The sequence below is a fragment of the Bacillus sp. AFS040349 genome (genome assembly GCF_002577655.1).
Taxonomy (GTDB): Bacteria; Bacillota; Bacilli; order Bacillales; family Bacillaceae; genus Metabacillus.
This window is the reverse complement of the sequence record NZ_NUMC01000008.1, coordinates 1-56,342: the sequence shown is the minus strand read 5'-3', so window position 1 is coordinate 56,342 and position 56,342 is coordinate 1. Positions and strand designations below refer to the sequence as shown.

56 protein-coding genes, 2 tRNA genes and 1 pseudogene are annotated in these 56,342 nt (G+C 35.7%); 57 read left to right on the top strand and 2 right to left on the bottom strand.

The window, feature by feature from the left end; genetic code table 11:
- Nucleotides 1-616: 616 nt before the first annotated feature.
- Entirely contained in the window at nt 617-820 is a 204-nt protein-coding gene (locus tag COD11_RS02200) for a sigma factor G inhibitor Gin (RefSeq protein ID WP_098795122.1), read from the bottom strand.
- Nucleotides 821-1,037: 217 nt separating this feature from the next.
- Between COD11_RS02200 and COD11_RS02195 the strand changes: the two genes are divergently transcribed.
- From COD11_RS02195 to rsmI, 10 genes are all read left to right on the top strand, one after another.
- Nucleotides 1,038-2,480 (top strand): aminotransferase class I/II-fold pyridoxal phosphate-dependent enzyme, encoded by a 1,443-nt coding sequence (locus COD11_RS02195; protein WP_255301518.1) that lies wholly within the window; start codon nt 1,038-1,040, stop codon nt 2,478-2,480.
- Nucleotides 2,481-2,485: 5 nt separating this feature from the next.
- The gene (gene tmk, locus COD11_RS02190; RefSeq protein WP_098795121.1) at nt 2,486-3,115 is read left to right on the top strand and encodes a dTMP kinase; all 630 of its coding nucleotides are present in this window, start codon (nt 2,486-2,488) and stop codon (nt 3,113-3,115) included.
- Nucleotides 3,116-3,197: 82 nt separating this feature from the next.
- A complete protein-coding gene (locus COD11_RS02185) occupies nt 3,198-3,527 on the top strand; it encodes a cyclic-di-AMP receptor (RefSeq protein WP_098795120.1) in 330 nt (109 codons plus the stop codon).
- A gap of 50 nt (nt 3,528-3,577) precedes the next feature.
- Entirely contained in the window at nt 3,578-4,018 is a 441-nt protein-coding gene (locus COD11_RS02180) for a YaaR family protein (RefSeq protein WP_098795119.1), read from the top strand.
- Between the two features lie 15 nt (nt 4,019-4,033).
- Nucleotides 4,034-5,026 (top strand): DNA polymerase III subunit delta', encoded by a 993-nt coding sequence (gene holB / locus COD11_RS02175; RefSeq protein ID WP_098795118.1) that lies wholly within the window; start codon nt 4,034-4,036, stop codon nt 5,024-5,026.
- A 2-nt stretch (nt 5,027-5,028) separates the two neighbouring features.
- On the top strand, nt 5,029-5,856 hold the full coding sequence (gene ricT / locus COD11_RS02170) for a competence/sporulation regulator complex protein RicT (protein ID WP_098795117.1): 828 nt from the start codon (nt 5,029-5,031) through the stop codon (nt 5,854-5,856).
- A 13-nt stretch (nt 5,857-5,869) separates the two neighbouring features.
- Nucleotides 5,870-6,244 carry a DNA replication initiation control protein YabA gene (yabA, locus tag COD11_RS02165; RefSeq protein WP_098795116.1) on the top strand — a complete coding sequence of 125 codons (375 nt, stop codon included), beginning with the start codon at nt 5,870-5,872 and terminating at the stop codon, nt 6,242-6,244.
- A gap of 147 nt (nt 6,245-6,391) precedes the next feature.
- Nucleotides 6,392-7,141, top strand: a complete 750-nt coding sequence (locus tag COD11_RS02160) for a tRNA1(Val) (adenine(37)-N6)-methyltransferase (RefSeq protein ID WP_098795115.1) — start codon at nt 6,392-6,394, stop codon at nt 7,139-7,141.
- Between the two features lie 18 nt (nt 7,142-7,159).
- On the top strand, nt 7,160-7,408 hold the full coding sequence (locus tag COD11_RS02155; protein WP_098795114.1) for a GIY-YIG nuclease family protein: 249 nt from the start codon (nt 7,160-7,162) through the stop codon (nt 7,406-7,408).
- A 5-nt stretch (nt 7,409-7,413) separates the two neighbouring features.
- Entirely contained in the window at nt 7,414-8,292 is an 879-nt protein-coding gene (gene rsmI, locus COD11_RS02150) for a 16S rRNA (cytidine(1402)-2'-O)-methyltransferase (RefSeq protein WP_098795113.1), read from the top strand.
- Between the two features lie 106 nt (nt 8,293-8,398).
- Here rsmI and COD11_RS02145 read toward each other — a convergent pair whose 3' ends face one another.
- Nucleotides 8,399-8,686, bottom strand: coding sequence for a transition state genes transcriptional regulator AbrB (locus COD11_RS02145; RefSeq protein ID WP_098795112.1), 288 nt, complete (start codon nt 8,684-8,686; stop codon nt 8,399-8,401).
- 584 nt (nt 8,687-9,270) lie between these two features.
- Between COD11_RS02145 and metG the strand changes: the two genes are divergently transcribed.
- The 47 genes and pseudogenes from metG (at nt 9,271) to lysS (ending at nt 56,100) form a co-directional block, all read left to right on the top strand.
- Nucleotides 9,271-11,256 (top strand): methionine--tRNA ligase, encoded by a 1,986-nt coding sequence (gene metG / locus COD11_RS02140; RefSeq protein WP_098795111.1) that lies wholly within the window; start codon nt 9,271-9,273, stop codon nt 11,254-11,256.
- Between the two features lie 226 nt (nt 11,257-11,482).
- Nucleotides 11,483-12,253, top strand: a complete 771-nt coding sequence (locus COD11_RS02135; RefSeq protein ID WP_098795110.1) for a TatD family hydrolase — start codon at nt 11,483-11,485, stop codon at nt 12,251-12,253.
- Nucleotides 12,254-12,420: 167 nt separating this feature from the next.
- Nucleotides 12,421-13,682 (top strand): annotated as a pseudogene (locus COD11_RS02130) (ubiquitin-like domain-containing protein); the annotation flags it as partial.
- A 194-nt stretch (nt 13,683-13,876) separates the two neighbouring features.
- Complete coding sequence (gene rnmV / locus COD11_RS02125) at nt 13,877-14,434, top strand: ribonuclease M5 (protein WP_098795108.1); 558 nt, start codon at nt 13,877-13,879, stop codon at nt 14,432-14,434.
- On the top strand, nt 14,434-15,312 hold the full coding sequence (gene rsmA, locus COD11_RS02120) for a 16S rRNA (adenine(1518)-N(6)/adenine(1519)-N(6))-dimethyltransferase RsmA (RefSeq protein ID WP_098795107.1): 879 nt from the start codon (nt 14,434-14,436) through the stop codon (nt 15,310-15,312). Before rnmV ends, rsmA begins: the two co-directional genes overlap by 1 nt.
- Before the next feature lie 222 nt (nt 15,313-15,534).
- Nucleotides 15,535-16,416, top strand: a complete 882-nt coding sequence (gene yabG / locus COD11_RS02115) for a sporulation peptidase YabG (RefSeq protein ID WP_098795106.1) — start codon at nt 15,535-15,537, stop codon at nt 16,414-16,416.
- A gap of 428 nt (nt 16,417-16,844) precedes the next feature.
- Nucleotides 16,845-17,114, top strand: coding sequence for a biofilm formation stimulator Veg (veg, locus tag COD11_RS02110; protein WP_026562427.1), 270 nt, complete (start codon nt 16,845-16,847; stop codon nt 17,112-17,114).
- A gap of 154 nt (nt 17,115-17,268) precedes the next feature.
- On the top strand, nt 17,269-17,460 hold the full coding sequence (locus tag COD11_RS02105; RefSeq protein ID WP_098795105.1) for a small, acid-soluble spore protein, alpha/beta type: 192 nt from the start codon (nt 17,269-17,271) through the stop codon (nt 17,458-17,460).
- Nucleotides 17,461-17,708: 248 nt separating this feature from the next.
- The gene (gene ispE, locus COD11_RS02100) at nt 17,709-18,578 is read left to right on the top strand and encodes a 4-(cytidine 5'-diphospho)-2-C-methyl-D-erythritol kinase (protein WP_098795104.1); all 870 of its coding nucleotides are present in this window, start codon (nt 17,709-17,711) and stop codon (nt 18,576-18,578) included.
- 59 nt (nt 18,579-18,637) lie between these two features.
- A complete protein-coding gene (purR, locus tag COD11_RS02095; RefSeq protein ID WP_098795103.1) occupies nt 18,638-19,498 on the top strand; it encodes a pur operon repressor in 861 nt (286 codons plus the stop codon).
- Nucleotides 19,485-19,859 carry a RidA family protein gene (locus COD11_RS02090; RefSeq protein WP_098795102.1) on the top strand — a complete coding sequence of 125 codons (375 nt, stop codon included), beginning with the start codon at nt 19,485-19,487 and terminating at the stop codon, nt 19,857-19,859. Before purR ends, COD11_RS02090 begins: the two co-directional genes overlap by 14 nt.
- A gap of 300 nt (nt 19,860-20,159) precedes the next feature.
- Nucleotides 20,160-20,450: a septation regulator SpoVG gene (spoVG, locus tag COD11_RS02085; protein ID WP_026562422.1), complete on the top strand. Its 291-nt coding sequence runs from the start codon at nt 20,160-20,162 to the stop codon at nt 20,448-20,450.
- A 298-nt stretch (nt 20,451-20,748) separates the two neighbouring features.
- The gene (glmU, locus tag COD11_RS02080) at nt 20,749-22,125 is read left to right on the top strand and encodes a bifunctional UDP-N-acetylglucosamine diphosphorylase/glucosamine-1-phosphate N-acetyltransferase GlmU (protein ID WP_098795101.1); all 1,377 of its coding nucleotides are present in this window, start codon (nt 20,749-20,751) and stop codon (nt 22,123-22,125) included.
- 19 nt (nt 22,126-22,144) lie between these two features.
- Complete coding sequence (locus tag COD11_RS02075; RefSeq protein WP_098795100.1) at nt 22,145-23,098, top strand: ribose-phosphate diphosphokinase; 954 nt, start codon at nt 22,145-22,147, stop codon at nt 23,096-23,098.
- 299 nt (nt 23,099-23,397) lie between these two features.
- The gene (locus COD11_RS02070; protein WP_098795099.1) at nt 23,398-24,024 is read left to right on the top strand and encodes a 50S ribosomal protein L25/general stress protein Ctc; all 627 of its coding nucleotides are present in this window, start codon (nt 23,398-23,400) and stop codon (nt 24,022-24,024) included.
- 204 nt (nt 24,025-24,228) lie between these two features.
- A complete protein-coding gene (gene pth, locus COD11_RS02065; RefSeq protein WP_098795098.1) occupies nt 24,229-24,786 on the top strand; it encodes an aminoacyl-tRNA hydrolase in 558 nt (185 codons plus the stop codon).
- A gap of 101 nt (nt 24,787-24,887) precedes the next feature.
- Nucleotides 24,888-25,118, top strand: coding sequence for an anti-sigma-F factor Fin (gene fin / locus COD11_RS02060; RefSeq protein ID WP_098795097.1), 231 nt, complete (start codon nt 24,888-24,890; stop codon nt 25,116-25,118).
- Between the two features lie 150 nt (nt 25,119-25,268).
- On the top strand, nt 25,269-28,796 hold the full coding sequence (mfd, locus tag COD11_RS02055; RefSeq protein ID WP_098795096.1) for a transcription-repair coupling factor: 3,528 nt from the start codon (nt 25,269-25,271) through the stop codon (nt 28,794-28,796).
- A gap of 244 nt (nt 28,797-29,040) precedes the next feature.
- Entirely contained in the window at nt 29,041-29,577 is a 537-nt protein-coding gene (gene spoVT / locus COD11_RS02050) for a stage V sporulation protein T (RefSeq protein WP_098795095.1), read from the top strand.
- Nucleotides 29,578-29,674: 97 nt separating this feature from the next.
- Nucleotides 29,675-31,246: a putative polysaccharide biosynthesis protein gene (locus COD11_RS02045; protein WP_098795094.1), complete on the top strand. Its 1,572-nt coding sequence runs from the start codon at nt 29,675-29,677 to the stop codon at nt 31,244-31,246.
- Between the two features lie 12 nt (nt 31,247-31,258).
- A complete protein-coding gene (yabN, locus tag COD11_RS02040; RefSeq protein WP_098795093.1) occupies nt 31,259-32,737 on the top strand; it encodes a bifunctional methyltransferase/pyrophosphohydrolase YabN in 1,479 nt (492 codons plus the stop codon).
- Nucleotides 32,734-33,009: an RNA-binding S4 domain-containing protein gene (locus COD11_RS02035; protein ID WP_098795092.1), complete on the top strand. Its 276-nt coding sequence runs from the start codon at nt 32,734-32,736 to the stop codon at nt 33,007-33,009. Before yabN ends, COD11_RS02035 begins: the two co-directional genes overlap by 4 nt.
- 165 nt (nt 33,010-33,174) lie before the next feature.
- Nucleotides 33,175-33,486: a sporulation protein YabP gene (gene yabP, locus COD11_RS02030; protein WP_098795091.1), complete on the top strand. Its 312-nt coding sequence runs from the start codon at nt 33,175-33,177 to the stop codon at nt 33,484-33,486.
- The gene (gene yabQ, locus COD11_RS02025) at nt 33,483-34,118 is read left to right on the top strand and encodes a spore cortex biosynthesis protein YabQ (protein ID WP_098795090.1); all 636 of its coding nucleotides are present in this window, start codon (nt 33,483-33,485) and stop codon (nt 34,116-34,118) included. The genes yabP and yabQ overlap by 4 nt, the downstream gene beginning before the upstream one ends.
- Before the next feature lie 11 nt (nt 34,119-34,129).
- Nucleotides 34,130-34,498 carry an FtsB family cell division protein gene (locus tag COD11_RS02020; protein ID WP_098795089.1) on the top strand — a complete coding sequence of 123 codons (369 nt, stop codon included), beginning with the start codon at nt 34,130-34,132 and terminating at the stop codon, nt 34,496-34,498.
- A gap of 87 nt (nt 34,499-34,585) precedes the next feature.
- Entirely contained in the window at nt 34,586-35,044 is a 459-nt protein-coding gene (locus COD11_RS02015) for a S1 domain-containing RNA-binding protein (RefSeq protein ID WP_098795088.1), read from the top strand.
- A 419-nt stretch (nt 35,045-35,463) separates the two neighbouring features.
- A tRNA-Met gene (locus COD11_RS02010) sits at nt 35,464-35,540 on the top strand.
- Nucleotides 35,541-35,560: 20 nt separating this feature from the next.
- A tRNA-Glu gene (locus COD11_RS02005) sits at nt 35,561-35,632 on the top strand.
- A 577-nt stretch (nt 35,633-36,209) separates the two neighbouring features.
- On the top strand, nt 36,210-38,684 hold the full coding sequence (spoIIE, locus tag COD11_RS02000; RefSeq protein WP_098795087.1) for a stage II sporulation protein E: 2,475 nt from the start codon (nt 36,210-36,212) through the stop codon (nt 38,682-38,684).
- 75 nt (nt 38,685-38,759) lie between these two features.
- A complete protein-coding gene (locus tag COD11_RS01995; protein WP_255301517.1) occupies nt 38,760-39,533 on the top strand; it encodes a vWA domain-containing protein in 774 nt (257 codons plus the stop codon).
- On the top strand, nt 39,517-40,557 hold the full coding sequence (locus COD11_RS01990) for a protein kinase domain-containing protein (protein WP_098795085.1): 1,041 nt from the start codon (nt 39,517-39,519) through the stop codon (nt 40,555-40,557). The genes COD11_RS01995 and COD11_RS01990 overlap by 17 nt, the downstream gene beginning before the upstream one ends.
- A gap of 127 nt (nt 40,558-40,684) precedes the next feature.
- Nucleotides 40,685-42,073 carry a tRNA lysidine(34) synthetase TilS gene (tilS, locus tag COD11_RS01985; protein ID WP_098795084.1) on the top strand — a complete coding sequence of 463 codons (1,389 nt, stop codon included), beginning with the start codon at nt 40,685-40,687 and terminating at the stop codon, nt 42,071-42,073.
- A gap of 21 nt (nt 42,074-42,094) precedes the next feature.
- On the top strand, nt 42,095-42,634 hold the full coding sequence (gene hpt / locus COD11_RS01980) for a hypoxanthine phosphoribosyltransferase (protein ID WP_098795083.1): 540 nt from the start codon (nt 42,095-42,097) through the stop codon (nt 42,632-42,634).
- 84 nt (nt 42,635-42,718) lie between these two features.
- A complete protein-coding gene (gene ftsH, locus COD11_RS01975; protein ID WP_098795082.1) occupies nt 42,719-44,650 on the top strand; it encodes an ATP-dependent zinc metalloprotease FtsH in 1,932 nt (643 codons plus the stop codon).
- A gap of 204 nt (nt 44,651-44,854) precedes the next feature.
- On the top strand, nt 44,855-45,625 hold the full coding sequence (locus tag COD11_RS01970) for a type III pantothenate kinase (protein WP_098795081.1): 771 nt from the start codon (nt 44,855-44,857) through the stop codon (nt 45,623-45,625).
- 50 nt (nt 45,626-45,675) lie between these two features.
- Nucleotides 45,676-46,557: an Hsp33 family molecular chaperone HslO gene (hslO, locus tag COD11_RS01965; protein WP_098795080.1), complete on the top strand. Its 882-nt coding sequence runs from the start codon at nt 45,676-45,678 to the stop codon at nt 46,555-46,557.
- 28 nt (nt 46,558-46,585) lie between these two features.
- On the top strand, nt 46,586-47,491 hold the full coding sequence (locus COD11_RS01960; protein WP_098795079.1) for a peptidyl-prolyl cis-trans isomerase: 906 nt from the start codon (nt 46,586-46,588) through the stop codon (nt 47,489-47,491).
- Between the two features lie 95 nt (nt 47,492-47,586).
- Nucleotides 47,587-48,513, top strand: coding sequence for a cysteine synthase A (gene cysK, locus COD11_RS01955; protein ID WP_098795078.1), 927 nt, complete (start codon nt 47,587-47,589; stop codon nt 48,511-48,513).
- A 187-nt stretch (nt 48,514-48,700) separates the two neighbouring features.
- Nucleotides 48,701-50,116: an aminodeoxychorismate synthase component I gene (gene pabB / locus COD11_RS01950; RefSeq protein WP_098795077.1), complete on the top strand. Its 1,416-nt coding sequence runs from the start codon at nt 48,701-48,703 to the stop codon at nt 50,114-50,116.
- Between the two features lie 10 nt (nt 50,117-50,126).
- Nucleotides 50,127-50,711, top strand: a complete 585-nt coding sequence (gene pabA / locus COD11_RS01945; RefSeq protein ID WP_098795076.1) for an aminodeoxychorismate/anthranilate synthase component II — start codon at nt 50,127-50,129, stop codon at nt 50,709-50,711.
- 5 nt (nt 50,712-50,716) lie between these two features.
- Nucleotides 50,717-51,577, top strand: a complete 861-nt coding sequence (gene pabC, locus COD11_RS01940) for an aminodeoxychorismate lyase (protein WP_098795075.1) — start codon at nt 50,717-50,719, stop codon at nt 51,575-51,577.
- 13 nt (nt 51,578-51,590) lie between these two features.
- Nucleotides 51,591-52,442, top strand: a complete 852-nt coding sequence (folP, locus tag COD11_RS01935; RefSeq protein ID WP_098795074.1) for a dihydropteroate synthase — start codon at nt 51,591-51,593, stop codon at nt 52,440-52,442.
- Nucleotides 52,435-52,797 (top strand): dihydroneopterin aldolase, encoded by a 363-nt coding sequence (gene folB / locus COD11_RS01930; RefSeq protein WP_098795073.1) that lies wholly within the window; start codon nt 52,435-52,437, stop codon nt 52,795-52,797. Before folP ends, folB begins: the two co-directional genes overlap by 8 nt.
- Nucleotides 52,794-53,321, top strand: a complete 528-nt coding sequence (folK, locus tag COD11_RS01925; RefSeq protein WP_098795072.1) for a 2-amino-4-hydroxy-6-hydroxymethyldihydropteridine diphosphokinase — start codon at nt 52,794-52,796, stop codon at nt 53,319-53,321. Before folB ends, folK begins: the two co-directional genes overlap by 4 nt.
- Nucleotides 53,273-53,476: a helix-turn-helix domain-containing protein gene (locus tag COD11_RS01920; RefSeq protein WP_098795071.1), complete on the top strand. Its 204-nt coding sequence runs from the start codon at nt 53,273-53,275 to the stop codon at nt 53,474-53,476. Before folK ends, COD11_RS01920 begins: the two co-directional genes overlap by 49 nt.
- 26 nt (nt 53,477-53,502) lie before the next feature.
- Entirely contained in the window at nt 53,503-54,504 is a 1,002-nt protein-coding gene (dusB, locus tag COD11_RS01915; RefSeq protein ID WP_098795070.1) for a tRNA dihydrouridine synthase DusB, read from the top strand.
- Nucleotides 54,505-54,600: 96 nt separating this feature from the next.
- A complete protein-coding gene (gene lysS, locus COD11_RS01910; RefSeq protein ID WP_176550945.1) occupies nt 54,601-56,100 on the top strand; it encodes a lysine--tRNA ligase in 1,500 nt (499 codons plus the stop codon).
- The last annotated feature ends 242 nt before the right edge of the window (nt 56,101-56,342 follow it).

Here is a 56,342-nt window from a genome sequence, read left to right as displayed (position 1 = left end):
CGTTAGCTTGACATTTACAGTAAGCCGATAGTCCGAACACGGAAGTTAAGCTCTTGCGCCGATGGTAGTTGGGGGTTTCCCCCTGTGAGAGTAGGACGTTGCCAAGTAAGAAGAGGGAAAGATTAGTAGAAATACTGGACTTTTTTAAAACTAAAAAATTGGGCAGATAAGTAGAAATGCAGATTTTGTTAATAAAAGAAGAGATAAAGGATGTTAAGTTGATGATGAGATTTACTACTCATCACAATTGAAGAAGATTGTAGAATTTTGTAGAATCGCGGATAAAACTCTGATAATCGCGGATAAAACGGAAAAATCGCAGATAAAATATTCAGAATCGCAGATAAACCCCTCGAAATCGCGGATAAAATATAACCCAACCGATAATATGTACGTGGAAGAGGCCCAATATTTCCATTAAATGGCGGAATTAGTAAGAAAAGATCGGAAATCAAATGGAAAGGCTGTGAAAAACAAATGAAGGGCATAATTCAATAATTACGCCCTTCACCGTCACTAATCATCTTACTTATCTACTTTATTCTAACCGACATTAATCTACAAAATCTGGGAAGTATAAGGCACCTCGGCACGCACATACCACTCCCCCAAAAACTTATGAATAAAGCGGCGGATTTTTCACTCTTCTTAGTTTTTCTAAGTAGTATTGGTATTTAGGATCGGATGTTTGTGTGTTTGTTATGTTTTTTTCACATTCTACACATATGAAACTTGTATAGAGATGAATTCCTGTTGCTTTTTCTTTATCACATATAATGCAAGTTTCCCCGTTTAAATGTTGTAAACTAGTAGAATTCATATTCTCCACCTCCATACCTCTTATTTTCACCAAATATCTATTATTGTATACACAATTATGAATTTAATTATTATTGTTATCTGCATACTATGTATTGGGCGTTTATCTGTGATTGCTTAGAGTTATAATTTTTAAAATGTAAATCTTTTCTTCGGTTGATATGAGTGTTGTAGGATAGTAAGTATTGTTATAATTAGTTTAAAGAGCATAAAGGACGATGATTGAAATGAAAATGCCTCTTTATTCAGCTTTGCAGAAGCATGCTGAGAGGAATTCTGTATCATTACATGTGCCGGGACATAAAAACGGGACAGTCATGTTAAAACAAATGGAGCACGTTTATAAAGATATTTTACGTTATGATGTAACAGAGTTAACGGGTTTAGATGATTTACATGATGCTAAAGGAGTCATAGCTGAGGCACAACAGTTAACTGCAGAGTTATATGGAGTTGAAAGATCTTATTTTTTAGTTAATGGATCAACCGTTGGGAATCTGGCTATGATCATGGGATCTTGTCTAGAAGGTGAAGAAGTTCTAGTCCAACGCAATTCACATAAATCAATTATACATGGCATTCAGCTTGCTGGAGCTACCCCTATTTTTTTATCACCAAAAGTGGATGAAGATTATCAGGTTCCTAGTTATGTTGAATGCGACAGAGTAAAAAAAGCAATTTCCCTCTATCCGAATGCGAAGGCCTTAATCATAACGAATCCTAACTATTATGGATTAACAGTTCATTTAAAAGAAGTTATTGAATTTGCACATAAACATCATATCCCTGTACTAGTGGATGAGGCACATGGCGCCCACTTTATAGCTGGAAATGGATTTCCAGCGTCAGCGATAGAGGCTGGTGCTGATGTTGTTATTCATTCTGCTCATAAAACTTTACCCGCAATGACAATGGGATCGTATTTACACTTTAATAGCAAGCTTATAGATAGGGAAAAGGTAGAATTTTATTTATCGGTGCTACAAAGTAGTAGTCCGTCCTATCCTATTATGGCATCACTAGACATGGCACGAGCTTATCTTGAGAGTATCATAAAAGCGGAAACGCAAGCTGATATTATAAAATCAACAGAAGTGATAAAACAGCAGATAAAGGCACTGAATTATTTGGACGTGATTGAAACGAATGATAAACTTATACATTCGGATCCTTTGAAAGTCACAATTCGCTCTACAAATGGATTATCAGGTTACGAGCTACAGGATTTTCTAGAACTTCATGGTCTATATGCAGAGTTAGCTAATCCTAATCATGTCCTATTTATTTTGCCATTTGCAAGTGAATGTTCGTTAGGTGAAAAGTTAGGATCAATCAAACCTCCACCTAACCCTAACACTTCAAAGTCGAACATGAATGAAAAAACTTGGAGAGAGCTTGATGAAATTGGCATACATAGATTAGAAAGATCTTATTCATATTTTAAAAAATGTGAAAAGCAAACAGTTTCGTTAGAGGAAGCAGTTGGACATTTTTCTGCCGAATCAATCATTCCATATCCGCCAGGTATTCCTTTTATTATGATAGGACAAACCATTACAGCTGATTTGGTGGATCGCTTAAAAGAACTACTCCAATCAGGTGTAAACATTCAAGGTGACAATAATATTAAACAAGGCAAAATAAGTATCTATAAGAGGTGACTTTTTTGAAAGGTAAATTTATTACATTTGAAGGCCCAGAGGGAGCAGGAAAAACTTCTGTTCTTGAGAAATTGATGAAAGACATAAAGGGTATGGATATAGAATCTGTTTTTACAAGGGAGCCTGGGGGCATTCATATCGCTGAGAAAATAAGAGAAGTTATTTTACATAAAGATCATACTGAAATGGATCCTCGAACAGAAGCACTGCTTTATGCAGCAGCAAGAAGGCAGCATTTAGTTGAAAAGGTCATTCCTGCTCTAGATTCCGGTAAAGTTGTTTTTTGTGATAGATTTATCGACAGTTCATTGGCATATCAAGGGCATGCAAGGGGACTCGGAATTGATGAAGTTTTTTCAATAAATGAATTTGCGATCAATGGAGTAATGCCTGATCTTACTTTTTACTTTAAAATTGACCCTGAGGTAGGGCTTCAAAGAATAGATAAAAGTTCAGAAAGAGAAAAGAACCGTTTGGATTTAGAAAGTTTATCGTTTCATCAAAAAGTTCAAGAAGGATACCAAAAAGTTTTAGAGAGGTTTCCAGATCGAATGATCGTTATTGATGCAGAAAAATCTATCGAAGAAGTAGTAAATGATGTAAAAACAGCATTAAAAAGGGTGATTTCTTTTTAAGCATAAGCTATCATGAAATTACCATTAAACAAGCAATGATTCACATAGATGGACATGTTACAATAAAGGGAGGCTTCTATATATGAAGTTAATTATTGTTGTTGTACAGGACCAAGATAGTAATAAACTCTTAAATGCACTTACTGAGCATAATTTCCGTGTTACAAAACTATCAAGTTCAGGTGGGTTTCTTAAATCCGGTAATACAACATTTATGATTGGTACTGAGGATATTAGAGTTGATAAAGCATTGCAAATTGTTAAGGATAATTGTAAGTCGAGAGAACAGCTTGTGGCACCAGTTTCACCAATGGGAGGAAATGCAGATTCATTTATTCCATACCCGGTTGAAGTAGAGGTTGGGGGAGCAACTGTTTTTGTTCTACCTGTTGAACAATTTCATCAATTTTAACATTGATTTAGATAATGTCTATATGGCCTTATAAGCCATGGAGGTATATGATGAAGATAAGTCAAGATATAAGATCTACCTTGGATAAAAGAGGAGTGGAGCAAAAAGTTGCTCAAACATCTTCAAAAGGATTCCAAGACTTGATTGTCAAGCAAGGTAATAAGCTGCAAAATGATCAGTTAACGAAATTGCTGGCAAATATAGATGATGCAGGTCGAAGGTTAGGAAAGTCAAGAAACTTCAGTGATTTATCAAAATATAAGCTTTTAGTTAAAAAGTTTATTCATGAAGCTGTTGAATATGGAATGAACATGAAGCAGTCAAGAAGCTGGGATTATAATGGAAACAGCCGTTCTTTAAAAATTATTGAACAGGTAGATGAGCTATTAATTAATCTTACAGATGAAATGATGAATAAAGAAAGTTCATCAATTGATATTCTTGCAAAAATAGGCGAGGTTAAAGGCTTACTTGTTAACCTCTATACGTAGAGAGTGATGAGTAGTATGAACAAAAACTGGCAAGAACTAGTCACATATCAACCACGTGTGATGAAGTTATTAGCAAATAGTATTCAAAAACAACGGTTAGCACATGCCTATTTGTTTGAAGGAAAGAAAGGGACAGGAAAGAAAGATGCGGGAATTCTTTTAGCAAAAAGTTTCTTTTGTGAAAATCTTCAAACCTATGAACCATGTGATAACTGTAAAAACTGTAGAAGAATAGATTCAGGAAATCACCCTGATGTTCATATTGTAGAACCAGATGGATTATCCATAAAAAAGGGGCAAATTCAATCTTTGCAAGAAGAGTTTTCAAAGTCTGGAGTAGAGTCCAATAAAAAGCTTTATATGATTATTCATGCTGATAAAATGACTGTTAATGCAGCTAACAGCTTATTAAAGTTTTTAGAAGAGCCTAACGCAAACACAATTGCCATTCTAATAACTGAACAGTATCATAAAATATTAAATACAATTCTTTCAAGGTGTCAGCTGTTATCCTTTCATCCATTGCAGCCAATTGCAATCCAAGAAACCCTTGAGAAGTCAGGTGTAGCTAAGCATATTGCTGCATTAGTGTCGCAACTAACAAATGATCTTAATGCTGCATTGGACTTAACAAAAGATGATTGGTTTGCGCAGGCTCGATTGAAAGTGATAAAATTGTATGAGGTCCTTATCACTCGAAAAGGACAGGCACCAATATATATACACACGGAGTGGATGAACCACTTTCATGATAAAGATAAGCAAGATACAGGGTTAGACTTGCTATTATATTTATATAAAGATGTCTTATCTATACAAATAGGTAATGAAGAAAACATTATTTATCATGACATCGTTCAGCAAATAAAACAGCATGCCCTTCAAATGACCCAAAGAAGTGTAACAGAGAAGATTACTTCTATATTAGAAGCTAAAAAAAGGCTTCATGCCAATGTGAATCCACAATTACTTATGGAGCAATTGGTTTTAACATTGCAGGAGGGATAAGTTTGTATAATGTTGTAGGTGTTCGCTTTAAAAAGGCGGGCAAAATATATTATTTTGACCCTAATGGTCTTCATATAGATGACGATGATTTTGTCATTGTTGAGACAATTCGAGGAATTGAATATGGTAAAGTTGTTCTAAATAATAAAAAGGTAGAAGAAAATGATGTTGTTTTGCCATTAAAAAAGGTGATTCGCCTTGCTGATGAGAAGGATCGTTTAATGGTTCAGGAAAATCAAGAAGCAGCATCAGAAGCTTATCATGTGTGTCAGAAAAAAGTTTCAGAACATGGACTAGATATGAAGCTAGTTGATGTTGAATATACATTTGACCGCAATAAGGTCATCTTTTACTTTACTGCAGATGGTCGTGTTGACTTTAGAGAATTAGTAAAAGATTTAGCAGCTATTTTCAAAACTAGAATTGAGCTTCGACAAATTGGTGTACGTGACGAAGCAAAAATGCTTGGTGGCATAGGACCTTGCGGACGTATGCTGTGTTGTTCTACTTTTCTAGGGGACTTTGAACCAGTCTCTATTAAAATGGCAAAGGATCAAAATTTATCTTTAAATCCGACGAAAATATCTGGTCTATGTGGTCGTCTTATGTGCTGTTTAAAGTATGAAAACGATGAATATGAATCGGCAAAAGAACAGCTTCCGGATTTAGGAGAAATGATTGAAACACCTAATGGACAAGGCAAGGTCGTTGGTTTGAATATATTAGAGAAAATATTACAGGTAAACCTAGTGGAACAAGAACGCGTGGTTGAATACACTTGGGATGAATTGCAGAAAGAAGGCGTAGTTCCAATGCAATCCACAGATTAATGAGGTGGAACAAGTGGATAAGAAGGAGATATTTGAATCTGTCAGCAGTATGGAAGAGCAAATCGGGTCTCTATATACTCAATTAGGTGAATTAAAGCAGCATCTGGCTGAACTTATTGAGGAAAATCATCATTTACAAATAGAAAATGAGAACTTGCGCCGACGCTTAGATTCAACAATAACAAATACAAAAAGTACGGTAAAAACAAAAAAGACAAAATCAAAAGAAAAACAACAAAAGAAGCAGAATTCAGTTGATATAGGTGAAGGGTATGATAATTTAGCAAGACTGTATCAAGAGGGCTTTCATATTTGTAATTTACATTATGGAAGCATTCGCAAAGATGGTGATTGTTTATTTTGCTTATCATTCTTAAATAAGAAATAATAAACTGACTCATATTGATTATGTGTCAGTCTTTTTTTTACTATTAGAAAGTATAGTAAAGTGAACTTTATCATCATAAGGGCTTGGAGTTAAGCCAACTTTATATAAAGCACAGAATAGAGAGCTTAAAAAGGAGCATTGAGAAAGATGGTTAAGTTAATAGGTGACGAAAGATTGGATTATTTATTAGCTGAAAATTTAAGAATTATCCAAAGTCCAACAGTTTTTTCCTTTTCATTAGATGCTGTATTACTTTCTAGGTTTGCATATATGCCTATTCAAAAAGGAAAGATCATTGATTTATGTACGGGGAATGGGATTGTCCCTCTTATTCTTAGTACAAGAACAAAAGGTAATATTGTAGGTGTTGAGATTCAAGAAAGACTGTATGAAATGGCTATAAGAAGTGTTGAATATAATAAGTTAGAAAACAAAATTAAGTTAATCCATGGTGATTTAAAAGACATGCCAAATGAACTTGGATATGGAAAGTTTGATGTTGTGACATGTAATCCTCCCTATTTTAAAACTCCTGCTAAAGATAAACAAAATCTTAATGAACATCTCGCAATTGCAAGACATGAAATTTTATGCACATTAGAAGATGTGATAAGAGTTTGTAGTCAACTTGTGAAACAAGGCGGAAAAGTTGCAATCGTTCATAGGCCAGGGAGAATGGTTGATATAACAGAATTAATGAGAAAATATGGGATAGAGCCGAAAAGAATACAATTTGTTTATCCAAAACAAGGGAAAGAAGCAAATACACTCTTAATCGAAGGAATAAAAGGTGGACAAGCAGATTTGAAGTTGATGTCCCCGATCTTTGTGTATGATGAGAATCATGAGTATACGCCGGTTATAAAGAAAATATTATATGGATCCGAGAACGGTTAACACTAAGGAGAAGGGTAAATGGCCAACCATTATTTTTATGTGTTAGAGTGCAGTGATGGAAGCTATTATGCTGGATATACAGTTGATTTAGCAAAACGAATTCAAAAACATAATGATGGAAAAGGTGCTAAGTATACGAGAGGAAGAACTCCTGTGAAACTTTTATATTCTGAGGAGTATGACTCTAAAGGTGATGCACTAAGGATGGAGATTCGTTTTAAAAAGTTAACAAAGGAAAAAAAGAAACGATACATAGAGAGCAGGTAATAAATATGATAAAAACTCAAAAAAGCTTTCAACATGAAGAAAGTGAAATCGGAAACTTGTATTTAGTACCGACTCCGATTGGAAATCTTGAGGATATGACACTTCGCGCAATTAAGGTGTTAAAAGAAGTTGATTTAATTGCAGCTGAAGATACGAGACAATCAAAAAAGTTATGTAATCATTTTGAGATCTCTACACCTATCTTTAGCTATCATGAACATAATAAACAAACTAGTGGACTTCGTGTTATTGAGTATTTACAGCAAAGTAAAGATATAGCATTAATTAGTGATGCGGGAATGCCAACTATTTCAGATCCTGGAAGTGAATTAGTGAAACAGGTCCTGGATATAGGAGGAAAGGTGATCCCATTACCGGGTGCGAATGCAGCATTAACAGCTCTTATTGGATCAGGTATTACACCCCAACCATTTTTCTTTTTTGGATTTTTAGATCGACAAAAAAAGGAAAAGCGGAATCAACTAGAGTCACTGCGTATTCGGAAAGAAACAATTATTTTATACGAGTCTCCGCATCGCCTTAAAGAAACATTACAACTTATGCATGAAAGTCTAGGAAATCGTACAATTTGTTTATCAAGAGAATTAACTAAGAAATTTGAAGAATTTATTCGTGGAAGCATAGAGGATGTATTGAAGTGGACAGAGGAAACAGAAATTCGCGGAGAATTTTGTATCATTATTGAAGGCTCTAATGAAGATATACTAGTTGACGAAGACATTTGGTGGGATTCACTGTCAATGAAAGAACATGTTGAACATTATATAAATGAGGGTTTATCATCAAAAGATGCGATTAAAAAGGTTGCAACTGAAAGAAAGATTCAAAAGAGAGACGTTTATCAAGCATTTCATGTAGAATAAAAAAAGGGATCATCATCGATCCCTTTTTTTACTATCAGGATTAAAAACTAAGTGTAATAACCAAGTTACTTATCTGATTATATATATCGTAATTTAAAAATTAGAATTATTTATTAATTAATTGGTTTTTAATTTCCGATAAAATTTGTTCAGCACCTTCACGGCTTAAAACTAATTTTCCATTTGCTAACGCTAAGTTATCATCAGAAACTTCACCAGTAATTTGGCAAGTCATATTAGGTTTGTATTTTTTTAAGATGATTTTATCATCATCAACATAAATTTCTAATGCATCTTTTTCTGCAATTCCTAGTGTGCGGCGAAGCTCGATTGGAATAACTACACGCCCTAACTCGTCAACTTTACGTACAATTCCTGTAGATTTCATTTTAATGATCTCCTCTCAATCTATATATGCTCTATATTTTTGATAAACTTCGTCAATATTCGACAAAAAATGATTTGAATTAAGCATATCAGTGTTTCCAATAAACGTCAATCATTTTTACTATATTTCCATGTAAAAATATAGGGGAATTCTTTTGGGAAACTGATATAACAAGGTTTACTTAGTTACTTACCCGAATGATATGTAAGTAAAACCTAGAAATGGAAGATAATTGATATACATTTTATGACAAAATTTACATTTCCATTAGGTAAGTTTCGACAAAAGCCTAGGTGCTTTCGACAAAATTCAATACGATCATGTCGAATGGCTGAAATAGAAAAACTTTAGGTATATAATCTTGATATTAAGGGCTAAGATGGTATCATAAAGAGTATGAAAAAGTTTGAGGTGGATAGGTTAGTAATGTCAACCTACCTAAGTACATAAAAAGCCTAATGAAATCACAGGACTTGATCAAATGAATATGATGTTGAATAAACCATACTAAATCGCTCTCGTCCTTAGGGGCGAGGGCGTTTTTGCTAGAACACCACATAATAGTTAGTTAGTTTTGAGGAGGTTACATAATGGAAAATAATCAAAAAACATTTTATATTACCACTCCTATTTATTATCCGAGTGGAAAACTTCACATTGGACATGCTTATACAACAGTAGCAGGAGATGCAATGGCCCGTTATAAGCGTATGCGAGGCTTTGATGTTATGTATTTAACAGGAACGGACGAGCATGGTCAAAAGATTCAACGTAAAGCAGAAGAAAGTAATATTACACCTCAAGAATATGTAGATGAGATTGTATCAGGAATTAAAGAACTTTGGAAGAAAATGGACATTTCTTACGACGATTTTATTCGTACTACTGAAGAACGTCATAAAGTGGTTGTTGAAAAAGTATTTTCTAAACTCGTTGAACAAGGTGATATCTATTTGGATGAGTATGAGGGCTGGTACTCTGTTCCGGATGAAACGTTTTATACAGAACTGCAGTTAGTGGACCCAATTAAGGAAAATGGAAAAATTGTTGGTGGTAAAAGTCCGGATAGTGGCCATCCAGTCGAATTAGTTAAAGAGGAATCTTACTTCTTTAGAATGAGCAAGTATGCCGACCGCTTGTTAGCTTACTATGAAGAAAACCCTGAATTCATTCAACCAGAATCAAGGAAGAATGAAATGATTAATAACTTCATTAAACCTGGTCTAGAAGATTTAGCTGTTTCTCGTACAACATTTGATTGGGGGGTAAAGGTGCCTGGCGACCCAAAGCATGTTATATACGTTTGGATAGATGCACTTTCTAATTACATTACAGCTCTTGGTTATGGTACAGAGAATGATGAGAAATATAAAAAATATTGGCCAGCTAACGTTCATATAGTAGGAAAAGAAATTGTACGTTTCCATACAATTTATTGGCCAATTATGTTAATGGCGTTAGATTTACCTCTTCCTAAAAAAGTATTTGCTCATGGTTGGTTGCTAATGAAAGACGGTAAAATGTCAAAATCAAAAGGTAATGTTGTTGATCCTGTTACCTTAATTGATAAGTATGGCTTGGATGCACTTCGTTATTATCTTCTAAGAGAAGTACCTTTTGGATCTGATGGTGTCTTTACTCCGGAAGGATTTATAGATCGTGTTAATTATGATTTAGCGAATGATTTAGGAAACTTACTAAATCGAACAGTAGCAATGATTGATAAATACTTTGAAGGTAAAGTTCCAACATATAATGGTTATCAAACAGAATATGATGAACCTCTAGTAAAAGCATCACAAGATATGCTTAAAAAGTATGAAGATTCAATGGAAAGAATGGAGTTCTCTATTGCCCTTTCTTCTTTATGGCAATTTGTTAGCCGAACAAATAAATATATTGATGAAACGCAACCATGGGTATTGGCCAAAAATGAAGAAGATCGTGAAAAATTAGCTTCTGTCATGGTTCACCTTGCAGAATCATTACGAGTCATTGCTGTGCTATTAAAGCCATTCTTAACTGAAACACCAGTGAAGATTTTTAGTCAGCTTGGTATAGAGGATCAGGATCTTCAAAATTGGGATAGCCTTACTTCATTTGGACAAATAAATGGAACAACAGTGAATAAACAAGCACCGATTTTCCCTCGACTTGAAGTAGAGGAAGAAGTTTCCTATATTAAGGAACAAATGAAAGGTTCTGCACCAGTGGAAGAGAAGAAAGAAGAAATAGTAGCTCCTGAAACGATGGAAGAAATTACAATTGATGACTTTATGAAGGTTGATCTTCGTGTAGCAGAGGTCCTTCATGCTGAACCTGTGAAAAAAGCCGATCGTTTATTAAAAATTCAATTAGATTTGGGCTATGAAAAAAGACAAGTAGTATCTGGAATTGCAAAACACTATAAGCCAGAAGATTTAATTGGTAAAAAGGTGATTTGTGTTGTGAATCTAAAGCCAGTAAAACTGCGTGGTGAGCTTTCTCAAGGTATGATTCTGGCAGGTTCACAAGGTGATATGCTCTCAGTAGCTACAGTTGATGCTGACCTTCCTAATGGTTCAAGGGTAAAATAAAAAGTCAACATTAAAAAGACTTAATAATAAGTAATAGCTGAAATATCCTGTGGATAGCACAAAGGGAGGTATACAGCCCAAATCCTGTTTCCTCCCTAAGGATGTTTCATTCTCGAAAAAAAATGATATTTGTCTAAAAAGCAAAAAAAATGGGTGTTCCACGTGTAACAATTTGTTGAACACCTTTTTGTTTTGTCGAATAGAATGAGGAAGGGAGTTAGTCATAGTGCTTTTTGATACACATGCACATTTAAATGCTGTGCAATTTGAGGAAGATTTAGAAGAGGTTATCGAACGTGCAACAAGTGAGGGTGTTTCACATATCGTTGTTGTAGGTTTTGATCATGAAACGATTAAAAGAGCAATGGAGTTAATAGAACAGTATGATATGATTTATGCTGCAATAGGCTGGCATCCTGTAGATGCAATAGATATGACGGAAGAAGACCTAAATTGGATTAGGGAATTGTCACAACATCCAAAAGTAGTTGCTATTGGAGAAATGGGATTAGACTATTATTGGGATAAATCACCAAAAGAGATACAAAAAGTTGTGTTCCGGAAGCAAATTCAGTTAGCAAAAGAAGTGAATCTGCCAATTATTATTCATAACCGTGATGCAACTGAGGATGTTGTGAAGATATTGCATGAGGAGAACGCTAGTGAAGTTGGAGGGATTATGCACTGTTTCACAGGTAGTTTAGAGGTTGCAAAACAGTGTATGGAGATGAATTTCTATATTTCATTTGGTGGACCAGTAACATTTAAGAATGCAAAGAAACCGAAGGAAGTAGTGAAAGAAATTCCAATGGACCGGTTATTAATCGAAACAGATTGCCCTTATTTAACTCCCCATCCATATAGAGGAAAACGCAATGAACCGAGTTATGTGAGATATGTGGCTGAACAGATTTCTGAGTTAAGAGGAGTAAGTTTTGAAGAAATTGCAGAAAAAACGTCCGACAATGCAATGAAAGTATTCGGCATAACTCGATAACGAACGTTGTCGAGTTATGGAAGAGCTTGTCCACTTAAAGGATAAATCAATAAGTTCTACATGTCTATTTTTCCTCATAGTATATCTTTGTCGATAACTCTTGCTTCACTTTTTCCATAATTTTAAGCATAATTATGAATACGTTGAAAAAATGAGACAACGTCTGAAGGGTTGACAAGAAGAAAGATACTCTATATAATCCACGAGGGAGAAGGAGGCGGTTTTCATTTTAAGCAAAAATGTAAAAAAGCTGTTTTCCGAGAAAGTGTTAAAAAACAAATTTGTCCTATCCGCTACTAGTTTACTAGTATTGGGAACCGGTACTGCATTTGGTACATACGAGATGACGAAAGAAACAGTCTTACTTACCGTAAACGGTAAAGAGGAGAGAGTTCGTACTCATGCAGAAACTGTAAATGATTTGCTAGAAGAAAGAGATATAGATACAAGGAAAGAAGATGACATATTACCTTCAGTCGATCAAAAGATTAAAGATAATATGGAAATCACCTATAAAGCAGCAAAGCCAATTAAAGTTGCAATGGGTGATGAACGAAGGACAATTTGGACAACAGCGGATACAGTAAAAGAACTGATACAGCAAGAAAACCTGGATGTCACAGAGCATGATCAAATTAAACCAGCTTTAGATACAGTAATAGAAAGCGATTTGTCATTAACAATTGATAAAGCATTTCAGATTACACTAAATGTTGGCGGAGAAAAACAACAAGTATGGACGACTTCGACTACTGTCGCTGACTTTTTAAAAAATCAAAACGTTACATTAAATGAATTAGATAAAGTTGAACCGGCTCTGACAGATGAAGTAACTGAAAAGAGAGATATTACGGTTACACGGGTAGAAAAAGTCACCGATGTAGTGGAAGAACCAATAGCCTTTGATGTTGTAACTAAAAAAGATAACAACATAGAAAAAGGAAGTCAGAAAGTGCTTGAGTCCGGTAAAGAAGGAAAGCAAGAGAAACACTTTGAAGTTACTTTGGAAAATGGAAAAGAAATATCCAGGAAACTACTTAAAACAGAGAAAATCCAAGAAAGCGAAGATCGTGTGGTTGCTTTAGGTACAAAGGTAGTGCAACAAACAAGCACTGTATCTCGTGGAAATGATTCTGTTGCAAGGGAATTTTATGTAACTTCAACAGCATATACAGCAAGCTGTAATGGTTGTTCAGGTACAACAGCTACAGGTATTAATTTACGTGCCAATCCTAACGCTAAGGTTATTGCAGTTGATCCTAATGTGATTCCATTGGGAACTAAGGTTTACGTCGAAGGCTATGGATATGCAGTTGCTGGAGATACAGGTTCCGCTATTAAAGGGAATAAAATTGATGTATTCTTCCCTTCAAAATCAGCTGCCTATCGATGGGGTTCGAAGAGAGTAAAAATTAAAATTTTAGAATAGATCATAACAGAGGATGTTTAGTCCTCTGTTTTTTATTTATTTTCCATTACTAAACGGTAAACCTTTTGTTCAAACTCTGAGCATTGTATACTGTTTATATTCTCTTTAGGTAAGAATAGATAATAAGAATGAAGTTCTTCACTACATAAGACGTAATAAAAGTGAAAAAAGTTTCAAGTTTTTTGGAGGAAATAATGAAAATAAAAGAAATTATTGTTGTTGAAGGAAAAGATGATACAACAGCTATTAAGCGGGCAGTTGATGCCGATACAATAGAAACGAATGGCTCATCTATTGGAGATGCTGTCATTGAGCAAATAAAGCTCGCACAACAAACAAGAGGCGTTATTTTATTTACAGATCCAGATTTTCCGGGGGAAAAAATTAGAAAAACGATAGCGGAGCTTGTACCAGGGTGTAAACATGCGTTTTTACCTAAGAGTCAAGCGAGACCAAAGCGAGGAAAGGGCATTGGAGTAGAACACGCTTCCATCGATGCCATTCAACAGGCACTTGAATCTGTGAAGGAAGAGATGACAGAGTTTGTGAGTGAGATTGAGTTTGAGGATTTATTAGATGCAGGCTTAATAGGCGGGAATCAAGCAAAAGATCGAAGAGAAAGACTAGGGATACTATTAAAAATTGGATATACAAATGGAAAGCAACTTCATAAAAGGCTGCAGATGTTTCAAATCAGTAGAGTGGAATTCATTCATGCAGTAAAGAAGATTCTACAGGAGGAAACTAAATAATGATAAAAGATATCGCAACTCCAGTAAGAACAAAAGCCATCTTAGAAAAGTATGGATTTTCTTTTAAAAAAAGCTTAGGTCAAAATTTCTTAATTGAACCAAATGTACTTTCAAGAATTGTAGATCATGCTAATGTTACAGACAAAACAGGGGTTATAGAGATAGGTCCGGGAATTGGTGCATTAACTGAGCAGCTTGCAAGAAGAGCTAAGAAGGTTGTAGCCTTTGAGATAGACAGGCGCCTTCTTCCAATCCTAAATGAAACATTAAGCCCTTATGAAAATATAACAGTTATTCATCAGGATGTATTGGAAGCTGATTTGAAAAAAGCAATTGAAGAAAATTTCAGCGATTGTGAAGAGATTATGGTTGTGGCAAATCTCCCTTACTATGTAACAACTCCAATCATTATGAAATTGCTAGAAGATAAGCTACCTCTTAAGGGAATTGTCGTTATGCTTCAAAAGGAAGTAGCAGACAGAATATCAGCTGCTCCATCAACAAAAGAATATGGATCGCTTTCGATTGCTGTTCAATACTATACAGAGGCTAAAACAGTTATGACAGTGCCTAAGACAGTGTTTGTTCCGCAACCTAATGTAGATTCAGCTATTATCCGGTTATTAGTAAGGGACAAGCCTACTGTAGAAGTGGAAGATGAAGATTTCTTTTTCAAAATTGTAAGAGCGAGTTTTGCACAACGAAGAAAAACTCTTTTAAATAACCTTGTTCATTTTATTCCAAATGGCAAGGAATTAAAAGCAAAGATCGAAGAAACTTTGGAGCACGTTGAGGTTGATGGAAAAAGAAGAGGAGAGTCTCTTTCTATTGAAGAATTCGCCAAATTAAGTGATGCATTAGCAAAGGTTGTAAAATAAATGAAAAGCAGAAGATCCAGGCAACATAAGTCTTGATCTTCTGCTTTTTTCTTTGCTTATATCCCCATGATATAAATCACCAAAAGCAAAAAACTACATAGGCTAGAAAAGGATACATTTTATACATGGTAAAAGATTACTTAAGGTGTATAAGAGATCTTGATGCCTGATTAACGAGTAAGTAAAAGTGTTCAGGTGAATCATTCATTGGAGTGATATAACATGCAAGTAAAAATTGGAGATGTTGTAGTAAGAAAATCTTATAACTTTGATTTGTTATTTAGAGTGATTGATGTCATTTCATCTGCTTCAGGAGAGCAGATTGCAATTTTACATGGTGATGAAGTGAGATTAATAGCTGATGCTGACTGTAGTGATTTAGTTCTTGTAGATGAGACAGAGAGAAATTCCCGAAAGCAGAGAGAAAAAGAACGAATTGATCAATCTTATCATTTATTTAGGCAGGATTATCAGCTTCTGAGGGAAAAGCAGGAATACTATGCAACATCCAGCTATAGCCATAATGAAGAGTTTTTCCATATGCCGGGAAGAGTCCTCCATGTTGATGGAGATCCACTTTACTTACAAAAGTGCTTGGCTTTATACGAGAAGATTGGTGTACCGGTTAATGGTGTTCACCTTAATGAAAAAGAGATGCCGGAAAAAATCACAGATCTCCTATTAAAATACCGACCTGATATATTGGTTGTAACCGGACATGATGCATACTCAAAACATAAGGGAAACATTGACGATATTAATGCCTATAGACATTCTAAGCATTTTGTTCAAACTGTTCGTAATGCAAGAAATAAGGTACCACACCTTGATCAGCTTGTAATCTTTGCCGGGGCATGTCAGTCTCACTTTGAATCTTTGATACGTGCAGGAGCTAATTTTGCAAGCTCTCCTTCAAGAGTAAACATTCATGCACTAGATCCTGTTTATATTGTAGCAAAAATAAGCTTTACGCCTTTTGTTGAAAGAATAAATGTATGGGAAGTTCTTCGTAACACATTAACAAGGGAAAAAGGTCTTGGTGGTGTGGAAACAAGAGGAGTTTTAAGAACAGGAATGCCGTATAGAAAGCCAACAACACAATAAACTTGCGCCGCTTACGTATCATATGTAAGTGGCTTTTTCTATTTCTGTAAAAAATCCTGTTATTTGGCTTCAATGCGGTTTTTAGGGAGATTGAAAGGATGAATACTTAAGAAGTTTTTTGATAAAATTCTATAAGATTTTTAATGGAGGTCATTATTTGATATTCAGTATTTTTCAAGATTTTTATATAAAAATAACCCGTACACAGAGAGAAATGAGATAAAATATGAACGTTTGAAAAGTAATTTATAAAAAACATTCATTTTCATACATAAAAGAGGGAATGTTTGTTCAAACTAACAATAACAAAGTGAGAATTTTGTTGAAAACATTTTATTGACAGTAGTGAAAAATTACTGTTATAATTTTAATTTTATTTGACTTACATAGGCGGAAGGTTGTATAATCATATTAGTGAGGTGGATGCAATGGGAAAAACTCTAACGGATATTAAAAAGTCCTTGGATGGTAATCTTGGCAGACGACTAACTCTTAAAGCTAATGGTGGTCGTAGAAAAACGATAGAACGCTGTGGTGTGCTAGCAGAAACCTATCCATCTGTCTTTGTTATTGAGCTTGATCAAGATGAAAATTCATTTGAACGAGTATCTTACAGCTATGCCGATGTATTAACCGAAACAGTGCAATTAACATTTTTTGAAGATACAACAGGTTCGTTTGCAGTTAGTGGACAGTAGACATCAATGTTTACTGTTTTTTCTTTTGTCTAAAAGTGATCTTATTAACGTCTTCATTACATATATCTTTTGTTTTATGAAAATAATAAATAATGCCGCAGTACTATCTCTTTCTTTTACATTCCAAGCTTATCCTTTGAAAGGTGTGGTCGACATGGGCAGACGTCGTCGTGGAATGATGTCGGAAGACTTTAAATATGAGTTAGCAAAAGACTTAGGTTTTTACGATACAGTAAAAGAAGAAGGCTGGGGAGCTATTCGTTCACGTGATGCTGGTAATATGGTAAAACGTGCTATTGAATTAGCACAACAACAGCTTGCCCAACAAAATAATGTAAATCAGTAATGATAGCGGCGGGGCTGGCTAAAATTACTCACTTATTCAGTTTGATAAGTGAGGTTTTGGTCAGCCCTTTCTTTCTATATGTAAAATTCACTATAAATTCAAGCATTTTTGAATTAGTGACATAATCGTGGTCAATGATAGTGAAAACTGTTTCAATTCAACTGGAATTGTCGAAAAAGGCAATACAATACCTGCTTTTGTGGTACAATGTTGATACAATTTTTAGATCGTTTAAGTAGGTGATGACAATGCGTGTATTAGAAAAAGCACCAGCGAAAATAAATTTGTCACTTGATGTACTAAAGAAACGTGACGATGGCTTCCATGAAGTTAAAATGATTATGACAACAATAGATTTAGCTGATCGGGTTGAACTGATTGACCTACCATACAATGAAATTCGAATTGTATCACATAATCGTTTTGTGCCAGACGATCAAAGGAACTTAGCCTATCAAGCTGCACGACTTTTGAAGGAGCGTTATCAAGTTAATAGAGGAGTTTCTATATCTATAACAAAAACAATTCCTGTTGCAGCAGGGTTAGCTGGTGGAAGCAGTGATGCTGCAGCAACTTTACGTGGCTTAAATAAGCTTTGGAATCTTGGGCTGACTCTTGATGAATTGGCTACACTTGGTGCGGAAATTGGTTCTGATGTATCATTCTGTGTATACGGAGGAACTGCGTTAGCAACAGGTAGAGGAGAGATTATTCATCATATAGATCCACCTCCACATTGCTGGGTGGTGTTAGCGAAACCAACGATAGGGGTTTCAACAGCTGATGTTTATAAGAATTTAAATCTTCAACAACTAAAGCATCCTAATGTTGAGGGAATGATTGAGGCGTTACATAAGAATGACTATAATCAAATTTGTACACTTATGGGAAATGTATTAGAAACTGTTACTTTACGAATGCATCCAGAGGTGGCCAACATAAAAGATCAAATGAAAAGGTTTGGCGCAGATGCAGTATTAATGAGTGGAAGCGGACCAACAGTCTTTGGCTTGGTTCAATATGAATCACGTTTGCCACGAGTTTACAATGGATTAAGGGGTTTTTGTGATCAGGTTTTTGCTGTAAGAATGCTTGGTGAACGAAACATCCTTGATTAAATACGGATATTAAGTTATATTTACAATAATAATATTCGGATTTTGGAGGTTGCCAGTTCATGAAATTTCGTCGTAGTGGTCGACTTGTTGATATGACAAACTACTTGCTTCATCATCCACATTCTTTAGTGCCGTTAACCCATTTTTCTGAAAAGTATCAATCTGCTAAATCCTCTATAAGTGAAGACTTAACCATTATTAAAGAAACTTTTGAGCAGCAAGGAATAGGAACGTTGTTAACAGTTCCTGGTGCAGCAGGTGGAGTCAAATTCATACCAAAGGTTGCGATAAGTGAAGCAAAGCAATTTATTGAAGAACTTTGTGAATTTATTGCAAAACCTGAGAGGCTACTTCCGGGTGGATACTTATACTTAACTGATTTATTAGGCACTCCTTCAATTGTTAATAAAATAGGCCGGCTTTTTGCAACTGTTTTTAGTAACAGGAAGATCGATGTTGTTATGACTGTTGCAACAAAAGGGATTCCGTTGGCTTATGCAGTAGCAGCACAACTGGATGTACCGGTGGTTATTGTAAGAAAAGACAGTAAGGTAACAGAAGGATCAACTGTAAGTATTAATTATGTTTCAGGCTCATCTAAGCGTATTCAAACTATGCTGCTAGCAAAACGAAGCTTAAAAGAGGGATCTAATGTATTAATTATAGATGACTTCATGAAAGCTGGAGGCACCATAAATGGGATGGTAAGCCTTCTTGAGGAATTTAAGGCAAAGGTAGCAGGGATCGGTGTTTTAGTCGAGACTGAGGGCGTTGAAGAGCGGTTGGTGGATCAATATGTTTCACTGGTAAAATTAGCTGATGTCGACGTTCGTGAACGAAATATCCAAGTAACAGATGGGAGTTACTTCCAAATTGTTAAGGAAGAAAAGATTGGAGAGGATTTCAATGAGAACAGTTAGTACAAGCAAAGCACCAGCAGCAATTGGACCATATTCACAAGGAATTATTGTTAATAACGTATTCTACAGCTCAGGTCAAATACCGTTAACAGCTGAAGGAGAAATGGTGACAGGTGATGTTGTTGAACAAACACATCAAGTGTTTCAAAATCTAAAGGCTGTACTTGAAGAAGCAGGAGCTTCTTTAGAAACTGTTATTAAAGCAACAGTCTTTCTTCAGGATATGAATTCATTTGTCCCGTTTAATGAAGTTTACGGTCAATACTTCTCAGAACATAAACCAGCCCGTTCATGTGTCGAAGTAGCAAGACTACCTAAAGATTCTTTAGTTGAAATAGAAGTTATTGCGTTAATTAAATAATGTCTTTTGCCAATCACATACTGTGGTTGGTTTTTTTGTTTTAACAATAGTGAATAGGTTCTATCAACAAAGATGATTGGAGAGGAAATAACAGGGTCAACTACTAAGATGTCGATTAAAATTTCTTTATAAAATTGGTATTTTAATTTCTGTTAAGGAGTAAATTGTTGATTTTCACTATTTTTTGTCAATAAATTTGACCAAAAATAAAAAAAATTTCAAAATAAGGAAGGAATAATAAAAAAAACGTTGAATTAAGTAACTAAAGTTTTTCATATGGGGGAAAAGGTGGTGAACAGAATGGAAGTTACAGACGTAAGATTACGCCGCGTAAATACCGAAGGACGTATGAGAGCAATTGCCTCTATTACGTTAGATCATGAGTTTGTTGTACATGATATTCGCGTAATTGATGGCAATAACGGGCTCTTTGTTGCGATGCCAAGTAAGCGCACTCCTGACGGTGAATTCAGAGATATTGCACACCCTATTAATTCTAGTACACGCGGAAAAATTCAAGATGCTGTATTAGCAGAATATCATCGTTTAGGTGAGTTAGAAGTAGAATTTGAAGAAGCAGGTGCTTCATAAAATAAAGATAAGAACTTTGCCTAATTGGGCAAAGTTCTTTTTATTTTGCCATTATAATAAGTAAAGAACAACCAACCTCTCCATTATTCCACTCCCATCTACTTTTCTGACTTTTTAAAAATAATGAACTTTCCTGTCACAAACGTGCGAAAAGGAAAACTTATGCTAAAATTAGAAATATCGTGTACTTTTTTTTGTTGTCTTGAAATAGGACTTATTTTAAGATATATTTTTTATGGATAAAAAGGTGTACTATTATAAACATTCTATAGATTACTTCTAATTGGGGGCCTAAATAATGGATAATCGGTATGCAGTAATTCTAGCTGCAGGTCAAGGCACAAGAATGAAATCTTCTTTATATAAAGTATTACATCCTGTTTGTGGAAAGCCTATGGTTCAGCATGTTTTAGATCAAGTGTCACAACTAACTTTATCTAAAACTGTAACGGTTGTTGGTCACGGAGCAGAAAAGGTACAATCTCAGTTAGGTGACAAAACGGAATATGCTTTACAAGGTGAACAGTTAGGAACGGCTCACGCTGTTATGCAGGCTGCTCCATTTTTAGAAAATGAAGAAGGAACAACCATCGTTATTTGTGGTGATACACCCTTAATAACATCAGAAACAATGTCTGCTCTTTTGTCACACCATCATGAGTCAGAGGCAAAGGCAACAATTTTGACAGCTAAAGCGGAAGACCCAACTGGATATGGGCGTATAGTTCGCAACGATAAGGGAACTGTAGAAAAGATAGTTGAACATAAAGATGCGAGTGATGTAGAAAGAGAAATAACAGAAATAAATACCGGTACATATTGCTTTGATAATAAGGAATTATTTAAAGCTTTAAGTCATGTATCAAACGATAATGTTCAAGGAGAATATTATCTTCCAGATGTGATTGAGATTCTACAAAAAGAAGGAAAAATTGTTTCTGCTTATCAAACTTCTTCTTTTGATGAAACATTAGGTGTAAATGACCGAATTGCATTATCACAAGCAGAAAAAATTATGAAGCAACGGATTAATAAAGACCATATGAAAAACGGAGTAACAATTATAGATCCTGATTCAACATATATCTCTGCTGAGGCATCTATTGGTAAAGATACAATGATTTATCCCGGAACGATGATTATTGGAGAAACGGTTATTGGTGAAGATTGTATCATCGGACCAAATACAGAAATAAAAGACTGCCACATTAACAATGCAACAACAATTAAGCATTCGGTTGCTCACGATAGTGAAATAGGTGCTTCCGTTTCAATTGGTCCTTTCGCTCATATACGTCCACTTTCAACAATATCTGATGAAGTGAAAATTGGTAATTTCGTTGAAGTGAAAAAATCTAAAATGGGCAAAGGCAGCAAAGCATCACATTTAAGCTATATAGGTGATGCAGAGGTAGGTGCAGACGTAAATCTTGGATGTGGTTCAATAACTGTTAACTACGATGGTAAAAATAAATATCTAACGAAAATAGAAGACGGTGCATTCATTGGCTGTAACTCAAACCTAATTGCCCCTGTTACGATTGGAAAAGGTGCATATGTTGCGGCAGGTTCCACAGTAACAAATGATGTACCGGAAAAAGCATTGTCAGTTGCACGGTCAAGACAAGTAAATAAAGAGAATTATGTAGACCGATTAAATAATAAAAATTCCTAATGGAGGTTTTCACTTTACCATGTCAAATCGCTATGGAGATTCTAATTTAAAAATATTTGCACTCAATTCCAACCCGGCCCTCGCAAAAGAAATAGCGGATATTGTTGGTGTTGATTTAGGTAAAAGCTCTGTTACCCGTTTTAGTGATGGAGAAATTCAAATAAATATTGAAGAAAGTATCCGTGGTTGTGATGTATATGTTATTCAATCAACAAGTGATCCTGTAAATGAGCACTTAATGGAATTGTTAATTATGATTGATGCCTTAAAGCGTGCATCAGCAAAAACAATTAACATTGTTATCCCTTACTATGGTTATGCGAGACAAGATCGTAAGGCAAGAGCAAGGGAGCCAATTACAGCTAAGCTTGTAGCGAATCTTTTAGAGACTGCCGGTTCTACTCGTGTTATCACACTGGATCTTCATGCACCACAGATTCAAGGATTCTTTGATATTCCGATTGATCATCTAATGGGGGTACCAATTTTAGGTGAGTATTTCTTAGGAAAGAATCTAGAGGATATTGTCATTGTTTCTCCTGATCATGGTGGCGTGACAAGAACTCGTAAATTAGCTGATAAACTAAAAGCTCCAATTGCGATTATTGACAAAAGACGTCCAAGACCAAATGTGGCAGAAGTGATGAACATTGTAGGTAATATTGAAGGTAAAACGGCAATTTTGATTGACGATATTATCGATACAGCTGGTACTATTACATTAGCTGCCAATGCACTAGAAGAAAACGGTGCAAAAGAAGTTTATGCTTGCTGTACCCACCCTGTCCTATCAGGGCCTGCTATTGAGCGTATTGCTAACTCAAAAATAAAAGAATTAGTTGTAACAAACTCAATTCTACTGCCTGAAGAAAAAAGAATTGATAAACTTGTTGAACTTTCAGTAGCACCTTTAATTGGAGAAGCGATTATTCGTGTTCATGAAAAGCAATCAGTAAGTTTACTTTTTGATTAATTGAACTAAAACCTATTCAAGTCATTATGATTTGGGTAGGTTTTTTTTATTGCTGTAAATTATAGAATGCATCAACTATAGATACCGCTTTGACATCCAGCTCCAGGCGCCATCGGTTCGAGGTCATAATTCAACTAGGAATTGAAGGTACATATTCCTAGTTGAATTATGCATTTCGCAGATAGGCAGGCGCCTTGGGCTTTTGTATTTATCGACAAGTTTTTGCAAAAAATGTTTATACCTTTCACATTATGGGCAAACAATATATAAGAACGAATTTCGTTAGGAAGGTGTAAACTATGACAACACTACAAGCAGTTAAAAGAACTGAATTCACTAACTCAGCAAAAAGAAAGGTACGTGAATCAGGGCAAATTCCAGCAATCATTTATGGTAAAAAAGTTGAAAGCAAGCCAGTAGCTTTAGATAGCATTGAACTTATTAAAACATTACGAGAAGAAGGAAAAAATACAGTTATTCATTTAGATGTAGATGGCTCATCACATGCTGTTATGTTGTATGATATGCAAACAGATCCTTTAAAGAATGAAATTGTACATGCTGATTTTCATATAGTGGACATGCAGGCAGACGTAGAGGTAGAAGTACCTCTTCATTTAACCGGTGAAGCTCAAGGAGTAAAGGATGGCGGCGTTCTTCAACAATCCTTACATGAAGTAACAATAAGTGCAAAACCAGGACAAATTCCACAAACAATTGATGTTGATATTGCTAATTTAGCTGTAAATGACGCCCTTTATATAAAGGACTTAACATCAAGCGGTCAATATCAATTTGTTCAGGATGAGGAACAGGTTGTTGCATCAATTTTACCTCCTCAGCAGGAAGAGGAAATTGATAGTGGTGAAGAACAAGAACCTGGAACTCCTACAAATGAAGAAGGCCGAGAGCACAACGAGGAATAAAAACGAGTTAGCTTAGGTGCAAATAAAGTCTAAAAGTGTCAGTTTTTCATCCTTTATATCGACTTAAAGGAAAATGGAAAGCTGGCACTTTACTTTTGTTCAGAGAATGAATATGCTAAATAAGATGAATAGATAAAATGTTAGTGAAAATTAAGAACACTAGAAATTGAAATAGATGATTTGATGTGGGTTAGGAGGGTATATATGAAACTCATCGTCGGACTAGGTAATCCGGGTAGGCAGTATGAAAATACAAGACATAATGTAGGATTTAAAGTAATTGACCAACTTTCTGAAGATTTATCGATCCCTCTTGATCGCCAAAAGTATAATGGCATTTATGGAATAGGACATATTTCAGGAGAGAAAGTCATATTATTAAAACCACTCACCTACATGAATTTATCTGGAGAATGTATACGGCCCTTAATGGATTTTTACGATATGGATGTTGAAGATTTAGTTGTGATATATGACGATCTAGATTTACCTGTTGGTAAAATTCGACTGCGAGCCAAAGGAAGTGCTGGTGGTCATAATGGAATAAAATCGATGATTCAACACTTGGGAACCCAAGAATTCAACAGAGTTCGAGTTGGTATTGACCGACCAACAACTGGAATGAAGATTTCAGATTATGTGCTTGGTCAATTTACGGAGGCTGATTTGCAAGGCATTAATGAGGCAATCAGTTACTCTGCAAAAGCATGTGAAAGCTGGATTCAACAATCATTTGTTCAAGTGATGAATGAGTATAATTAGTTGAACGATAACGTGATGGGTGTTTTTAGCCTTTATCATGTATAACCTCCTGAACGAAGGTCCATACTATCAATAAAAACATACCTTTCAGGAGGCTAAACATGGCTTTGCATTATTATTGTAGACACTGTGGTGTGAAGGTTGGAAGCCTTGATAATCAATCACTTTCTAGTCAGCAGCTAGGATTTGATTCTTTAACAAATGACGAACGTCAAGAAATGATTACCTACGAACAAAATGGAGATATGCATGTTAAAACAATTTGCGAGGACTGCCAGGATGCACTACATAGAAACCCTGATCTTCACCAGGTGGATAATTTGATTCAGTAAGGGCTTTGGGTGATACCCAAGGCATTTTTCTGTTTTGATGTGGTGAGTCCTCATTTCAACATGTCTATTGTAAAGTACTTTACCATTTATGATTAAAATCAAACATACTACAGTTAAACTTAATTGATCAATTGAGAGGGGGGCTCTAGCTTGAATAGTTTGCAGCAATATTTTTATCATAATGATGATTTTAAAACCGTTGTATCTGGTATTGAAGAGGGATTAAAAGAACAGCTTGTTGCGGGCCTATCCGGTTCGGCAAGGACTGTTTTTACAGCATCACTGTATCATGAACTAAATAAGTCAATCTTGATTGTGACACATAACCTTTTCCAAGCTCAAAAAGTCTATGAGGATTTGTTAAACCTAATTAAAGAGGATGTGTACCTATATCCAGTTAATGATTTAATAGCATCAGAGGTAGCTATTGCTAGCCCTGAATTAAAATCACAAAGAATAGAAGTTCTTAACCGACTGTCAGAGGGTAAACAATCTATTGTAGTTGTACCAGTAGCTGGTGTTAGGCGATTGATTCCTCCAAAACAGCTATGGAAGCAAAAGCAATTCAAATTATCATTAGGACAAGATATTGACCTTGACCACTATATTCAAGATTTTATTTCATTAGGATATGAGAGAGTAGACATGGTCAGCTCTCCTGGAGAATTTAGTGTTCGTGGTGGAATTATTGATATTTATCCTTTAACAGAAGAAAATGCAGTTCGAATCGAACTATTTGATACTGAAATTGACTCTATTCGGTCTTTCAATATAGATGATCAAAGATCAGTAGAAATGTTAAAAACCATAACGATTGGGCCTGCTGTTGAAATACTAATAGATGCAGAAGCAAGAAATCGAAGCATAGAAGGTATTGAAGCCGGCTTAGCAAAGAATTTAAAAAAGCTAAAAAATGAGCAACAGAAGGAAATGCTTCTTGAGCATATTCAATATGATTTGGAGCGATTACGAAATAACCAATTTAGTCATGATCTATTTAAGTATTCTTCTCTCCTATATGAGCAGCCTACTAGTTTACTAGATTATTTTCCTACTGATTCAATCGTAATTTTGGATGAGATCAGTAGAATTCACGAAACATATGATCAATTAGAACGGGAAGAGGCAGAGTGGTTTACCGGTTTACTTGAGGAAGGAAAAATTATACAGGAAATAAAGGTTTCACATTCGTATATGGATGTTATGGCAAAAAGTAAACATCCCTCTATCTATCTTTCTCTTTTCTTAAGACATGTACCACATACAAGTCCACAAAATATATTAAATATATCTTGTAAACAAATGCAAAATTTCCATGGTCAGATGCATGTTTTAAAGAATGAACTTGAACGCTTTCAAAAATCTCAATATTCTGTTGTGTTTTTAGGCGTAAATGAGGAAAGAACAAAGAAGCTTGAGGATGTATTAGAGGACTATGAAATTCAGGCAAAGATATTGGGGCAAAACGATCCCTTAATTGCTGGTCAAATTTCAGTTGTTCAAGGAGATTTACAAACAGGATTTGAACTACCAATGCAAAAGCTTGCTGTCATTACGGAGGAAGAGCTTTTTAAGAAACGTGTAAAAAAACAGGTTAGAAGGCAAAAGCTTTCGAATGCAGAGCGAATAAAAAGCTATTCAGAACTAGAAGTTGGCGATTATGTTGTCCATGTTAATCATGGGATTGGTAAATATCTTGGTATTGAAACACTTGAAATAAACGGGATTCACAAAGATTATTTAAATATAAGATATCAGGGCAGTGACCAGCTCTATGTACCAGTTGAACAGATTGATCAAGTGCAAAAATATGTTGGTTCTGAAGGCAAGGAGCCTAAGATTTACAAGCTTGGAGGAAATGACTGGCGCAGGGTTAAGAAGAAGGTTGAGTCTTCGGTCCAAGATATTGCAGATGATTTAATTAAATTATATGCTGAACGTGAAGCGAGTGAAGGATATGCATTCTCACCAGATGGTGAAATGCAGAAAGAGTTTGAATTAGCCTTTCCATATCAAGAAACAGAAGATCAGATGCGTTCCATTCAAGAAATTAAGAAGGATATGGAACGTCTTCGTCCAATGGATCGCCTTTTATGTGGAGATGTTGGATATGGAAAAACAGAGGTTGCGATACGTGCAGCATTTAAAGCTATTACAGATGGTAAACAAGTTGCATTGCTAGTTCCAACGACGATTTTAGCTCAACAACACTATGAAACCGTTAGAGAGCGTTTTCAGGACTATCCTATTAATGTTGGTCTCTTAAGTCGCTTTAGATCTAGAAAAGAGATTACAGAAACAACAAAGGGATTAGGTAATGGAACTGTTGATATGGTCATTGGGACACATCGCCTTCTGTCAAAAGATATAAAATATAAGGACCTGGGATTGTTAATTATTGATGAAGAGCAACGTTTCGGTGTTACACATAAGGAAAAGATAAAACAATTAAAGGCGAATGTGGATGTGCTTACGTTAACAGCAACTCCAATTCCAAGAACCTTACACATGTCCATGCTAGGAGTAAGGGATTTATCTGTTATTGAAACGCCACCAGAAAATCGTTTTCCGGTTCAAACATATGTTGTTGAATATAATGGTGCACTTGTTCGAGAATCAATTGAAAGAGAAATGTCTCGTGGAGGTCAAGTTTTCTTTCTATATAACCGGGTAGAGGATATTGAAAGAAAAGCAGAGGAAATTTCTATGCTAGTACCTGATGCCAGAGTCACATATGCACACGGGAAAATGACTGAAAATGAATTAGAATCTGTTATGTTAAGCTTCCTTGAGGGAGAATATGATGTGTTAGTAAGCACAACTATTATTGAAACAGGTGTTGATATTCCTAACGTTAACACGCTCATTGTTAATGATGCAGATAAGATGGGACTATCACAGCTTTATCAGCTGAGAGGACGAGTAGGTCGATCCAACCGGGTAGCTTATGCGTATTTTACGTATCGAAAAGATAAGGTGCTTACAGAAGTTGCTGAAAAAAGGTTACAAGCTATTAAAGAATTTACCGAGTTAGGTTCAGGCTTTAAGATTGCAATGAGGGACCTTTCTATCAGGGGAGCAGGGAATCTTTTAGGGGCTCAACAGCATGGCTTCATTGATTCTGTTGGTTTTGATTTGTATTCACAAATGCTGAAAGAAGCTATTGAAGAAAGACAAACAGATAAACCAAAACAAAAAGCAATAGATGTTGAAATTGATCTTCAAGTTGATGCATATTTACCTGAATCATATATTACAGATGGTCGTCAAAAAATCGATATGTATAAACGCTTTAGATCAATTACTGAATTACAAGAGCTTGAAGAGTTGCAAGAAGAAATGATTGATCGATTTGGAGAATATCCAGTTGAGGTTGATTATCTTTTCCAAATTGCAAAATTGAAGGTCTTTGCTATTCAGGAACGAGTTGAGTTAATTAAGCAAGATAAAGAAGTCATCACAATTCTCATAGAAGAAGAAGCCAGCAATTTAATTGATGGTCAAAAACTATTTGATTTAAGTAATAAATATCAACGAATTGTTGGTTTAGGAATGGAAGGCAGTAAATTAAAGCTAACAGTTAATACAAAAGGATTAGCTGTTGAGAAATGGCTTGGTATTACGACCGAACTTTTAAATGGATTATCTCAAGTGAAAAAAGAAGAAATTCTCCAATAAAACAGGTTTAATAAATGTTCATAAAGGATATTATTAATAGTTGCTTATCACTTTTATCTTAAAAAATCCGGTAAAGGATGTATATTACTCGAATGGTGAAGGATACTATTTTTAACAAACGATGATTGTTACATAGAAAAAAGCTCCTGTTTAATAAGAGGTTTTAATTATTATTTATTTTGTATGCAGGCAGGATCAACAATCGTCAATTTCCTATCATCCGATGAAAGTGAGGCAACGTAAGATGAAAGCAACTGGTATTGTTCGTCGCATTGATGATTTAGGTCGCGTAGTAATTCCAAAGGAAATTCGTAGGACATTACGAATTCGTGAAGGAGATCCATTAGAAATATTTGTGGATCGTGATGGTGAGGTAATTTTAAAGAAATATTCACCAATCAGTGAACTTAGCGACTTTTCTAAGGAATATGCAGATGCTATTTATGATAGTTTAGGTCATCCGGTTTTAATCTGTGATAGAGACACATTCATTGCTGTATCCGGTGGTTCAAAAAAGGAATACCTTAATAAGAACATCGGTGAAGTTATCGAGCAAGTTATGGAGGAAAGAAACTCTGTTTTAAAAGCAGATGCTGGAGAAATTCAGGTTGTAGAAGGATTAAATGAAGATATTAAATCATATACGATTGGACCCATTGTGGCCAATGGTGATCCAATTGGAGCAGTCATTATTCTTTCCAAAGAGCAATCAATTGGTGAGGTTGAGCATAAGGCTGTAGAAACAGCAGCAGGATTCTTAGCTCGCCAAATGGAACAATAAGCTAGAAAAGGGGTGGCAATATGCCACCCCTTTTACTTTATTAAGAAGGCTATTCAAATATGCTATAATCGGATAGAGGATTTGGAGAGGAGACGGAATGAATAGTCAGAAAAACCATATGAACAAAGCCATGCAAGGTGCAATGATTTTGACTTTAGCGGGCTTGCTTACAAAAATCTTCAGTGCGGCTTACCGAGTCCCTTATCAAAATATCGTCGGGGATATTGGTTTTTATATTTATCAACAAGTGTATCCCTTTTATGGTATGAGTGTTATTTTAGCAACTTCCGGTTTTCCGGTAATGATCTCAAAGGTAATGAGTGATTATGGATATGGTCATTCTATAAAGGTCCGATCAAAAATAATGACAATTACTCTCTTGTACCTTATTGCCTTTGGCATGACTTTATCCATTTTCTTATACATATTATCAGCGCCTCTATCCATTTTTATGGGAGATATACATTTAGAACCATTGATTCAATTAGCTGCTGTTTCGTTTTTAATCGTTCCTTTTGTTTCATTGTTACGAGGACAGTTTCAAGCTGATCAAAACATGAATCCAACAGCTACTTCTCAAGTGGTTGAACAAGGCATTAGAGTAACCTTTATTTTATTAAGCTCATACTTTTTAATTAGAGAAGGCTTTGATTTATATATTGTAGGTCAAGGTGCTATCCTTTCTTCCATTATTGGCAGCTTAGCTGGGTTATTAATACTAATTTATATTTGGGTGAAAAAGGGTTACCGATTTAGTTGGAACCTTACTGCTCCTGTTTCAACCTGGAAAGTCATAAAAACATTACTTACATATAGCTTAACAATTGGAATAAGTAGTTTATTGCTTATCCTCATTCAGTTAATAGATGCTTTAAATTTGTATTCTCTCTTAGTAAATGGAGGTATGGAGGAAGAAGCCGCGAAGACATTAAAGGGTGTATATGACAGAGGACAGCCTTTAATACAATTAGGAACCGTAGTAGCTACTTCGTTTGCTTTATCTTTAGTACCGGCAATTGCCAATGCTAAGGCTAATAATGATGAAGGATTTATCCGTGAAAAATTAAGGCTTTCATTAAAGTTATGCTTTGTTATAGGCGCAGGTGCCTCTGGAGGATTAATTGTCTTAATGAAGTCTATTAATACAATGTTGTTCAGAAATCCATCAGGTACTGAAGTTTTAATGATTCTGAGCGGCTCCGTTTTGTTTACATCCATATGCTTAACTTTATTTGCAATCTTACAAGGATTAGGACATACATTCGTTCCAGCCATTGCTGTTGTTGTTGGAGCTGGAATAAAATTTATTGGTAATGAGCTATTAATACAATATTTCGGAATTACCGGAGCAGCAATATCTACATTGATAGCTTATATGTTTATATCAATTATTATGATGTTTTATTTAATAAGTAAGGGGTATTCCTTTAGGGGGAATAAGAGCTTATATAAAATAGGTCTATCCTTAATTGTTATGCTTGGAGTATTGTTTCTAACTCTAGAAATAAATAGTTATATCAATATTCATAGTCGGACTTATTCAACTATAACTGCTTTAATAGGAGTAGTAATTGGTGCCTTTTTTTATGGGATAGCAATTATTAAATGCAATGTCTTTACGAAAGAGGAAATGCAAAGTATCCCGGTTATAAATAAAATTATAAAATAGAGAGGTACATAAATGGCGAAAAAAATTACAATAGTCGGCCTAGGAGCTGGCGATCTTAATCAGTTACCATTTGGTGTATATCAGCTACTAACAAAAGCAGAGCACCTTTTTTTGCGAACAAAGGAGCACCCTGTTATTCATGAATTGGATAGCTCAATTCGTTATGAGTCTTTTGATTCTATTTATGAAGAAAATGAGGACTTTGACAGAGTGTACCTCAATATTGTTAAGACTCTTTTGGAGAAGGCGGCGAATACAGATATCGTTTATGCAGTACCTGGGCATCCTCTTGTTGCAGAAAAAACGGTACAGCTTTTGCTAACAGAAGGTAGAGAAAAAGGGTATATTGTAACGGTTGAAGGTGGACAAAGCTTTCTTGATGCAACCTTTCAAGCTCTGGAAATAGATCCGATTGAAGGATTTCAGTTAGTTGATGCAATGACTTTAAGCAGTGAACAGTTACAACTGCAAGGTCATATTATTATTACACAAGTATATGATCAACTAATAGCTTCAGAAGTAAAGCTAACATTGATGGAACAGTTGCCTGATGATTATAAAGTGATGATCGTTACTGCAGCGGGAAGCAGTCAGCAAGAACTGAAAGAAGTGGAGCTATACGAGTTGGATCGGGAAACGAATGTTCATAATCTAACCAGTGTATATGTTCCACCAATAAAAGAGGAAAAAATGGTTTATCACCAATTTCCAACGTTCAGAAAGATCATTGCCCAGTTAAGAGGACCAAATGGGTGTCCTTGGGATAAGGAGCAAACACATCAATCTTTAAAGAAGTATTTAATTGAAGAGTGTTATGAGTTAATTGAAGCAATTGATAAAGATGATATTGACCATATGGTCGAAGAGCTTGGTGATGTGCTTTTACAGGTTGTTCTTCATGCTCAAATTGGTGAAGATGAAGGTATGTTTAGTATTGATGACGTTATTTCCGGGGTTTCAGAAAAAATGGTAAGAAGGCATCCTCATGTATTTGGAGAAACAGCAGTAAATAGTACAGATGAGGTTTTGGCAAACTGGGATGAAATAAAAAAGAACGAAAAAGGATTATCAGAAACACAATCGATTTTAGATTCCGTAGCGGGATCATTACCTGCTTTATCTAAGGCATATCATCTGCAGAAAAAGGCTGCAAAAGTTGGCTTTGATTGGCATTCTATTGATGGCACTTGGGAAAAAGTTAAAGAGGAAATAAGGGAATTTGAAGAAGAAATCTCATTAAAAAGAGATCAGCAACTTATTATGAAGGAATTTGGGGATCTATTATTTGCTTTTATTAACGTAGGAAGACACTATAAAATAGAGCCAGAAGAAGCCTTATCTTCTACAAATGTTAAGTTTACTGATCGTTTTAACTATATTGAGAAACAAGCGAAGCAAAATGGTAAGGAACTAGAGAAGATGACATTAGAAGAAATGGACGAACTCTGGAATGAGGCAAAGACTTTAGATAAAAAGAGGGATGAACAATGAGACTGGATAAATTTCTCAAGGTTTCAAGATTAATAAAAAGAAGAACATTAGCAAAAGAAATCGCTGATCAAGGTCGAATTGCCATTAATGGCACTCCGGGTAAAGCGAGTTCCAATGTTAAAATTGGGGATGAACTTGTTATTCGTTTTGGTCAAAAACTAGTTACAGTTGTTATTGAAGATTTAAAAGAGACGACAAGAAAAGAAGAAGCGACAAATCTTTATCGCGTAGTAAAGGAAGAGAAAATTAATCAAGAATCGTTCGATATGTAACATATTTTAAAGGTTAACTATCAAGGTTAATTCCTAACCGGGTTTGTGGTCTTGTTGTTGCTAAGATTTATACACCATTCGCATTTCATATGGCTTGTTCTAAACCGAATTCTAATGACATACACATGTAAAAGAAAATCCTTTATTAGAATTCGGAGGTAGAATATGAGTCAATACTATGAAAATAATGCGTCTGTCCATAAAGGAACAATTCAAGAGCATGATGTAATCATGCGAGGAAGAAAATTATTAGAAATTACAGGTGTAAAACAGGTAGAAAGCTTTGATAATGAGGAATTTTTATTAGACACAGTCATGGGTGCACTAGCGATCCGCGGACAAAACCTTCAAATGAAAAATTTAGATGTTGATAAAGGGATTGTTTCCATTAAAGGAAGCAGAATCTTTGATCTGATTTATCTAGATGAGCAGCATGCGGAGAAAGCTAAAGGACTCTTTAGCAAGTTATTTAAATGAGTTTATCAACACAGTTTTATACAATGATAGCAATGGCAGGAATGGGAAGTTGGATTGGGGCAGCTCTCGATACATATGGTCGCTTTTTAAAGCGGCCATTAAGAGCCAGATGGGTTGTCTTCATAAATGACTTTATGTTTTGGGTCGTTCAAGGACTTATCCTATTTTATCTTTTGTTACTTGTAAATGAAGGTGAACTTAGGATTTATATATTCCTGGCTGTCCTTTGTGGATATGCAGCTTATCAGAGTCTTTTCAAGAAAATATATTTAAGCCTTTTAGAGCGCATAATACAGACAAGCATAAGATTATATAGAATTTTAGTTAATATTGGACGAGCGATGATTGTTAGACCAATAAAGGGACTCATTCAACTAATTATCGTCATTTTATTAGGAACTTTAAATGTTCTTTGGAGTATTATAAAATGGGTCTTTCAATTCCTATATTCATTGGTTAAAATCTTATTAGCACCTCTGAAATGGATTTTTATCCTTTTGTGGAAACTTGTTCCTAGAGGGATAAGGAATTTCCTAATAAGAAATATTGCCAAAATGGCAGGAAATTTCAAAAAAGTCAAGAATACAACTAATAAGATGAAAACCTGGTGGCAACAATTTAGGAAGAAGTAAGGAGGACTAGTATGAGTCTCGAGAGATCGAAGAAAATTACAGAGCTACAATCACAATATGCAATGGAGCAAGAGAGACAACAGCAAATTTCAAACAGACGAAAAAGAGGCTTATTCAGACGATTATTCGTGTTAGGACTATTAGCTATTATCACTTCCTCCATCATTATAACCACCTTATATAAGCAATCAGTTGCAATTGATGAAAAGCTTGAGCAACAGAATAAGCTTGAAGAAGAACTCACAAGTTTACAAAAGGAAGAAAAAATATTAAGAGAAGAAATAGTGAAGCTTAATGATGATGAGTATATTGCTAAGATTGCAAGAAGAGACTATTTCTTGTCAGACGACAATGAGATCATCTTTAATATAAAAGATTAGCCTTGTTGACACTAGTTTTTTTATTTATGTATAATATAATAAAGGTTTGAATGATTTTTTATCTGTTTAAGGAGGAGCATTATTTTTATGTCGATTGAAGTTGGCAGCAAGTTACAGGGAAAGGTAACGGGCATTACGAATTTTGGAGCGTTTGTGGAGTTACCGGGTGGTTCAACAGGACTTGTTCACATCAGTGAAGTAGCCGATAATTATGTGAAAGATATTAACGATCACTTAAAAGTCGGAGATGAAGTAACAGTTAAGGTAATCAATGTAGAAAATGACGGAAAGATTGGCTTATCAATTAAAAAGGCAATCGATCGTCCAGATCGTCCAGAACGCCCAGAGCGTCCACAACGTCAGGAACGTCCAAGAAATTCAGATCGCCCAAGATCAAGAGGAAATGATTTCCGCAACAACAGTAATAATAAAGAAAATTTTGAACAAAAAATGAATCGTTTCTTAAAAGATAGTGAAGATCGTTTAGCTTCATTAAAACGCAATACAGAATCAAAACGTGGTGGTCGTGGAGCTAGAAGAGGATAGCTTGCTGCTTTCATATACATTTTTAAAAAGAGAGAAAACATTGATGATGTTTTCTCTTTTTTCATGTATTGAAGAAGAATGCTAAATTTATTTTTGATATTGACGTATGTGAAATTGAATTGTATTATATTATTTGTGCCTAATAGAGGTCCAATATGGCGGTGTAGCTCAGCTGGCTAGAGCGGGCCGTAAACATCCTGAATCATCTTCCTTTGTAGGCTTGCGAGGAATGTGTCTGACAAGAGACATGACGAGCACAGTTTTCCCCAAGGAGCGTTTGATAACTATGGCGGTGTAGCTCAGCTGGCTAGAGCGAGCCGTAAACATCCTGAATCATCTTCCTTTGTAGGCTTGCGAGGAATGTGTCTGACAAGAGACATGACGAGCACGGTTTTCCCCAAGGAGCGTTTGATAACTATGGCGGTGTAGCTCAGCTGGCTAGAGCGTACGGTTCATACCCGTGAGGTCGTGGGTTCGATTCCCTCCGCCGCTACCATATAAAAACATGATACTTGAGGCCCATTGGTCAAGCGGTTAAGACACCGCCCTTTCACGGCGGTAACACGGGTTCGAATCCCGTATGGGTCATATTTTAAAAAACTAGTTGCAGAAATGTAGCTAGTTTTTTTGTGTTTAAAACTAATTTAGATTATCACCGTAAGGAAGTTATATTTATTAAGGTGAACGACAAAATTGATAGGGATGAGAAGCAGAATGTCGTTCATAAGGCTGATGAACGACAAACTCACCGGGAGAGGGAAGCAGAATATCGTTCATGAGGCCGATGAACGACAAAACCAACAAGAATAGAAAGTAAAAGGTCGTTCATATCCATAAATACAAACTAACAGGAACAAGAACGTAGCATGTCTCTTCCATTAGGACAATGAAATATCCTAATAATAATAGAAAATACCCCAAAAACAGTATCTCTACTTCTTAAAAAACTCATCAAAACATTCTTTAGACTATTCTTGACCCTATACAACACAATTCACAACAATTTGACGAATAGCATAAGCAAAATACTCTAGAAGAATTAGATATTTGTCGCATACTTCAAAAACAGTCGAACGGTTTTTGGAATAGTTCACCTTCTTTTGACAAATTCCTGAATAGACCTTCGATATAATAGCACCAATATGAATAAGTGGGGGAATGAAAAATGGAAAAAGTAGAAAGAAGGTTAATGGAGCCGATATCTGATTTGGGAATGGACAAAACCCAACAAGTGTTCAATCGAATCTTTCACCGATTTTCATCTAAGCTGCAGCTTTTCCTCTTACATAAAGGAATCATTTATGCCTTGATCGGATTTTTATTGGGACGAGCTATCATTTTGTCGGAGGTATTACCTTTTGCTCTTCCATTCTTCGGCGCTATTTTTCTTATGAAGCGGGATAAAGTAGCATTAGCAGGGCTTTCATTGATTGCCGGGGGTTTAACGGTTTCTTTTGAGGTTGCATTAGTCATCACAGTATCTATCATTGGTTTTCTTGTTCTGAATCGTTTAACATCCTATTTTTTTAAGGATCAGTTAAGGGTATTACCATTTGTTATCTTTAGTACGGTGGCTCTGACAAGAATTGCCTACTCTTTTGCAATTAAATCGTCGCTAACTTTATATGATTATATGATGGCAGGAGTCGAGTCAGGCTTATCATTTATATTAACGTTAATTTTTCTTCAGAGTATCCCATTGATATCGGCACGAAAGTATAAGCAATCACTAAAAATTGAAGAGATTATTTGCATTATGATACTTTTAGCCTCGGTGATGACAGGAATGGTAGGAGTTTCTTTCCAAAACCTGCAAGCTGAGCACATTTTCTCGAGATATATTGTTCTCTTGTTTGCATTTATTGGGGGATCTAGCATTGGTTGTACAGTTGGTGTGGTAACGGGGTTAATTTTAAGCTTGGCCAATGTAGGAAACCTTTATCATATGAGTCTTCTCGCCTTTTCCGGATTGTTAGGTGGATTATTACGTGAAGGTAATAAACTAGGAACCTCAATTGGACTTTTGGTTGGATCAATTCTTATTTCTTTATACGGACAAGGTTCTGCTGACTTAATGACAACATTAATTGAGTCAATGATTGCGATTCTATTATTTTTAATTACTCCAAAAGTAGTAACTGGTCGATTGGCTAAGCATATTCCTGGCACAAATGAACATGCGCATGAGCAACAACAATATGTAAGAAAAATACGTGATGTAACAGCGCATCGTGTTGAACAATTTTCTCAAGTTTTTAATGCTTTATCAGAGAGTTTTACTACGTTTTATGATAAAGATGAATATGAAGATACAGAACAACGAGAAACAGATTTGTTTTTAAGTAGGATTACAGAAAGTACCTGTCAGCATTGCTTTAAAAAAGAAAAATGCTGGGTGGAAAACTTTGATAAAACATATGAGTTGATGCAAAACATTATGCATGAAAATAAGCAAAATACGTACCAGAATAATATGAAATTAAAGAAAGAGTTTGATCGACATTGTTCTAAGGCAAGTAGAGTAGAAGAAGCAATTGAGCAGGAAATCAACTATTTTCAGGCAAATCAAAAGCTGAAGAAAGAGGTTCAGGAAAGTCGCAGATTAGTTGCTGAACAGTTATTAGGTGTATCGAATGTTATGGGTGATCTGTCAAAGGAAATTAAAAGAGAAAGAGAAAATCATTTTGTTCAGGAAGAACAGATCTTAGATGCATTGCAAAACTTTGGCATTGAAATTGTAAACGTTGATATTTATAGCGTGGAACAAGGAAATGTTGATATAGAGATGAGTATTCCTTTCTGTAATGGACATGGAGAGTGTGAAAAAATTATAGCTCCAATGTTGTCTGATATTTTGGAGGAATCCATTATTGTTAAAAAAGAGGAATGTGCAAACTACCCTAATGGTTATTGTCATGTTTCATTTGGATCAGCTAAAAGATACCGAATTGAAACGGGTGTTGCTCATGCAGCAAAGGGAGGCGGATTAGTATCCGGAGATAGTTATTCCATGATTGATCTTGGAGTTGGTAAGTTTGCTGTTGCAATAAGTGATGGAATGGGAAATGGGGTTAGAGCTCATTTTGAAAGTAATGAAACGATTAAGCTACTTCAGAAAATATTACAATCTGGTATTGAAGAAAAAGTGGCAATTAAAACAATTAACTCTATTTTAAGTTTAAGAACAACAGATGAAATTTTCTCAACGTTAGATTTAGCAATTATCGATTTACAGGATGGTAGCAGTAAATTCTTGAAAATTGGTTCTACACCAAGCTTTATCAAACGTGGAGAAAAGATTATAAAAATCCAGGCTAGTAATCTACCTATGGGCATTATAGAGGATTTTGATGTTGATGTTGTTGGCGAGAAGCTTAAAGCGGGAGATTTATTGATTATGATGAGTGATGGAATTTTTGAAGGTCCTAAACATGTTGAAAATTATGATCTATGGATGAAGCGTAAAATTAGTGAAATGAAAACAACGGATCCTCAGGAAATAGCTGATTTGATTATGGAAGAGGTGATTAGAACAAGATCAGGAAAAATAGAAGATGATATGACAGTTGTTGTTTCATCTATTGAGCATAATACACCTAAATGGGCAAGCATCCCTGTTTCCTCAAAGAAAATAGGATAATAATAGAGTATAAAATAAGCCCCTTCTGGCGAGTATGGTAATAGTCTATTTTTCTGTTAAGCAAAGGGAAAAATTTTGGAGAATGAAAATCATCTCTCTAGGAGGGTAAACATGGAGAAAGGTCATTTAAAACAAATTTTATTAATCACTGATGGTTGCTCAAATCATGGGGAAGATCCAATTGCAATGGCAGCATTAGCTAATGAACAAGGAATCACAGTTAATGTAATTGGTGTATTAGAGGAAAATGTAATCGACCAAGAATCACTCCAAGAAGTTGAAGGGATTGCGATGTCTGGTGGAGGAGTACATCAAATTGTCTATGCACATCAGCTTTCACAAACTGTTCAACATGTAACAAGAAAGGCAATGACTCAAACACTTCAAGGTGTTGTGAATAAAGAACTTCAACAAATTTTAGGTAAGAGTACCTCAATGGAAGAGCTGCCACCTGAAAAGCGTGGTGAAGTTATGGAGGTAGTGGATGAACTTGGTGAGACTGCTAGTTTAGAAATTCTCATTTTAGTTGATACAAGTGCTAGTATGAAACCGAAGTTACCAACTGTAAAGGAAGCATTATTAGATCTGTCAATAAGTCTAAATTCTAGAATAGGTGATAATCGTTATGCTGTGCTGGTATTTCCTGGGAAAAAGGATGAGGTTGAAAAAGTGCTTGATTGGACACCAAAATTAGAATCTTTATCATCTATTTTTCCGAAATTATCTACAGGTGGTATTACGCCGACTGGTCCAGCAATAAGAGAAGCCATTCAGCATTTTAAGAAAAAACGCTCCCTAAAAAGTTTATTAAGAAACGAAGAAGATTACTACGATGAATCAGGCATGTAATCTTTCACCAGGAACAACGATTGTTGGAAAATGGAATGGGGAGAGTTACACCATTATAAAAGCGCTTGGACAAGGTGCAACAGGCAGTGTTTACTTAGGTGATAGTAGACAAGGTAAAGTAGCAATTAAGCTTAGTGAAAATAGCATGGCGATTACTTCTGAGGTAAATGTGCTAAAACATTTTTCTAAGGTCCAAGGTACTTCACTTGGGCCTTCTTTGCTTGATGTAGATGATTGGAAAGATCATTCCCAAAAATTAACTTCATTTTATGTAATGGAATATGTACAAGGAAAAAACTTTCTTGAATTTGTTGAACAAAGAGGAATAGAGTGGTCTACTGTACTCACACTTCAGTTACTTACCAATTTGGAAAAACTTCATCAGGAAGGTTGGGTATTTGGAGACTTAAAACCTGAAAATTTAATTGTGTCAGGTCCACCACCTAAAATAAGATGTATTGATGTTGGAGGCACAACCCAGCAAGGGCGATCTATTAAAGAGTTCACAGAGTTTTTTGATAGAGGCTATTGGGGAATGGGTAACCGTAAAGCAGAGCCAACATATGACTTGTTCTCGGTTGCAATGATTATTATTAATGCTGCCTATCCGAAACGATTTAAGAAAATGAGTGATCGTGATGGACAAGCCCAGTTAATGGATAAAATCAATCAGCATCCTTTTTTAAATCAACATAGAGATGTTTTACAACAAGCATTATTAGGGAAATACACTAATGCGCAGGAAATGAAGTCAGGCTTTATTCAGTTATTATCTAATAAAGCTAGTAAAGATAAACCTCGTTCACAGTCATATCAAACAAGGGTATCCAAGCAACAACAAAGCCCTCCAAAAGGAAGGCAATCAACAAAGAAAAAAACACAGCCTCAACCTCAACATTCTAGAACACAAGTGAAACAGAATAAAAAGAAACAGAAGAAAAGAAGTCATGTTCTTGAGACACTAGTTATTTTAATAGGTGTTTTTGTTGTCTATTCACTTTATGTTTACCATGTTCTAATGTAAAAATGTTAATTTGTAGTAAAAATATGTTGAATATGTGAACGAGGCCTTTCTTTTTTGTTTTTCTTACCAGAAAAGTGGTAGGATTATTATAGGTTAAAACCATAGCAATTCGTTAAAAGAGGGGAAAATGGTGAAAAATTTTGAGGCCATTATTCAAAAACAGCAATTGTTTGAAGATAGATCAACAATTGTAGTAGGTGTTTCTGGTGGTCCTGACTCACTAGCATTGCTTCATTTACTCTATCAAGTTAGAGATAAAATGAACCTTAATATTGTGGCAGCACATGTTGATCATATGTTTAGGGGAGAGCAATCTGAAGATGAGATGCATTTTGTTATCAACTTCTGTAAGGAATATCAAATAACCTGTGAAGTAACACAAATCAATGTTTCTGCTTATGCTAAAACAAGAAAAATAAGTGCCCAAGTTGCTGCAAGGGAATGTCGTTATCAATTTTTTACAGAAGTCTTAGATAAATATCAAGCCGACTATCTAGCGCTTGGTCATCATGGAGATGACCAGGTGGAAACCATATTAATGAGAATGGTAAGAGGTAGTACGGGTGAGGCATTAGCTGGTATGAAAATGAAGCGACCTTATCATAATGGGTTTCTAATAAGACCTCTTTTAGCCTATTCCAAGCAAGAAATTCTTGATTATTGTAAAGAAAATGAGTTAATGCCAAGATTTGATCCAAGTAATGAGAAAAGTGATTACACAAGAAATCGATTTAGGAAGCATGTTCTTTCCTTTTTAAAACAAGAAAATCCACTTGTTCATGAAAGATTTCGCTATTTTAGTGAAACCTTATTAGAGGATGAATCGTATTTACAGGTATTAACCGAGGAAAGCATGAATAAAGTAATCAAAAGAAAAGAAAAATCGGCTGTTGAAATGGATATCAAAAGGTTCTTAAGCCTACCTTTGCCTTTACAAAGAAGAGGGATTAAACTAATATTAAACTATCTATATGTAAATATTCCATCTTCCCTTTCTTCTATACATATTGAGAGTTTGCAGGCGCTGCTCTCGCAGAATCACCCTTCAGGTTCACTGGATTACCCAGACGGTTTAAAAGTGATAAAGTCATATCATACGTGTTTGTTTACTTTTGAACATAAAGAAGCAATAGAATATTGCTTAGATCTTACTATCCCTTCTGTTTTGTCAATCCCAAACGGGAATGGCAGCATATCCTGCAGTTTTGTTAGTGAAACTGGGGTTCATGCAAAGGGTAACGACATATTTCTACTTAATAGTCGGGATCTATATGAACCTTTAATCGTACGAACACGAAAACAGGGAGATAAAATGAAATTGAAAGGCATGAACGGTACAAAAAAGGTAAAAGATATATTTATTGATGAGAAAATCCCATTACATAGCCGGCATTCATGGCCAATCGTAGAAGATGGAAAAGGGAACATCCTTTGGATTCCTGGTCTAAAAAAGTCTAGTTATGAGGCTGAGAATATAGAAGGGGATGGATGTATTGTATTACAATTCAGGAGCTAATCTTCTAGGGGGCACACATTAATGAGACAAGACATTGAAGAAATTTTAGTAACATCTGAGCAAATCCAAGAAAAGGTAAAAGAGCTTGGAGCAATCCTAACAGAGGATTATAAGGACTCATTTCCACTTGCAATAGGTGTTCTAAAAGGGGCAATGCCTTTTATGGGCGACCTATTAAAGAACATTGATACATATTTGGAAATGGACTTTATGGATGTTTCGAGTTATGGAACATCAACAGTTTCTTCTGGAGAAGTAAAAATTATCAAGGACTTGGATACTTCAGTGGAGGGAAGAGACATCCTGATCATTGAAGATATCATTGATAGTGGTTTAACACTAAGCTATCTTGTTAAACTATTCCGCTATCGTAAGGCAAAATCAATCAAAATTGTTACACTGCTTGACAAACCAACTGGAAGAAAAGCTGATATTAACGCAGACTATGTAGGCTTTGAAGTACCAGATGCCTTTGTTGTAGGGTATGGATTAGACTATGTGGAAAAGTACCGGAATCTTCCATATATTGGAGTGTTAAAGCCTGAGATTTATCAAAAATAATCTCAATTTCTAATTTGTTGTATTACCATGATTTTCTATGATACTATTTAAAATAGTCGTGTTTACTGTGGGAGGAGGTAAGGAATGAATCGGATCTTCCGTAATACCATATTTTATTTACTAATATTTTTAGTCATCATTGGAGTTGTTAGCTTCTTTACAGGTGCTAATCCTAAAACGGAGCAAATAACGTATAATGAATTCATTTCTGACTTAAATAATGGAAATGTAACAGAAATGACTGTACAGCCGGTTCGAGGTGTATTTGAAGTAAGAGGTAAAATGAAAGGTTATTCAGAAGACGAAACCTTTCTAACGTACATACCAACCGAACAAGGATTGGATCGTGTTGATAAAGCTGCTGAAGCAAACAATGTAAGCAAATTGGATGTTGCGCCAGCTGAAGAAACAAGTGGATGGGTTACATTTTTCACATCAATCATTCCATTCGTTATTATCTTTATTTTATTCTTCTTCTTACTTAACCAAGCTCAGGGCGGTGGTAGCCGTGTTATGAACTTCGGTAAAAGTAAAGCCAAGCTTTACAGTGAGGAAAAGAAAAAGGTTAAGTTTAAAGATGTAGCGGGTGCTGATGAAGAGAAGCAAGAACTAGTCGAGGTTGTTGAATTCCTAAAAGATCCTCGTAAATTTGCCGAGCTAGGCGCAAGAATTCCTAAGGGTGTTCTATTAGTAGGACCTCCAGGTACCGGTAAAACATTGCTTGCAAGAGCAGTTGCAGGTGAAGCGGGAGTACCGTTCTTCTCAATCAGTGGTTCTGATTTCGTTGAGATGTTTGTCGGTGTCGGGGCTTCACGTGTTCGTGATTTATTTGAAAATGCGAAGAAAAATGCTCCATGTATTATCTTTATTGATGAAATAGATGCGGTTGGTCGTCAACGTGGTGCTGGTTTAGGTGGAGGACACGATGAGCGTGAACAAACCCTTAACCAATTACTTGTTGAGATGGATGGTTTTGGAGCTAATGAAGGTATTATCATTATTGCTGCAACAAACAGACCTGATATTCTTGATCCTGCGTTATTACGTCCAGGTCGTTTTGACCGTCAAATTACGGTTGACCGCCCAGATGTAAATGGTCGTGAGGCAGTACTTAAAGTTCATGCTCGTAATAAACCGTTAGATGAGTCAGTCGATTTAAAAGCAATTGCTGCTCGTACGCCTGGATTCTCGGGTGCGGATTTAGAGAACCTGTTAAATGAAGCGGCACTTGTTGCAGCAAGGCAGGATAAAAAGAAAATTGACAACACAGATCTTGATGAAGCAACAGACCGAGTAATTGCTGGTCCTGCTAAAAAGACTCGTGTTATTTCCAAGAAAGAACGTAATATTGTTGCTTATCATGAAGCGGGACATACAATTATTGGTGTCGTGTTAGATGAAGCAGATATGGTTCATAAAGTAACCATTGTCCCTCGTGGTCAAGCAGGTGGATATGCAGTTATGTTACCTAAAGAAGATCGTTACTTTATGACAAAACCTGAATTACTTGATAAAATCACTGGTTTACTTGGTGGTCGTGTAGCTGAGGAAATTGTCTTCGGTGAAGTAAGTACAGGAGCACATAATGACTTCCAAAGAGCGACCAACATTGCTCGTAAAATGGTTACTGAATATGGAATGAGTGAGAAACTTGGTCCATTGCAATTTGGTCAATCTCAGGGTGGTCAAGTGTTCTTAGGACGCGATATCCATAATGAGCAAAACTATAGTGATGCTATAGCACATGAAATTGATATGGAAATTCAACGTTTCATCAAGGAAAGCTATGAGCGTGCACGACAAATACTTACTGATAATCGTGAGAAGCTTGAATTAATTGCTCAAACATTATTAGAGGTTGAAACTCTTGATGCAGCTCAAATCTCAAGTCTTGTTGAAAAAGGCAAGCTTCCAGATCGTCCGGTAACAAGTAACCAGGAAAATGGTGAAAGTTCAGATGATGTAAAAGTGAATATTAACAGTAAAAAAGAAGATGAGCAATCTTCTGAGAAATAATAGAAAAAAGATCGATGACATATACTGTTGTCGATCTTTTTTATGTGCAAAAAAGATGAACAAATAGTGTGATCTGCTAACCTTTATACATTTTTGTTATTCTTACCTATTCACGGTAGTCTCAAAGATGGAAGTAGAGTAACTTTATGATAAAATATAACAGGAATGTCAATATAAAATAGAACAGATAAAGTGGTGATCCTTTTGATTCTTGTATTGGATGTAGGAAATACAAATACTGTTTTGGGTGTATATGAACAGGATGCTTTAAAGCATCATTGGAGAATAGAAACGAGTCGAAACAAAACAGAAGATGAGTTTGGTATGTTGATAAAGAACTTATTTGAACATGTGAATATATCCTTCAAGCAAATTGAAGGTATTATTATTTCATCGGTTGTACCACCGATCATGTTTGCGCTGGAGAGAATGTGTAGTAAATATTTTGACATAAAACCGCTGGTTGTTGGTCCTGGAATTAAAACAGGTTTAAACATAAAATATGAAAATCCTCGTGAGGTTGGAGCAGACAGAATCGTTAATGCAGTTGCAGGCATTCAGGATTACGGAAGCCCGCTAATTATTGTTGATTTTGGCACAGCTACTACATACTGTTATGTGAATGAAGAGAAGCAATATATGGGTGGTGCAATTGCCCCGGGAATAAATATTTCTACAGAGGCGCTCTATTCAAGAGCAGCTAAGCTTCCGAGAATCGAAATTACCCGACCTGACAATATCATTGGAAAAAATACTGTGAGTGCTATGCAAGCAGGTATTTTATATGGATATGTTGGTCAGGTTGAAGGTATTGTTAAACGGATGAAAGAACAATCTAAGAAAGTACCCAAAGTCATCGCGACTGGGGGACTTGCTTCTTTAATTGCTAAGGAATCCGATTGTATCGATATTGTTGATCCATTTCTAACATTAAGAGGTTTACAACTAATTTATGAACGTAACGTTAATGCATAAGTAATTTTTCTAGTGTACCGGTTAGTGGTGCAAAATGAAGGGAGTTAACTATGAACGACTATTTAATAAAAGCCATGGGGTATAACAATCAAGTGAGGGCATATGCAACAAGAACGACAGAAACCGTTGCTGAAGCTCAAAGAAGACATCAAACATGGCCTACAGCATCAGCTGCTCTAGGACGTGCCATGACGGCAGGAGTTATGATGGGGTCCATGTTAAAAGGTAATGCAAAGCTGACAATTAAAGTTGAAGGAAAAGGGCCAATTGGCGTTATCTTGGTAGATAGTAATTCAAAAGGTGAAGTGAGAGGATATGTGACAAACCCTCAAACTCATTTTGATTTAAATGCTCAGGGCAAGCTTGATGTGGCAAGGGCTGTTGGAACAGAAGGGATGCTAACGGTTGTAAAGGATCTTGGATTAAAGGATAACTTTTCCGGACAAGTACCAATTGTCTCTGGTGAATTGGGAGAAGACTTTACATATTACCTTGTAACATCAGAACAAGTTCCATCCTCTGTAGGAGTAGGGGTTTTAGTTAATCCGGATAATACAATTTTGGCCTCAGGTGGATTTATTATTCAGTTGCTCCCAGGAACTGATGATGAAACAATTACTGAAATAGAAAATAGGCTGAGCAGTATTGAGCCTATTTCTAAGTTAATACAAAGAGGTTTAACACCTGAAGAGATCCTAGATGAGGTGCTTGGTAAAGGGAATGTAAAGATTCTTGAAAAACAATCTGTTTCATTCCATTGCCATTGTTCAAAAGAACGAATTGAAAATGCGATTGTTAGTTTGGGAGTAGATGAGATTCAGTCAATGATTGATGATGAAGGTCAAGCTGAAGCGCAGTGTCATTTTTGTAATGAAACCTATTTGCTTACTAGAGAGGATTTAGAGGAATTAAAGAAAGCCGCAAGTCAATAACGATAAGTTTTATCGGGAGTTGGGGAGATTGAGCGGGAAAACTTTATGGAGTGTTATTTTCGGCTTAGTCATTCTAAATTGTTTAACGGTTGCATATTTTATTAATCCTTATGGAATAACTCCTGTTATTGGTGATGAACAGGAAGATGAAGTCATTGCAACAATCGGTGAATCAACCATCACTAGAGAACAATGGATGGCTGAGCTAGAAACACGCTATGGCAAAGACACACTAAGGGAATTAGTGAACTTAAAAGTTGTTGAGGAACTTGCTCAAAGATATGATATATCGGTATCTGATGAGGTTATTGAACGGGAACTAACTTTTTATAAATCAATGTATACATCTCTAGATGAAGAACAGTTTTCCGAAGAGCAGAATTGGGAAGAGCAAATCCGATATAGTATTTTATTAGAGGAGCTTTTAACAAAAGATGTTGAGGTTCCTGAAGAAGATCTTCGCTCATTTTATGAAAATAATAAAGAACTCTATGATATAAAAGATATCTATCACTTGTCACATATTGTTGTCAAAACAGAAGAAGAAGCAAAAGCTATTATCAAAGAACTTGCCGGCGGTTCTAGCTTTGAAGCTTTAGCACTCGAGGTATCAATTGATGAATTTACAGCAAATCAGGGTGGAGATATCGGCTTTATCTCTACAGACAATGATTATGTCTCGAAGGAATACTTGGAGATTGCTCCTGAGCTTTCTGCAGGAGACTGGAGTCACCCGATAAAGGTGAATATGGGTTATGCTGTTCTGCTCCTGAAGGAAAAATTGGCTGGTAAAACGTATTCGTATGATGAGGTAAAGGACCAGATCCGTAGACAAATAGCACTTGAGCAAATGGAAGGGTCTGTGACTGCAGAGCCATTGTGGCAAGAGATTGGTGTATCTTGGTTTTATGAAAATGAAATAGGGAAAAATTAGTACAAATAGCATAAAAGGTTTTGACAATTTTGAATTAAATTGATATATTACTCTTATAAATCCAATAAATTTACTCGGGATAGAGGAGGAATAGTATGGCACGTGTAGCAAATTCTATACATGAATTAATTGGTGAAACACCGGTTGTAAAGTTAAACAGACTTGTTGATGATAATAGTGCAGATGTATACCTAAAACTAGAGTTTATGAACCCTGGAAGTAGTGTTAAAGATCGTATTGGACTTGCTATGATCGAAGCTGCAGAAAAGAAGGGTGATTTAAAACCTGGCGACACAATCATTGAGCCTACTAGTGGTAACACTGGAATCGGTTTAGCGATGGTAGCAGCAGCTAAGGGGATTAATGCGATTTTAGTTATGCCTGATACAATGAGCTTAGAGCGTAGAAACCTGCTACGTGCATATGGAGCAGAATTAGTGCTAACTCCTGGAGCTGAAGGTATGGGAGGAGCAATCCGTAAAGCTGAAGAGCTTGCAAAAGAGCATGGTTACTTTATGCCTCAACAATTTAAAAATGAAGCAAACCCTGAAGTACACCGTTTAACTACTGGTAAAGAGATTGTTGAACAAATGGGCGATCAACTAGATGCGTTTATCGCAGGTATTGGTACAGGTGGGACAATCACAGGTGCTGGTTCTGTTTTAAAAGAAAACTATTCATCTATTAAAATTTATGCAGTTGAGCCTACAGATTCTCCGGTTCTTTCAGGCGGAAAACCAGGTCCACATAAAATCCAAGGTATTGGTGCTGGATTCGTACCAGATATCTTAAATACAAATGTTTATGACGAAATCATCACTGTTAAAAACGAGGAAGCATTTGAAACAGCTAGAAGAGCAGCTAAAGAAGAAGGTATTCTTGGCGGTATCTCTTCAGGTGCAGCAATTTTTGCAGCTTTAAAAGTAGCTAAGGAATTAGGAAAAGGTAAAAAAGTATTAGCTGTTATCCCAAGTAACGGTGAGCGTTACTTAAGTACACCTTTATATCAATTTGATTTATAAATTAAACTTTTAGAAGGGGCTGACTTTGTCAGCTCCTTTTTATTTTAATGATTCCTATACTTGTTGTGTTTTTATATTTCCTCTAGGTAAGCAGCATACTAATTTTATAAGAAAAAGCTAAAATACTATGTTTTCTTTCACACAATTATGTAAAATGGATATAAGAGTTTTAAAGGAGAGATTAGTCATGCAACACAGACGGGCATCGTTAAGTATACATTTTGATTATGAACAAGATTTCTTTAATCAATATAAGTACCTTACACAAGATGAAGAACAGCATGCCATCTTAGAAAGTGGTCGTGGTGGAAGATATAGTATCGCGGGTATTAAGCCTATAGCCTCGGTAATGGGAAAAAATGAGCAGCTGATGATAACAAATGAACAAGGAACCATTGTAAAAGAGGGAAAGCCTCTTGATCTTTTTAAAGATTGGTTCCAACAGTACTATACTGAATCAGATCCTAATCTCCCGGATTTTCAAGGTGGTGCCATTGGTTTTATTAGCTATGATTGTGTGCGACATTTTGAAAAATTACCTGCTGTAGCTGTAGATGATTTAGAAACACCTGATATATATTTTCTTCTTTTTGATGATGTAGCTGTTTATGATCATCAGACGTCCAAGCTATGGTTAATCACTCACTATTATCATGAACAAGAAAAACAGCAGGCTGAGAATAAACTGCAGAAAATGAAGGATAGTTGGACCTCTGAAGTAAAGAACGTTAAACAACCAGAGTTAATATTAAATGGACCATCATCTAACCCAATAACATTTTCTGAAAAGGGATTTAAAAAAGCTGTTGAAGCAATTAAAACCTATATTAGTCAAGGAGATGTTTTCCAAGTTAATTTGTCTGTAAGACAGCATTTTGCATTGGAAAACAATCCATTTAAAATTTATGAGACATTGCGTAAAGTCAATCCGTCTCCATATATGGCTTATTTACATTTTCCTGAATTTCAAATAATAAGTGGCTCCCCGGAATTACTTGTTAAAAGACAAGGTGATGTTGTAAGTACACGACCAATTGCAGGTACTCGTTCAAGAGGGAAAGATGAACAAGAAGATTTTAAACTTGCAAATGAGTTGGTTGAAAATGAAAAAGAAAGAGCCGAACATGTGATGCTTGTTGATTTGGAGCGCAATGACCTTGGGAGAGTTTGTGAGTATGGCTCTGTTCATGTAAATGAATTTATGGTCATTGAAAAATATTCACATGTGATGCACATTGTTTCAAATGTGAAAGGGAGATTAAAAAAAGAAGCAAATTATGCAGATGTTATCAAAGCGACCTTCCCAGGTGGTACAATTACAGGGGCACCTAAAGTTAGAACAATGGAAATTATTGAAGAGCTTGAACCAACCCGAAGAGGAATTTATACAGGTTCAATAGGTTGGATCGGCTTTGATGAAAATATGGAATTAAATATTGTCATTCGTACAATGATCACAAAAGATGGATTTGGGTATGTTCAATCTGGGGCAGGGATTGTTATTGATTCTAATCCGGATTATGAATATAAAGAAGCTTTAAAGAAGGCAAGAGCGTTAGTTCAAGCTATTGAGTTGAGCAAAGAAGAGAAAATATTAGGTTGAGGTGAGTATAGTGATTTTAATGATTGATAATTATGATTCATTTACATTTAATTTAGTTCAGTATTTAGGTGAATTAGGTGAAGAATTGATTGTTAAGAGAAATGACGAGATAACAATCGCGGAAATTGAAGAGTTAAATCCACAATTTTTAATGATTTCCCCTGGACCATGCAGTCCTAATGAAGCAGGTATTAGCATGGAAGCTATCGAATATTTCGCTGGGAAAATTCCTATCTTTGGAGTATGTCTTGGTCATCAGTCAATTGCTCAAGTATTCGGTGGAGATGTAGTACGTGCAGAGCGTTTGATGCATGGTAAAACATCAGAGATGCATCACAACGGTGAGACGATCTTTAATGGAATGGAGAATCCATTTACTGCCACTCGTTATCATTCTTTAATTGTAAAAAATGAAACGTTACCGGACTGCTTAGAAGTAACGGCATGGACGGATGAAAATGAAATTATGGCCCTCCGCCATAAAACATTACCCATTGAAGGGGTGCAATTTCATCCTGAGTCGATAATGACTACATTCGGTAAAGACCTACTTAGAAATTTTATTACTCAATATAAACCTTTAGAAAAGAGCTAATAAGCGTGTATATATACAGTAATTCACAGTTTATAAAAGATTCAGAAGCCACGATTTCTCCATTTGATCATGGCTTTCTTTATGGCTTAGGGGTTTTTGAAACATTTAGAATTTATAAGGGTTTTCCTTTTTTGCTATATGATCATTTAGCAAGGCTACAACAGGCAGTGGATGAATTAGGAATCTTATATAGAATTGATTATGAAGAAATGTATGAGATGATTCAGGAGCTTTTAAAGATAAATAATTGTCAAAATGAAGATGTTACAGTGCGTTTAAACATCTCAGCTGGTATTGGAGAGGTTGGAAAACTCCTTCAGGATTATCATAAGCCGACAATCATGTGTTTTATTAGAAAAGCTCCACAAGTTAATATGATCGAAAAGGAAGCTGCTATTCTTAACTTAAGAAGAAACACACCTGAAGGAAAGGAACGTTTAAAATCCCATCACTACTTAAACAATATTTTAGGAAAGCGGGAACTTCAAGCAACTCCAAATTTGGAAGGTATCTTTCTTACTGAAAAAGGGTATGTGGCAGAAGGTATTGTTTCTAATATCTTTTGGGTGAAGGAAGGCATTGTGTACACACCATCACTAGAGACTGGAATTTTGAATGGAATTACAAGACAGTTTATCACCAAGTGTTTGGAGAGATTAGAAATTCCATTATGTGAAGGTTTTTACGATAAAGAACATTTGTTCGGTTCTACTGAGGTGATTTTAACAAATTCGTCTCAAGAGATTGTTCCAGTTAAAAAAATACATGAGCAATATTTCCAAGGGAATGACGGGGAGTACAGTAAGAAGTTAACTGAGTTGTATCTTCACTATAAGACCAAACTATTAAGTATACATGAGTTATAAAGGATTGAGGATAATGGAAATTTTAACAAAGCAACAGATTATAGAGTGTGGAGATTATACTCTTAATTATCATGATAAAACGTTAATCATGGGGATCTTAAATATAACACCTGATTCATTTTCCGATGGAGGAAAATTTAGCAGCATAGACCTTGCGATTGATCGTGCGGAGGAAATGCTTAAACAGGGTGCAGACATAATTGATATTGGTGGAGAATCAACTAGACCTGGAGCTAGTACAGTCACACAGGAAGAAGAGTTAGATCGTGTTATTCCTGTTATAAAAAATCTTTCCCATGTTATTAAAGCTCCGATATCAATTGATACTTATAAAGCAGAAGTAGCTAAACAAGCAATAGAAGCAGGAGCATCAATCATAAATGATGTTTGGGGAGCGAAGGCTGATCCAAATATGGCAAAGGTTGCAGCAGAATACGATGTACCGATTATTTTAATGCATAATCGAACAAATAAAGATTATGAACAGCTAATACCTGATATGATTGTAGACTTAATGGAATCTGTGACAATTGCCAAAGAAGCAGGAGTAAAGGATGAGAAAATCATTCTTGATCCAGGGATCGGATTTGCAAAAACAATGGATGACAACCTTGAGGTTATGAGAAATCTCGATGCTTTTGTCCAGCTAGGATATCCTGTGTTGTTAGGTACTTCGAGAAAAACATTTATAGGACATATTCTTGATGTTCCTCCAACGGAACGTATGGAGGGAACAGGTGCAACGGTTTGTTTAGGAATACAAAAGGGATGCCAAATTATAAGAATACATGATGTGTTAGAGATGTCCAGAATGGCTAAAATGATGGATGTTATGTTAGGTAAAGGAGGAATAAACAATCGATAAAATATATGTAGATAGTATGGAGTTTTACGGATACCATGGTGTATTTCAAGAGGAAAATAAGCTTGGTCAACGTTTTAGAGTAGACCTAGTTGTTGAGTTGGATTTAAAAAAGGCTGGAGAAACTGATGAATTAGAGTATAGTGTTAACTATGCATCTTTATATAAATGCTGCAAGGATATAGTTGAAGGCAAGCCTTATAAGCTAGTAGAATCTGTAGCAGAACAGATTGCAAAGAAACTACTAACAGAATTCCCGCTTATTCATTTTTGTACAGTAAAAGTGATTAAGCCAGACCCTCCAATTCCTGGACATTATAAGGGAGTCGCTGTTGAAATAAGAAGGGGAAGAGCATGAAAAATGATGTCTATATAGCACTTGGTTCGAATATAGGAAATCGGGAAAAATATCTTCTCGACGCCATCAAGAGAATCAATCAACATCCTTCAATAAGTGTGGTAAATATTTCCTCAATATATGAAACAGATCCGGTCGGCTTCACAGACCAAGACCAATTTTTAAATATGGTTATTCATGTTAACGCTGATTTAACAGCACCTCAGCTTCTTCTTTCTCTCCAAGAAATTGAAAAACACCTTGACCGAAAAAGGGAAGTAAGATGGGGACCACGAACTTTAGACCTTGACATTTTGTTGTATAATCATGAAAATATTGAAGCAGAACAATTAATTGTTCCTCATCCTAGAATGCATGAACGAGCATTTGTTCTTATCCCTTTGTATGAATTAAACAAAGACATAAGCATTCCTACTTTAGATAAACCAATTTCAACTATCATAGATCAATTACAAGATAAAGAAGGAGTACGAATATGGAAGCAGAAAAATGGGGTAGACGTATTCGCGCTTTTAGAAAATTAAAAGGATATACCCAAGAGAGTTTTGCCAAGGATCTTGGTGTTTCTGTTTCTGTATTAGGCGAAATAGAAAGAGGAAATCGCGAACCCAGTAAAGAGTTTATAGAGGATGTAGCAAAATCCCTTAATGTAACAGTAGAGGAATTAACCCCAAACTAAACTACTAGCAAAAGGAGGTATGCAGAATGTTTAAGATTGGCGATATTGAATTAAAGAACAGAGTCGTTTTAGCCCCAATGGCAGGAGTGTGTAATGCAGCTTTTAGACTAACAGTTAAAGAGTTTGGCGCTGGATTAGTATGTGCTGAAATGGTAAGTGATAAAGCTATCCTTTTAAAAAATGCAAGAACAATGGGAATGCTTTATATTGATGAACGTGAAAAACCACTAAGCTTACAAATATTCGGTGGTGAAAAGGATACACTTGTTGAAGCGGCTAAATTTGTTGATAAAAATACAACAGCTGATATTATTGATATAAACATGGGATGTCCAGTTCCGAAAATCACAAAATGTGATGCAGGGGCAAAATGGCTTTTAGATCCAAACAAAATTTATGACATGGTATCGGCAGTTGTAGAAGTGGTAGATAAGCCAGTTACAGTTAAAATGCGCATGGGCTGGGATGATGATCATATTTATGCCGTTCAAAATGCCCAAGCGATAGAGCGTGCAGGTGGAAAAGCAGTAGCTCTTCATGGTCGTACTAGAGTACAAATGTATGAAGGTACAGCAAATTGGGATATCATTAAAGAAGTAAAAGAATCTGTTAACATTCCTGTAATAGGAAATGGTGATGTTACAACACCTCAAGATGCAAAGCGCATGCTAGATGAAACGGGTGTTGACGGTGTTATGATCGGTCGCGCAGCACTAGGAAATCCATGGATGATTTATCGTACGGTTAAATTTTTAGAAAATGGCGAATTGATGGATGAACCTGGTGTGCGTGAGAAGATGGAAGTTTGCAAGCTTCATCTAGATCGTCTAGTAACATTAAAAAATGAAAATGTTGCTGTTCGTGAAATGAGAAAGCATGCTGCTTGGTATCTTAAAGGTATCAGAGGTAATGCAAAAGTACGTAATGACATCAATTTAATGAACACTAGGGATGAGTTTGTTAATCTATTAGATGAATTTGTTTTAGAGATGGAAGTAAAAGAAGATAGTGCTAGCCAAGCAGGTTAATATTTAGATTAGTGCTTATCTATTATTTTGCTGTTTTTACTGCCAGAATTCCTGGCAGTTTTCTGCTTTTCATTTTGTAAAGATAGGAGTGTTAGTATGAGTCAGGAAGAAATGAATCAAGAAGAATTGAGTGATCAACTCAAAGTTAGACGTGAAAAACTACATAATTTAAGAGAAAAAGGGTTAGATCCATTCGGCAAGCGTTTTGAAAGAACACATCAAACTGAAGACATCATTGCTACATACGAAGGAATAGAAAAAGAAGAATTAGATGAAAAAGAAGTTACTGTTACGATAGCGGGAAGAATTATGACGAAGCGAGGTAAAGGGAAAGCAGGTTTCGCTCATATCCAAGACTTATTAGGTCAAATTCAAATCTACGTTCGTAAAGATGCAGTAGGTGATGAAGCATATGAGATTTTCAATACTGCTGATCTTGGCGATATCATCGGTGTAACAGGTGTAGTATTTAAGACTAAAGTTGGCGAGCTATCGATAAAAGTGAAATCGTTCGAATTGCTGACAAAAGCATTACGTCCACTACCTGATAAATTCCATGGATTAAAAGATATTGAACAACGTTACCGCCAAAGATATGTAGATCTAATCATGAGTCCTGAAAGTAAGAAAACATTTATTGCTCGTAGTAAAATTATTCAAGCGATGCGACGGTATTTAGATGACCAAGGATATCTAGAAGTTGAAACGCCTACTATGCACTCTATTCCAGGTGGGGCATCTGCTCGTCCGTTTATTACACACCATAACGCATTAGACATGACTTTATATATGCGTATAGCTATAGAATTACATCTTAAGCGTCTAATCGTAGGTGGATTAGAAAAAGTTTATGAGATCGGTCGTGTATTCAGAAATGAAGGAGTCTCAACTCGTCATAACCCTGAATTTACAATGATTGAACTTTATGAAGCTTATGCTGATTATCAAGATATCATGACATTAACCGAGAATGTCATTGCTCATTGTGCGAAAGAAGTGTTAGGAACAACAACTGTACAATACGGAGAGTATGAAGTGAATCTTGAGCCGAAGTGGACAAGGCTCCATATGGTAGATGCAATTAAAGAACATACAGGTGCTGACTTCTGGAAGGAAATGACGATTGAAGAAGCTAGAAATCTTGCAAAAGAACATAATGTAGAGATTACTGAACATATGCAATATGGTCACATTGTAAATGAATTCTTTGAACAGAAAGTAGAGGAGAAATTAATTCAACCTACTTTCATCTACGGTCATCCGGTGGAGATTTCCCCATTAGCTAAGAAAAACGATGAAGATTCTCGTTTTACTGATCGTTTTGAATTGTTTATCGTTGCTCGTGAACACGCAAATGCCTTCACAGAGTTAAATGATCCAATCGATCAGAAGGAAAGATTTGAAGCACAACTTAAAGAGCGTGAGCAGGGTAATGACGAGGCTCATATGATGGATGAAGACTTTATTGAAGCTTTAGAATACGGTATGCCTCCAACAGGTGGACTAGGAATTGGAATTGATCGTTTAGTAATGCTCTTAACGAATTCTCCTTCTATTCGTGATGTATTACTATTTCCACAAATGAGACATCGTTAATAAAGAACCTCTGCAGAAATGCAGGGGTTTAATTTTTTTCAAAAAAAGTACTTGCATATGTTTAGTTACGATGGTATATTAGAATACGTTGCTGCGAAACAGGCAGACAACTTAAAAATAACAAATAAAAAAACTATTGACTTTAAGTTTTGAAGTTTGTTATAATATGAAAGTTGCTTGATAAACAAATGATCTTTGAAAACTAAACAAAACCAAGCGTGTCAACGTTAATTTCGATTAAC

What these genes read in the sequence shown, in the direction of transcription:
- COD11_RS02200 (WP_098795122.1), bottom strand. Translation starts at nt 820, where the DNA reads ATGAATTCTACTAGTTTACAACATTTAAACGGGGAAACTTGCATTATA.
- COD11_RS02195 (WP_255301518.1), top strand. Translation starts at nt 1,038, where the DNA reads ATGATTGAAATGAAAATGCCTCTTTATTCAGCTTTGCAGAAGCATGCT.
- COD11_RS02185 (WP_098795120.1), top strand. Translation starts at nt 3,198, where the DNA reads ATGAAGTTAATTATTGTTGTTGTACAGGACCAAGATAGTAATAAACTC.
- COD11_RS02180 (WP_098795119.1), top strand. Translation starts at nt 3,578, where the DNA reads ATGAAGATAAGTCAAGATATAAGATCTACCTTGGATAAAAGAGGAGTG.
- holB (WP_098795118.1), top strand. Translation starts at nt 4,034, where the DNA reads ATGAACAAAAACTGGCAAGAACTAGTCACATATCAACCACGTGTGATG.
- COD11_RS02160 (WP_098795115.1), top strand. Translation starts at nt 6,392, where the DNA reads ATGGTTAAGTTAATAGGTGACGAAAGATTGGATTATTTATTAGCTGAA.
- COD11_RS02155 (WP_098795114.1), top strand. Translation starts at nt 7,160, where the DNA reads ATGGCCAACCATTATTTTTATGTGTTAGAGTGCAGTGATGGAAGCTAT.
- rsmI (WP_098795113.1), top strand. Translation starts at nt 7,414, where the DNA reads ATGATAAAAACTCAAAAAAGCTTTCAACATGAAGAAAGTGAAATCGGA.
- metG (WP_098795111.1), top strand. Translation starts at nt 9,271, where the DNA reads ATGGAAAATAATCAAAAAACATTTTATATTACCACTCCTATTTATTAT.
- rnmV (WP_098795108.1), top strand. Translation starts at nt 13,877, where the DNA reads ATGAAAATAAAAGAAATTATTGTTGTTGAAGGAAAAGATGATACAACA.
- rsmA (WP_098795107.1), top strand. Translation starts at nt 14,434, where the DNA reads ATGATAAAAGATATCGCAACTCCAGTAAGAACAAAAGCCATCTTAGAA.
- yabG (WP_098795106.1), top strand. Translation starts at nt 15,535, where the DNA reads ATGCAAGTAAAAATTGGAGATGTTGTAGTAAGAAAATCTTATAACTTT.
- veg (WP_026562427.1), top strand. Translation starts at nt 16,845, where the DNA reads ATGGGAAAAACTCTAACGGATATTAAAAAGTCCTTGGATGGTAATCTT.
- COD11_RS02105 (WP_098795105.1), top strand. Translation starts at nt 17,269, where the DNA reads ATGGGCAGACGTCGTCGTGGAATGATGTCGGAAGACTTTAAATATGAG.
- ispE (WP_098795104.1), top strand. Translation starts at nt 17,709, where the DNA reads ATGCGTGTATTAGAAAAAGCACCAGCGAAAATAAATTTGTCACTTGAT.
- purR (WP_098795103.1), top strand. Translation starts at nt 18,638, where the DNA reads ATGAAATTTCGTCGTAGTGGTCGACTTGTTGATATGACAAACTACTTG.
- COD11_RS02090 (WP_098795102.1), top strand. Translation starts at nt 19,485, where the DNA reads ATGAGAACAGTTAGTACAAGCAAAGCACCAGCAGCAATTGGACCATAT.
- spoVG (WP_026562422.1), top strand. Translation starts at nt 20,160, where the DNA reads ATGGAAGTTACAGACGTAAGATTACGCCGCGTAAATACCGAAGGACGT.
- glmU (WP_098795101.1), top strand. Translation starts at nt 20,749, where the DNA reads ATGGATAATCGGTATGCAGTAATTCTAGCTGCAGGTCAAGGCACAAGA.
- COD11_RS02075 (WP_098795100.1), top strand. Translation starts at nt 22,145, where the DNA reads ATGTCAAATCGCTATGGAGATTCTAATTTAAAAATATTTGCACTCAAT.
- COD11_RS02070 (WP_098795099.1), top strand. Translation starts at nt 23,398, where the DNA reads ATGACAACACTACAAGCAGTTAAAAGAACTGAATTCACTAACTCAGCA.
- pth (WP_098795098.1), top strand. Translation starts at nt 24,229, where the DNA reads ATGAAACTCATCGTCGGACTAGGTAATCCGGGTAGGCAGTATGAAAAT.
- fin (WP_098795097.1), top strand. Translation starts at nt 24,888, where the DNA reads ATGGCTTTGCATTATTATTGTAGACACTGTGGTGTGAAGGTTGGAAGC.
- spoVT (WP_098795095.1), top strand. Translation starts at nt 29,041, where the DNA reads ATGAAAGCAACTGGTATTGTTCGTCGCATTGATGATTTAGGTCGCGTA.
- COD11_RS02045 (WP_098795094.1), top strand. Translation starts at nt 29,675, where the DNA reads ATGAATAGTCAGAAAAACCATATGAACAAAGCCATGCAAGGTGCAATG.
- yabN (WP_098795093.1), top strand. Translation starts at nt 31,259, where the DNA reads ATGGCGAAAAAAATTACAATAGTCGGCCTAGGAGCTGGCGATCTTAAT.
- COD11_RS02035 (WP_098795092.1), top strand. Translation starts at nt 32,734, where the DNA reads ATGAGACTGGATAAATTTCTCAAGGTTTCAAGATTAATAAAAAGAAGA.
- yabP (WP_098795091.1), top strand. Translation starts at nt 33,175, where the DNA reads ATGAGTCAATACTATGAAAATAATGCGTCTGTCCATAAAGGAACAATT.
- yabQ (WP_098795090.1), top strand. Translation starts at nt 33,483, where the DNA reads ATGAGTTTATCAACACAGTTTTATACAATGATAGCAATGGCAGGAATG.
- COD11_RS02020 (WP_098795089.1), top strand. Translation starts at nt 34,130, where the DNA reads ATGAGTCTCGAGAGATCGAAGAAAATTACAGAGCTACAATCACAATAT.
- COD11_RS02015 (WP_098795088.1), top strand. Translation starts at nt 34,586, where the DNA reads ATGTCGATTGAAGTTGGCAGCAAGTTACAGGGAAAGGTAACGGGCATT.
- spoIIE (WP_098795087.1), top strand. Translation starts at nt 36,210, where the DNA reads ATGGAAAAAGTAGAAAGAAGGTTAATGGAGCCGATATCTGATTTGGGA.
- COD11_RS01990 (WP_098795085.1), top strand. Translation starts at nt 39,517, where the DNA reads ATGAATCAGGCATGTAATCTTTCACCAGGAACAACGATTGTTGGAAAA.
- tilS (WP_098795084.1), top strand. Translation starts at nt 40,685, where the DNA reads ATGGTGAAAAATTTTGAGGCCATTATTCAAAAACAGCAATTGTTTGAA.
- hpt (WP_098795083.1), top strand. Translation starts at nt 42,095, where the DNA reads ATGAGACAAGACATTGAAGAAATTTTAGTAACATCTGAGCAAATCCAA.
- ftsH (WP_098795082.1), top strand. Translation starts at nt 42,719, where the DNA reads ATGAATCGGATCTTCCGTAATACCATATTTTATTTACTAATATTTTTA.
- hslO (WP_098795080.1), top strand. Translation starts at nt 45,676, where the DNA reads ATGAACGACTATTTAATAAAAGCCATGGGGTATAACAATCAAGTGAGG.
- cysK (WP_098795078.1), top strand. Translation starts at nt 47,587, where the DNA reads ATGGCACGTGTAGCAAATTCTATACATGAATTAATTGGTGAAACACCG.
- pabB (WP_098795077.1), top strand. Translation starts at nt 48,701, where the DNA reads ATGCAACACAGACGGGCATCGTTAAGTATACATTTTGATTATGAACAA.
- folP (WP_098795074.1), top strand. Translation starts at nt 51,591, where the DNA reads ATGGAAATTTTAACAAAGCAACAGATTATAGAGTGTGGAGATTATACT.
- folK (WP_098795072.1), top strand. Translation starts at nt 52,794, where the DNA reads ATGAAAAATGATGTCTATATAGCACTTGGTTCGAATATAGGAAATCGG.
- COD11_RS01920 (WP_098795071.1), top strand. Translation starts at nt 53,273, where the DNA reads ATGGAAGCAGAAAAATGGGGTAGACGTATTCGCGCTTTTAGAAAATTA.
- dusB (WP_098795070.1), top strand. Translation starts at nt 53,503, where the DNA reads ATGTTTAAGATTGGCGATATTGAATTAAAGAACAGAGTCGTTTTAGCC.
- lysS (WP_176550945.1), top strand. Translation starts at nt 54,601, where the DNA reads ATGAGTCAGGAAGAAATGAATCAAGAAGAATTGAGTGATCAACTCAAA.